49 protein-coding genes (1 of these 49 running past the window's edge) are annotated in these 57,671 nt (G+C 44.7%); 33 read left to right on the top strand and 16 right to left on the bottom strand.

Going from position 1 to position 57,671, the window contains the following annotated elements; genetic code table 11:
• From ACED45_RS13525 to ACED45_RS13510, 4 genes are all read right to left on the bottom strand, one after another.
• Positions 1–1,977, bottom strand: partial view of a M4 family metallopeptidase gene (locus ACED45_RS13525; RefSeq protein ID WP_371714255.1) — the 5' portion only. 378 nt of this gene lie to the left of the window's left edge; the window shows 1,977 of its 2,355 coding nt (coding positions 1–1,977); it begins with the start codon at positions 1,975–1,977; the stop codon falls past the left edge of the window.
• Positions 1,978–2,541: 564 nt separating this feature from the next.
• Positions 2,542–2,817, bottom strand: a complete 276-nt coding sequence (locus ACED45_RS13520; protein WP_146491158.1) for a hypothetical protein — start codon at positions 2,815–2,817, stop codon at positions 2,542–2,544.
• A 91-nt stretch (positions 2,818–2,908) separates the two neighbouring features.
• Entirely contained in the window at positions 2,909–4,228 is a 1,320-nt protein-coding gene (locus tag ACED45_RS13515; protein WP_371714254.1) for a sensor histidine kinase, read from the bottom strand.
• Between the two features lie 37 nt (positions 4,229–4,265).
• Complete coding sequence (locus ACED45_RS13510) at positions 4,266–4,970, bottom strand: response regulator (protein ID WP_371714253.1); 705 nt, start codon at positions 4,968–4,970, stop codon at positions 4,266–4,268.
• 279 nt (positions 4,971–5,249) lie between these two features.
• Between ACED45_RS13510 and ACED45_RS13505 the strand changes: the two genes are divergently transcribed.
• Together ACED45_RS13505 and ACED45_RS13500 are read left to right on the top strand one after the other, a co-directional pair.
• Positions 5,250–6,344 (top strand): alpha/beta hydrolase, encoded by a 1,095-nt coding sequence (locus ACED45_RS13505; RefSeq protein WP_371714252.1) that lies wholly within the window; start codon positions 5,250–5,252, stop codon positions 6,342–6,344.
• Positions 6,345–6,659: 315 nt separating this feature from the next.
• Positions 6,660–7,859: a diaminopropionate ammonia-lyase gene (locus ACED45_RS13500; protein ID WP_371714251.1), complete on the top strand. Its 1,200-nt coding sequence runs from the start codon at positions 6,660–6,662 to the stop codon at positions 7,857–7,859.
• Positions 7,860–8,028: 169 nt separating this feature from the next.
• Here the strand turns inward: ACED45_RS13500 and ACED45_RS13495 are convergent, their stop codons facing one another.
• Positions 8,029–8,520: an Lrp/AsnC family transcriptional regulator gene (locus ACED45_RS13495; protein ID WP_086714699.1), complete on the bottom strand. Its 492-nt coding sequence runs from the start codon at positions 8,518–8,520 to the stop codon at positions 8,029–8,031.
• Positions 8,521–8,815: 295 nt separating this feature from the next.
• Between ACED45_RS13495 and ACED45_RS13490 the strand changes: the two genes are divergently transcribed.
• From ACED45_RS13490 to ACED45_RS13390, 21 genes are all read left to right on the top strand, one after another.
• Positions 8,816–9,610: a maleate cis-trans isomerase family protein gene (locus ACED45_RS13490; RefSeq protein WP_146491152.1), complete on the top strand. Its 795-nt coding sequence runs from the start codon at positions 8,816–8,818 to the stop codon at positions 9,608–9,610.
• Between the two features lie 101 nt (positions 9,611–9,711).
• The gene (locus ACED45_RS13485) at positions 9,712–10,923 is read left to right on the top strand and encodes a M20 aminoacylase family protein (RefSeq protein ID WP_371714250.1); all 1,212 of its coding nucleotides are present in this window, start codon (positions 9,712–9,714) and stop codon (positions 10,921–10,923) included.
• Between the two features lie 199 nt (positions 10,924–11,122).
• Entirely contained in the window at positions 11,123–12,166 is a 1,044-nt protein-coding gene (locus ACED45_RS13480; RefSeq protein ID WP_371714249.1) for a TRAP transporter substrate-binding protein, read from the top strand.
• A 121-nt stretch (positions 12,167–12,287) separates the two neighbouring features.
• Positions 12,288–12,830 carry a TRAP transporter small permease gene (locus tag ACED45_RS13475; protein ID WP_332409120.1) on the top strand — a complete coding sequence of 181 codons (543 nt, stop codon included), beginning with the start codon at positions 12,288–12,290 and terminating at the stop codon, positions 12,828–12,830.
• Entirely contained in the window at positions 12,827–14,170 is a 1,344-nt protein-coding gene (locus ACED45_RS13470; RefSeq protein WP_146491149.1) for a TRAP transporter large permease, read from the top strand. Before ACED45_RS13475 ends, ACED45_RS13470 begins: the two co-directional genes overlap by 4 nt.
• 37 nt (positions 14,171–14,207) lie before the next feature.
• Positions 14,208–15,392: a M24 family metallopeptidase gene (locus ACED45_RS13465; RefSeq protein WP_371714248.1), complete on the top strand. Its 1,185-nt coding sequence runs from the start codon at positions 14,208–14,210 to the stop codon at positions 15,390–15,392.
• A gap of 207 nt (positions 15,393–15,599) precedes the next feature.
• Complete coding sequence (locus ACED45_RS13460) at positions 15,600–17,282, top strand: LruC domain-containing protein (protein ID WP_371714247.1); 1,683 nt, start codon at positions 15,600–15,602, stop codon at positions 17,280–17,282.
• Positions 17,283–17,291: 9 nt separating this feature from the next.
• The gene (locus ACED45_RS13455; protein WP_371714246.1) at positions 17,292–17,804 is read left to right on the top strand and encodes a hypothetical protein; all 513 of its coding nucleotides are present in this window, start codon (positions 17,292–17,294) and stop codon (positions 17,802–17,804) included.
• 428 nt (positions 17,805–18,232) lie between these two features.
• On the top strand, positions 18,233–18,835 hold the full coding sequence (betI, locus tag ACED45_RS13450) for a transcriptional regulator BetI (RefSeq protein ID WP_004732441.1): 603 nt from the start codon (positions 18,233–18,235) through the stop codon (positions 18,833–18,835).
• A 125-nt stretch (positions 18,836–18,960) separates the two neighbouring features.
• Positions 18,961–20,421, top strand: a complete 1,461-nt coding sequence (gene betB / locus ACED45_RS13445) for a betaine-aldehyde dehydrogenase (RefSeq protein ID WP_102321259.1) — start codon at positions 18,961–18,963, stop codon at positions 20,419–20,421.
• 72 nt (positions 20,422–20,493) lie between these two features.
• Positions 20,494–22,206, top strand: coding sequence for a choline dehydrogenase (gene betA, locus ACED45_RS13440; protein WP_371714245.1), 1,713 nt, complete (start codon positions 20,494–20,496; stop codon positions 22,204–22,206).
• Positions 22,207–22,363: 157 nt separating this feature from the next.
• On the top strand, positions 22,364–23,335 hold the full coding sequence (locus ACED45_RS13435; RefSeq protein WP_371714244.1) for a choline ABC transporter substrate-binding protein: 972 nt from the start codon (positions 22,364–22,366) through the stop codon (positions 23,333–23,335).
• A gap of 95 nt (positions 23,336–23,430) precedes the next feature.
• Positions 23,431–24,273, top strand: a complete 843-nt coding sequence (gene choW / locus ACED45_RS13430) for a choline ABC transporter permease subunit (RefSeq protein ID WP_060980753.1) — start codon at positions 23,431–23,433, stop codon at positions 24,271–24,273.
• Positions 24,274–24,275: 2 nt separating this feature from the next.
• Positions 24,276–25,487 (top strand): choline ABC transporter ATP-binding protein, encoded by a 1,212-nt coding sequence (gene choV / locus ACED45_RS13425; RefSeq protein WP_371714243.1) that lies wholly within the window; start codon positions 24,276–24,278, stop codon positions 25,485–25,487.
• Positions 25,488–25,848: 361 nt separating this feature from the next.
• Positions 25,849–26,331, top strand: coding sequence for a MarR family winged helix-turn-helix transcriptional regulator (locus tag ACED45_RS13420; RefSeq protein WP_017632044.1), 483 nt, complete (start codon positions 25,849–25,851; stop codon positions 26,329–26,331).
• A 288-nt stretch (positions 26,332–26,619) separates the two neighbouring features.
• Positions 26,620–28,035, top strand: a complete 1,416-nt coding sequence (locus ACED45_RS13415) for a coniferyl aldehyde dehydrogenase (RefSeq protein ID WP_371714242.1) — start codon at positions 26,620–26,622, stop codon at positions 28,033–28,035.
• A gap of 56 nt (positions 28,036–28,091) precedes the next feature.
• The gene (locus ACED45_RS13410; protein WP_371714241.1) at positions 28,092–28,535 is read left to right on the top strand and encodes a hypothetical protein; all 444 of its coding nucleotides are present in this window, start codon (positions 28,092–28,094) and stop codon (positions 28,533–28,535) included.
• 176 nt (positions 28,536–28,711) lie between these two features.
• Positions 28,712–29,905, top strand: a complete 1,194-nt coding sequence (locus ACED45_RS13405) for an iron-containing alcohol dehydrogenase (protein ID WP_371714240.1) — start codon at positions 28,712–28,714, stop codon at positions 29,903–29,905.
• 161 nt (positions 29,906–30,066) lie between these two features.
• Entirely contained in the window at positions 30,067–30,498 is a 432-nt protein-coding gene (locus tag ACED45_RS13400) for a tetratricopeptide repeat protein (protein WP_371714239.1), read from the top strand.
• Positions 30,499–30,589: 91 nt separating this feature from the next.
• Positions 30,590–32,335, top strand: a complete 1,746-nt coding sequence (locus tag ACED45_RS13395) for an arylsulfatase (RefSeq protein ID WP_371714238.1) — start codon at positions 30,590–30,592, stop codon at positions 32,333–32,335.
• 119 nt (positions 32,336–32,454) lie between these two features.
• Positions 32,455–33,702: an anaerobic sulfatase maturase gene (locus ACED45_RS13390; protein WP_371714237.1), complete on the top strand. Its 1,248-nt coding sequence runs from the start codon at positions 32,455–32,457 to the stop codon at positions 33,700–33,702.
• Between the two features lie 119 nt (positions 33,703–33,821).
• Here the strand turns inward: ACED45_RS13390 and ACED45_RS13385 are convergent, their stop codons facing one another.
• Positions 33,822–34,412, bottom strand: a complete 591-nt coding sequence (locus ACED45_RS13385) for a TetR/AcrR family transcriptional regulator (RefSeq protein ID WP_371714236.1) — start codon at positions 34,410–34,412, stop codon at positions 33,822–33,824.
• A 319-nt stretch (positions 34,413–34,731) separates the two neighbouring features.
• On the opposite strand from ACED45_RS13385, the gene ACED45_RS13380 reads away from it, so the two are divergent.
• Positions 34,732–35,388, top strand: a complete 657-nt coding sequence (locus ACED45_RS13380) for a QnrS family quinolone resistance pentapeptide repeat protein (RefSeq protein WP_371714235.1) — start codon at positions 34,732–34,734, stop codon at positions 35,386–35,388.
• A gap of 147 nt (positions 35,389–35,535) precedes the next feature.
• Here ACED45_RS13380 and ACED45_RS13375 read toward each other — a convergent pair whose 3' ends face one another.
• Positions 35,536–35,751, bottom strand: a complete 216-nt coding sequence (locus ACED45_RS13375) for a hypothetical protein (protein ID WP_102432460.1) — start codon at positions 35,749–35,751, stop codon at positions 35,536–35,538.
• Positions 35,752–36,198: 447 nt separating this feature from the next.
• On the opposite strand from ACED45_RS13375, the gene ACED45_RS13370 reads away from it, so the two are divergent.
• Positions 36,199–36,459 carry a DUF5062 family protein gene (locus ACED45_RS13370; RefSeq protein WP_017061084.1) on the top strand — a complete coding sequence of 87 codons (261 nt, stop codon included), beginning with the start codon at positions 36,199–36,201 and terminating at the stop codon, positions 36,457–36,459.
• Positions 36,460–36,568: 109 nt separating this feature from the next.
• Here ACED45_RS13370 and ACED45_RS13365 read toward each other — a convergent pair whose 3' ends face one another.
• The 3 genes from ACED45_RS13365 to ACED45_RS13355 form a co-directional block, all read right to left on the bottom strand.
• Positions 36,569–38,779, bottom strand: coding sequence for a hypothetical protein (locus ACED45_RS13365; RefSeq protein ID WP_371714234.1), 2,211 nt, complete (start codon positions 38,777–38,779; stop codon positions 36,569–36,571).
• Positions 38,780–38,873: 94 nt separating this feature from the next.
• Positions 38,874–40,301 (bottom strand): melibiose:sodium transporter MelB, encoded by a 1,428-nt coding sequence (gene melB / locus ACED45_RS13360; RefSeq protein ID WP_371714233.1) that lies wholly within the window; start codon positions 40,299–40,301, stop codon positions 38,874–38,876.
• Positions 40,302–40,372: 71 nt separating this feature from the next.
• A complete protein-coding gene (locus ACED45_RS13355; protein WP_371714232.1) occupies positions 40,373–41,725 on the bottom strand; it encodes an alpha-glucosidase/alpha-galactosidase in 1,353 nt (450 codons plus the stop codon).
• A 327-nt stretch (positions 41,726–42,052) separates the two neighbouring features.
• On the opposite strand from ACED45_RS13355, the gene melR reads away from it, so the two are divergent.
• Positions 42,053–43,057 (top strand): transcriptional regulator MelR, encoded by a 1,005-nt coding sequence (gene melR, locus ACED45_RS13350; RefSeq protein WP_371714231.1) that lies wholly within the window; start codon positions 42,053–42,055, stop codon positions 43,055–43,057.
• 79 nt (positions 43,058–43,136) lie between these two features.
• On the opposite strand, the gene dpaL is transcribed toward melR, so the two are convergent.
• From dpaL to ACED45_RS13335, 3 genes are all read right to left on the bottom strand, one after another.
• The gene (gene dpaL / locus ACED45_RS13345) at positions 43,137–44,315 is read right to left on the bottom strand and encodes a diaminopropionate ammonia-lyase (protein WP_371714230.1); all 1,179 of its coding nucleotides are present in this window, start codon (positions 44,313–44,315) and stop codon (positions 43,137–43,139) included.
• Positions 44,316–44,439: 124 nt separating this feature from the next.
• Positions 44,440–44,823, bottom strand: coding sequence for a RidA family protein (locus ACED45_RS13340; protein WP_004732389.1), 384 nt, complete (start codon positions 44,821–44,823; stop codon positions 44,440–44,442).
• A gap of 22 nt (positions 44,824–44,845) precedes the next feature.
• A complete protein-coding gene (locus ACED45_RS13335) occupies positions 44,846–45,523 on the bottom strand; it encodes a helix-turn-helix transcriptional regulator (RefSeq protein WP_017095787.1) in 678 nt (225 codons plus the stop codon).
• 342 nt (positions 45,524–45,865) lie between these two features.
• On the opposite strand from ACED45_RS13335, the gene ACED45_RS13330 reads away from it, so the two are divergent.
• The 6 genes from ACED45_RS13330 to ACED45_RS13305 all read left to right on the top strand — a co-directional run bounded on the left by ACED45_RS13330 (position 45,866) and on the right by ACED45_RS13305 (position 52,102).
• Positions 45,866–47,029, top strand: a complete 1,164-nt coding sequence (locus tag ACED45_RS13330) for a M24 family metallopeptidase (protein WP_048662519.1) — start codon at positions 45,866–45,868, stop codon at positions 47,027–47,029.
• A gap of 95 nt (positions 47,030–47,124) precedes the next feature.
• Positions 47,125–47,895: a maleate cis-trans isomerase family protein gene (locus tag ACED45_RS13325; protein ID WP_017068125.1), complete on the top strand. Its 771-nt coding sequence runs from the start codon at positions 47,125–47,127 to the stop codon at positions 47,893–47,895.
• A 26-nt stretch (positions 47,896–47,921) separates the two neighbouring features.
• A complete protein-coding gene (locus ACED45_RS13320) occupies positions 47,922–48,884 on the top strand; it encodes a DMT family transporter (RefSeq protein ID WP_048662518.1) in 963 nt (320 codons plus the stop codon).
• Positions 48,885–48,964: 80 nt separating this feature from the next.
• Positions 48,965–49,960 carry a DMT family transporter gene (locus ACED45_RS13315; protein ID WP_371714229.1) on the top strand — a complete coding sequence of 332 codons (996 nt, stop codon included), beginning with the start codon at positions 48,965–48,967 and terminating at the stop codon, positions 49,958–49,960.
• Between the two features lie 3 nt (positions 49,961–49,963).
• The gene (locus ACED45_RS13310; protein ID WP_048662516.1) at positions 49,964–50,926 is read left to right on the top strand and encodes a DMT family transporter; all 963 of its coding nucleotides are present in this window, start codon (positions 49,964–49,966) and stop codon (positions 50,924–50,926) included.
• Positions 50,927–50,950: 24 nt separating this feature from the next.
• Positions 50,951–52,102, top strand: coding sequence for a M20 aminoacylase family protein (locus ACED45_RS13305; RefSeq protein ID WP_048662515.1), 1,152 nt, complete (start codon positions 50,951–50,953; stop codon positions 52,100–52,102).
• Positions 52,103–52,200: 98 nt separating this feature from the next.
• On the opposite strand, the gene ACED45_RS13300 is transcribed toward ACED45_RS13305, so the two are convergent.
• From ACED45_RS13300 to ACED45_RS13290, 3 genes are all read right to left on the bottom strand, one after another.
• Positions 52,201–52,830 carry a bifunctional 4-hydroxy-2-oxoglutarate aldolase/2-dehydro-3-deoxy-phosphogluconate aldolase gene (locus ACED45_RS13300; protein ID WP_371714228.1) on the bottom strand — a complete coding sequence of 210 codons (630 nt, stop codon included), beginning with the start codon at positions 52,828–52,830 and terminating at the stop codon, positions 52,201–52,203.
• 15 nt (positions 52,831–52,845) lie between these two features.
• Positions 52,846–53,802: a sugar kinase gene (locus tag ACED45_RS13295; RefSeq protein WP_371714227.1), complete on the bottom strand. Its 957-nt coding sequence runs from the start codon at positions 53,800–53,802 to the stop codon at positions 52,846–52,848.
• Between the two features lie 106 nt (positions 53,803–53,908).
• Positions 53,909–55,342, bottom strand: a complete 1,434-nt coding sequence (locus ACED45_RS13290; protein WP_327784679.1) for a PTS transporter subunit EIIC — start codon at positions 55,340–55,342, stop codon at positions 53,909–53,911.
• A 260-nt stretch (positions 55,343–55,602) separates the two neighbouring features.
• On the opposite strand from ACED45_RS13290, the gene ACED45_RS13285 reads away from it, so the two are divergent.
• Complete coding sequence (locus tag ACED45_RS13285) at positions 55,603–56,802, top strand: enolase C-terminal domain-like protein (protein WP_371714226.1); 1,200 nt, start codon at positions 55,603–55,605, stop codon at positions 56,800–56,802.
• Positions 56,803–57,671 lie beyond the last annotated feature (869 nt).

Genomic DNA, 57,671 nt, shown 5'->3' with positions numbered 1-57,671 from the left:
GGCTTGTGTGTTGCCATCGCCAAGGTTCCATTGGTAAGAGACGATCTGGCCATCGCTGTCCGAACTTGTGCTACGCAGCTCTACTTCTTTGCCTACGACCGTGTGTTCGAAAGAAGAAACTGGCGGTACGTTAGCATTGCCTGATTCGTACGATGCTTTCAGGTTTGCACCTGCGTAATCTGAGTAACCCAGAATGTTCACCGTGTAGCGACCAGCTGTTGGGTTTTCAATTACACATACTTCATCGGTTACGCTTTCACTCTTACAGATATTCTCTTGAGAGCTTGGCGCATAATCTAGACCGACATACATATCCGGATCACCAGTAGACACAGCAAGATCAATCGTTAGCTTGTCTTGGCCTTCTGGTACTTCGATATCGAAGTAAGTTTTTGAGCCGGTTTCACCAGCAACCGCAGCTTCAACACCGTTTTCAAGGCGTTGATATTCCGGTTCTGGCGGCAGTGGTGGCTCTGCACATGGGGTAACACCCACCAGACCGAACGCAGAAACAACGTCATCGGCATTGTAGCCAAGGTCGTTTGCTGAGTTTTTCACGCCACAAGCACCCTGCCAGAAGTCACTATTTTCCGACCAGTAAATTTGGTTAGATAACACGAAAAGCTCGAATGCTTTTTTGGTATCCCAACCTTGCGTGGTTGCAAGATGGTAGAAGGCTTTGTTAAACACACCAGAGCTGTAGTGAACATTCAAGCCATCGTAGTACTCGGATGCATTATTGATTGAAGAACCGTCGCGTGATGGATCGTCCATGTAACGCAGAGCCCCGTCGCCTTTAAATATATTACGGCCGACCATCCAGTCGTTGGTACCTTTCATGTAGTATTCTGCCGCTTCACCTGCCATATCAGAGAAAGCTTCGTTCATACCACCGGATTGGTTTGCGTAAACCAAACCTGAGTTTTGCTCAGTGAAACCGTGGCTCACTTCGTGCGCTGACACATCTAGACTTACAAGTGGGTAGAAGAAGCTTTCACCATCTCCGAATGTCATTGCCTTGCCATCCCAGAATGCGTTCTCGTAGTTGTTACCGTAGTGAACACGCATCATGAGTTTGAAAGAGAGCGGCGCTGTGTCGAACCAGTTCTTATACATATCGAACACGATGTTACCGAAGTAGTGCGCATCGTTGAGTGGAGAGAAGGCTCCGTTCACTTCTTTATGTTCGTTACGAGGACATTCGTAGCTATAAGTGGTGTCGCCGTCTGTCGCGCCATTTAGGTCAACGGTAACGACATTTTCCGATTCCATCACACACTCTGTGCCGTTTTCTACCACATCAAGGTAGTGGTAGTCGGTACCGTACTCGTACATGCCTGTTTTCTCGTTACCACCAGGGCCTGTACCGATCTGTGCGTGAGCAATACCTTCCCAACGGTCGATAACTTCGCCGGTGTGTGCGTCTAGCATGGTGAATGGTCGAGCTGGCTGTTCGCTGCCTTCGACAAGATAAGAGACAACGTAGACTAGGCGTGTTTTGTCATGTCCTTGTTTTCCTGAACCTTGATAAATAAACAGTTCATGCTGGACGTTATCTAAAGATTTGCTTGTTAAGCCCTGAACCTTGAGATCTTTACTCGCAAGCTCAACGGCTTGAGAGCTGTTGATCGATGGTTTAACAAACGATCGCTCTAGGGTCGTCGTTTTAAGGTAGTTGCCTTGAACAGACTTAAGTGCGCCACCTTGTACACTTTGGGTGGCATTTAGGTAATGTCCCCATACTGGCGTTCCCCAGATGTTCTGTTGGATCTTAACTTTGTAGATGCCACGCTTTTTGAGGTTAACTTCCTTTACCATCTTAAAGCTAGAGGCGTTACTGACGCCTAACTGAGTGTTCAACCCAGAAAAGCTAGTAAAGTTGATCGGTTGATCGATGCTAACTGATTCACTTGCATGTACTGATAAAGACATCGCGCTCGCTATAGCAACGGCAACTAAACGTTTTTTCATTTTCATTGTTATTTTCTCTTTCCATGTAAAATCCATGAAAACGTAACAAAATTATCACAACGAATTTACATCATTCGATCCGATTAATTAGTAGCATGGCAATGATCTCTTTTATTCATGAAACTTATATTTTTCGTATTTACAGATAGTTATCGTTTCTGTTTATTTTTGAACGCACCTATATGTTTTATTTATAAAATTATGACACTTTTATTAAGTGTTAATTTCTATTGGAAATTAAGATTCTTAAGTAAATTGATCTGTGCCTCAGTTAAGGTGTTCCGAGCTGATAGAAGGATCAACGATTTGAAAGTGTCATTTTAACCTGAAGGCTGTTAAGCGATTTTAAGGGCAGTTTTGATAAGAATTTGAAGATTTTTAGGCTTATTTTTCGAATTGTTAGTTACAAGAGGGAAGGGGGATTGGGCACTTCTTTGGCACAGAGCACAAAATCTGCTGGATGAAAAAAGCCAGCGACGGGTCACTGGCTTAGATTAACTTAGTTTGTACAGGCTACTGATTAAAGGTACGTAACGAAGACACTTAACTATGGTTTGTAACTAAAGCGAATTACTGCTTCTTACCGCCAACTTGAACGTAGTCGATACCGATAATACGGTTGATGATACCCAGAACAGAGCTCGTATCAGAGTTTGTTGAGTGAATAGTCTCAACGGTTGCACCTTCGGGTACTAATTCCATTGCGCGGTCTTGAGTATTACCTGGAACTTGGAAACCGACAATGTTGAAGCTCTCAGCGTGCGCTGTGTAAACTTCATCGTTGTGGCTAATACCTGAACAACCTGCAAGAGAGACAATACCCAAAATAACTAATAACTTTTTCATAAATACACCTTAAGAATGGTTGGAGTTTAGGTTCATAGGGAGACAGCATCTCCCGGCCGATGTTGAACATTATTCCAGAGGTGTTTTGTCGTTACTGTATGGGTTTGTCATCTGAATCATTACATAGCTGAATGGTTATAGTGAATACTGCACCATTTAAGGTTTGGCTTTGACCTACTTCCACGGTAGCGCCGTGTTGAGCGCAGATCTTATCGACGATAGAGAGCCCTAAACCATGGCCGCTCTTAGCTTTATTGCGCGCTTTGTCGCCAACGTAAAAGGGTTCAAATAGGCGCGCTTGATGTTCTTGTGCTACGCCATCACCATCGTCATGTACAGCAATCTGCAGCTGCTCTTGATGCGCGGTTGCTTCAATTAGCACTTGAGAGCGTGCGAATTTCATAGCGTTGCGTACTAGATTATCTAGAGCGCGGTTTAGCAGTATTTCATCCGCAAGAATTTTATAAGGTTGCTCTGGCAGTGATAGGTTTATGTCGAGCTCTGTATCTTTGTTCCAGCGCGTCATTGCGTGGTCGAGAAGGTCTCTTATCTCTAATGGTTGTTGCAAGTTTTCTAGGTCACAGCTGTCAAGTTTGGCGTAATACAATAGCTCATCAACCATCTTTTCCATCTCTTCAGTGTCTTCGACAATACTCTCAATCGTACTTTCTTGCTCTTCGTTTAGCAGGGTGTCTTTCAACATTTCAGCTTGCCACTGAATACGAAATATTGGCGTGCGCAGTTCATGAGCGACAGCATTAGTGAGTGAGCGATTGCTTTCAATTAAGCGATGAATTCGGTCGGCCATTAGGTTGAAGGATTTGTTCAGTGAACCGATCGCAATGCCACTTGAAGTCTCAGCTCGCGAGGAGAGATCCCCTTCTGCAAAACTCAGAGTGGCTGATTCCAGTTTTTTTACTCGGCGGAAGATGATCAGTACATGGCATAAACCATATAAGATAAAGCTCGCTAAAAAGAACAACCAAATGAGGTCATCTTCTAACTCGATTTTTTGCCTAACGAATGCTTCACTGTTGGGCAGGTAGTGATAGGTGTTATCACTGTTTGCTAAGCGAAACCAAAGATCTCGCTCTTCATCATGAAAGATAAAGGTACTTGGGTTGGTACTGAAAAACTTAGAAACGGGGCCTGGAATTTCATCTTCAGGGCTGAACGTAACCAGTTTATTTCGTGTGGTCTCTACAAACTGGTTTATCGCTTGATGAGCCGCTTCAAGGCCTTGATTCTTGGCGATGTTTTCTATCAGTTGTTGGTGGGCTGTTGCTTCATAATCTTGCAGTACATGTTCGTAGTCGGTATTGAGTTGATAAACACAAATTTCGTAGGCGACAATACCGCTAATAAAACAAATCAATAGCCCTAGTAGGGACTCCAAATAGATACGTCGCATAATCACTCTCTTTCATTACGCTCGTATTGAGCGAGGTTTAATGCCAGGCGGTGGAAACAAATAAGTAGCCTTTTCCGCGAATCGTCTGAATTTTCTCTGCTGGCGCATGGTCGTCGCCCAATAGTTTTCTTAGACGTACCACCTTGTTATCAATTGTTCGGTCGATTCCGTCGTACTCAATACCACGCAGCGTTTTCGTCAAGTAGTCACGTGATAGTGGAGTATCGGGGTTGCTTGCCAATAACCAAAGTAGGTCAAACTCACTGTCTGTGAGTGACAAAACCTCACCCGAAAGTTCGCATTTCTTATAGGTGTTTTTCAGGACCAGTTTATCAAACTGTAGGTTGTCTGAACCGTCGGCTGAAGCAGTATTGGTATCTTGGCGACGTAATAGTGAACGAACTCTTGCCAGCAGAACTCTTGGTTTGATTGGCTTGGTGACATAGTCATCAGCCCCTGTCTCTAGACCAGCGACATGATCGAAGTCGTCATCACTAGCGGTGAGCATCAGGATTTTACCTTTGTAGTGTGTACGCGTCTGTCGGCAGATTGTAAGTCCGTCACTTACAGGAAGCATTAGATCTAAGAGTACGATATCAGGTTGCTCAGATAGGATAGTATGTGCGGCATCACCGCCATCATCTAACGTGGAGACATCAAAATCTTGCGTGACAAAGTAATCCTGCAACATTTTCTGAAGTTTTAAATCGTCTTCCACGATGATCATTTTAGGTTTTGTCATTCCACTCCCAGCCTTATCATGCATTTCACTTATCGAGATGACGTGAGCGATTCTCATCTTATGCAAGTCGATATCGCATATTAAATTTAAACGCTTCACGAAAAATACCTAACGTGAATGATTAAACACTTTCTACGTCAGTTCAATGATGATTTTGACTTTTGGGGAAAATAAAAAACAACGTTCAAAAAGAATTACACTCTCATACATTCACAGGACAGATGCTTGCGGGTTTAAATAATAGAATCACTTCCATCAAAACATTATGGGAATGATTTTATGAACGACTATCGAAAGGCATTACTGGCGTTACCTTTGATTTTTTTAGCTGGCTGTAATTCAAGCTCAAGCAAGGCTGACACCAAGGCGCAAACGAAGCCTAAAGCTGATTACGTATTTTCATCGGCTAAGCTTGGTGAGTTGTATCAAGAGCGACAAGAGCTCCAAGAAGCAATGAAGCTTACTTATGATGGTGTTCAGTATGAAAAAATTCAGTTTGCTGAAGATATTAGTGATAAGCAAAAAGTAGTTAGGCTTGTAGATAGCTTAGGCCAAAGCGTTGACCTGTACTTTCCAGATGCAGGAGTCGATGACTGTGCAATTTACAGCGAGGGTAATTTTTTTGATTCATTTGATTGTGGTACGGCTCTACGTTCAATTAGTAATGATACAACGTTAATCCAAACGACAACGGGCAATAGAAAGCTTGCAGTTGAGCTTGAATACCAAAACGAGCTGTCGCAATACGTGACTAGTCTCGGGTCTACGGTTTTGAGTAACACCAAAACTGGCAACAAGGTAACCATTACCACATCGTTTGCTTTCAACGCTTTTTACCGCGATGTGCTCAACGAGACAGGTGCTGTTGATCGAATTCGGTCTACTCTGGGGGCATCAACCTATTCTCAGCTTTTTGATATCGTGAAATTGTATCAAGGCAGTGAGATGATATTGAAGTTCACTAACCATATCGGTGGCAGCGCTGACGACGATATCAATATGTACACCGGGCGGGTGATCAACAACAACCATATGACGACGGTGGTTACCCCAACAGGCTCGGTGTTCTCTGGCGGCACGGATCTGTTCGCAGCGGGTAATCCACGAGTTTTGCAACGCGCTGATACCACCAAAGCTATTGAGCTTAATAAGCAGGTTGGTGTGCACAGTTGGGCTGAGGGTGATAAAACAGCCAAAGAATTCCCATACACCAATGAAAGCCATCGTAAGCAAGCGACCTACTTTAAAAAGGTGATGGGAGACAAAGGAATCGATTTTTATATCTTCACTTTAGATTCAGCTCCTGCCTCTGGTGAACACTGGGTGACTAAGGCCGATTCAGATAGATACGGTTTCATCACTCGTATTGAGTAGCTTTGACTCGCATTAAAAATTAGGTGTGTATGTTGAAAGGTTGGTTGTGCTTTGTCATCACCAGCCTTTTTTGTTTTGGAATTGAAGGCGGTACCGCTTGTAATGCTCATGAATTCAACGTGAGATCATGAATGTGAGTAAAAACCGCATTTATTCGCTAAGTAACAACTAATTTCTGCAGATTTGGTTTTTAGAAAGCACAATCACAGCACTTTGATGCCGATAAACTTTAATATCCGCAAGCCTTACAAGCCGAAGACGATTATGCTTGGTGATGTAAGGAGCAATGTGAATGACTAATAAGGACGATCATTTATGCAGTTACTGGCAGGCACTCTGACACACTATGCTAACCCTCAAGCACACCCTGAATTGGAGTACTCAAGTGAGCAACTTGATATTCTGAGTGTTGCGAGTTCTGAGCAGGCAATTAAGGACATTTCACAATGGCCGGGTTATTCCGTCACTCCCTTGCATGAATTGAATCGTATTTCTGCTGAGATCGGCGTAAACAAGTTTTGGTATAAAGATGAATCGCAGCGTTTTGGCCTAAAGAGTTTTAAAGCACTGGGCGGCGCGTATGCTGTTGCCCGTCAGCTTCAGATTGAGATCGCCAACCGTTATGGGAAGAATCCAACCATCAGTGAGCTGCTCAACGGGGAATGGAAATCAGAAGTCGCTGAAATCGTTGTCAGCTGTGCGACAGACGGAAACCATGGTCGCTCCGTCGCATGGGGTGCACAAATGTTTGGTTGTGGTTGTGTTATCTACATTCACCGTGACGTATCGGAAGGCCGCAAGCAAGCGATGGAAGCGTTCGGCGCAGAAGTGGTACGCATTACCGGTAACTACGATGAATCTGTTCGTTTGGCCGACTCAGAAGCTAAAGCGCAAAATCGCGTGATTGTATCGGATACCTCTTATGAAGGTTACATGGAAATTCCGAAAGATGTGGCACTTGGCTACACTGTTATGTTGGCTGAAATTGTCGAGCAACTTGATGGTGAAATCCCAACCCATGTCTTTGTTCAAGGGGGAGTGGGTGGTCTAGCTTCAGCAGTTTGCGGCTACTTCTGGGATCTGTGGGGCTCCGATCGCCCACGCTTTGTAATTGTCGAACCTGAGCAGGCTAACTGCTTACAGAAGAGTGCTCAAGCGGGCAAGCCCGTGGTAGTTACAGGCGATCTAGAGACACTGATGGCAGGGCTCGCATGCGGTGAGGTTTCGAGCTTGGCGTGGACAATTCTACAAAATGGCGCGGATGACTTTATGACGCTGAGCGAAGAGGCCATTCCGCAAGCGATGCGTATGTTGGCGAGTGGGGAATATACGAAAGTGGCGATTGAAGGTGGTGAGTCTGCGGTTCCTGGTTTTGCTGCTGCGATCATCGCTAAAAAAGAACCGAAATTCGCTGAAAAATTGAATTTAACTGAAAACAGTCGAGTGTTGGTTATTGGTACTGAAGGAGCAACTGACGCGGATCTCTACCGACAAATCATCGACAACAAAATCTAATAGCTAGAAGTACATAGTTAGCTGTTAGCTGTTAGTGGTTAAGAGCTAATCGCGAACAACTCATAATAATGTAAGCCCCAAAGTTGGCGGTATGTAAGCTTTCTTCATACCGTCTTTTTTATTTCTGTATTTCTGTATTTCTGTTTCGTTTTCCGACGTATTGCGTTGTCTAATCACGTTGCTCATCAATCGGAATTGTCAGGCCGACTTTGACGTTATCCATCACCACATTGGTTTGAAAGCTTTTGATGTTGGCATTATCGAAGAAAGCCTCACGAGTAAAATTGTCGTACCCCTCCATATCTGCTGCAGTGACGATCAAGATAAAGTCAGAACTGCCCGTCACGTAATAGCACTGCTGTACAGAACGATTGGCACTCATCTCTTTTTTGAAGTTATGCATCAAATCAACGCGTTCACGCTCCAAGGTCACTTGGACAATAAAAGTCATCGCATGCCCTACCGCTTTTGGATTGATGACCGAGACATCCGCTTGAATGACCCCTTGAGTTCGCATGCGTTTTAAACGCCGTTGAACGGCCGCGGGAGAGAGCCCCACTTTTTCTGCGATGTTGTCCGAAGTCGCTCGATTTGAGTCTTGTACGATGTTGAGGATCTTTCTGTCAAAACTGTCGACCGTCATTTCCGGTTGCTGTGCCATACCAACGCTTCCCAATATTTGCTTGTAAGTGAATTGTTACTTTTAGGTCATTGTGTGATCAAGATTAAGGTATTTTTCCTTAGCAATGCGTGAGCTACCAGGGAGAACAAAAAATCACTATAACGTAATAAAAATGCGGAATTTCTGCACAATAAAGACGTTATTTGATGATAATCCTTAAACTTATCGGGGCATTATTAACCTTGTAAACAAAATGTAAAGAGTCAATTGGCAAAGATGTTAGTTGTGAGTGCACATTTTATTAACACTTAATGAGTTCAAGGAATCGGTAAGTATGAGATCTGGAATCGCTACTTTACAGTCTGAATTAGAAGCATTAGCACCAGCAGGACGCGTCGGTGTGATCGCGTTAGCAACCGACTTTAATATTGAGCGAGATCTCGCCCAACTGTACCCAAGTGATGTGCAATCTTTTACTAGCCGTGTTCGAAATTACAATCCTTTGACCATAGATAATTTACGTAGAATGGAGCCGGGAATTGCCGATTGTGCCGATACTATCTTACCGGGCACAGAGTTGGATGTTGTGATTTATGCATGTACCTCTGGCACGGTGGCGATCGGAAGTGAGCGAATTACCCAGCTCATTCATCAGTCTCGCCCAAACGCTGCGGTAACGAATCCTGTGACCGCTGCCTTAGCGGCTTTCGACAGCTTTAAAGCTAAGCGCATCTCGGTATTAACGCCTTATACCGAAGCTGTGAATCAAGACGTGGCCGCATTTTTTGAGTCGCAAGGCATTGAGGTGTTGAGCATTGCTGGCTTCGGCTTTGAAGATGACACCGCGATGACGTTCATTTCACCACAGGACATTAAACAAGCCGCGATTGAAGTCTGTGATCCGAATGCCGATTTACTGTTTATCTCTTGTACTGCATTACGTGCTGCATCAGTCATCGAATCCATTGAAGCGGAATTAGATAAACCTGTTGTGAGCAGCAATCAGGTGCTGGCTTGGCACTCACTTCAGTTGATGAACTACCCCATACCCATTAAAGGCTTTGGTGCACTACTAGAGCACCATCTTAAGCCATCCTCAGATAATTGCCGAAGGTCGCAGTCGTTGTAACGACCTTTGATTAAGGCTGCTCGCTTCACGTTTACATTCAGCAGCCAAGCTAACTCTACATTTCACGTTAATACAAAGAATTACACTTTGGGATCACTACTATGTCGTCTACTTTCTTGATAAAACCAGACCAACTGTCTTCGCAGCTTATTCAAAGCATGACGGGATGGCGTCAACACTTACACCGCTTTCCTGAGTGCGGCTTTGACGTAAACCTGACCTCCGATTTTATCGCCGACAAGTTACACAGTTTTGGTATCGAAGTGGTGCGCAATATTGGCAAAACGGGATTGGTAGGGATACTTCGTTCAGGATCAAGTGAAGCGAGTATTGGCCTAAGAGCTGATATGGATGCTCTGCATATTCATGAACAAAACAGCTTCGCACATTGCTCACAACACGATGGAAAGATGCACGCTTGTGGCCACGATGGACACTCTGCAATGCTGCTTGGCGCAGCAAGTTATTTAGCCGAAAACCTATTGGCAGGGAACCCAACCTTCGATGGCACGGTGTATTTCATTTTTCAACCCGATGAAGAGCATGGCTGTGGCGCGCAAGCGATGATTGATGATGGCTTGTTTGAGCGATTCTCGATTGATGAAGTGTATGGCGTGCATAACTTTCCCGGTTTAGCGGAAGGTGAATTGATGGTTCGTCCTGGATCATTAATGGCCAGTGAGAGCAGCTTTGAGATCACGATCAACGGTGTGGGTGGGCATGCCGCTCTGCCGCATCAAGGGGTCGATCCTCTAGTCGTTGGCTCGCAAGTAATCCTTGGCCTGCAAACCATCGTCTCTCGCAATCTTAGTGCGATCCACGATACGGCTGTAGTCTCTGCGACCGAGTTTATTACAGACGGCACGGTTAACGTCATCCCGACTCAAGTGATTATTAAGGGAGATTGCCGTTGTTTTACTGAATCTTCTCTCGATCGAATCAAGCAAAGTATGGAGCGAATCGTGGCGGGCATTTGTCAGGCGGCAGGTGCGACCTACGATTTCGAGTTTATTAATACCTTCTACCCAACCATCAACAGCGAGCAACAAACCCAATACTCGGTAGCTGCTGCGCAGAAGGTACTTGGTGTTGAGAACGTTAATGACGCCTGCGACCCACTTACAATTTCGGAAGATTTCTCAAGCATGTTGCGTGTTAAACCGGGCTGTTATGTGTTGTTGGGTAATGGCACGGAATCAGTCGGTGGCTGCGCATTGCATAACCCAAAATACGACTTTAACGACGGTATCTTAAAGCTCGGGGCGAGCTACTGGATTCAGTTGGTGAACGACCGTTTAGCAAGTTCAATTTAGACACACTTATTTAGAAACAATGAATTAGAAGCAACTCAATGAGAAGTAATCAGTACAGAAACAGATTCAGCAGTGACGCATTTGGCACTGCAAGATGGCTGACTTTAAACGGAGTTTATTGTCGACACGGCCAAAACTGAAGCGCGTGAAGTGACCAAAGTCATCAGCGTGTAATTAGGATAATAAAAGGAAAGACAGGATGAAACGATTAGGCGTAGCACTGCTAAGTTTGAGCATGGTTTTTGGCGTTCATGCCGAAACATGGAAGTTTGCTTCAGAAGAGGACAAAACAGACGTTCAAGACATCTATGCGCAAAAATTTGCGGAAGTGATTAAGAAGGAATCTGATGGCGACATCCGTGTTCGAATCTATTACTACGGACAATTGGGTACAGAGAACGACATCGTAGAACTGGCTGCTAAAGGCACCATTCAATTTGTGTCTGTAGGCGCGGGTCACTTAGGGTCTTATGTTCCTGAGGTACAAGCGGTGAGCTTACCGTATGTTCTGGGTACTAACGAAGCGATCACGCATAAGATCTTAACGGAAAGCCCAACCATCTACAACAAGCTGGCACCCAAGTTTGAGAGCGTAAACCTAAAGCTGTTGTCGATGATGTCGGAAGGCGAAATGGTGTGGGGTGGTAACAAACCTATCCGTACACCTGAGGACTTTGCTAACCAGAAAATCCGTACTTTCACTTCAACCATTCCTGTTGAAACCTACAAAGCGTTTGGTGCAACACCTACTCCTCTTTCTTGGGGTGAAGTGTACGGTTCACTGCAACTTAAGACTATCGATAGCATGGTTAACCCTATCTACTTCATCTACAACGCGAAGTGGCATGAAGTTCAAGACTACTTGATGTTCCCAGGTCAGCAACCTTATGTGAGCACCGTTTCGACCAACAGCAAATGGTACAACGGTTTGTCAGAGGAGAAGCAAGCGATGGTCGACAAAGCGATCAAAGCCGCAGACCAAGCTGCTTATGACTACCAGATTCGCATCAACAAAGAGAACATGGACAAGATCCTGAAAGAGCGTCCAAACATGCAAGTGGTTGTGTTGACGGATGAAGAGCGTGAGCGTTTTAAAACACTCAGCCAAAAACTGCACACCACCTACTATGACGTAGTGGCAAATGCCTACCCAGCAGGTCAGCAGAGTGAAGCTCGTGAGGGTGCGAAAAACATTCTCGAAGAAATCTTAGGTGAAGTGAAGGCTGCTTCAGCAACGCAATAAAAAGCGTTAGTAAGGATGAATGCTATCCACTGTTCATTGGCGGCGGGTAGCTTATTCCCACCTTCTCCAATTTGTGGCAATGGACCCCTGTCACTGAACGAAGTATGGAGCACTGCCTGTTATGAAAGAATTGCTACATAAAATCAGTGTTGTGACGGAAAAGCTAGAGCGCTTTTTGATCATGACCGCCATTCTCACGATGATGATTAATTCTACGGCCAATGCGATTGGTCGGTATGCTTTTAACAAAAGCCTGTTTTTTTCAGAAGAGCTCAATCAGTTTCTGATTGTGTCTGTGACCTTTATTGGCTTCGCTTATGCAGTGCGCCAAGGGCGAAATATACGCATGACTGCGGTCTACGATTCACTAAGCACAAAAGCTCAAAAAGTTCTCACAACCATCATTGCGCTACTCACTGCCATGTTGATGTTTTATCTCACCTACCATGCGTTCTTCTACGTCAAAGAGTTGAAAGACATCAATCGATTAAGCCCAGCTCTTCAATTCCCTGTGTTTTGGGTATACGCGATCATTCCGATTGGTTTTTTCATTGCCGGATTGCAATACAGCATGAGTTTCTTGATGAACTTACTGCACAAAGAGATCTACGTGTCATTTGACGTGATTGAAAATAGAAACACAAAAGTAGGTGAGTTCGAATGAGCGATGTAGCACAGTTTTTCTCGGACATTATTGCCGGCGAATTAGATATTTATGTCATCACATTTACTCTTGTCTCTGTGATGGTGATTCTGCTGTTTTTGAGCTTCCCTATGATTGTTCCGTTAGCGGTCGGGGCTTTGATTGGCTTGATTCATTTCTCTCAGGTTGAGCCCGGCGTATTGATTCAGCAGATGGTGACAGGTATCTCGCCAAACGCACTGATTGCGGTGCCGATGTTCATCTTGGCTGCGGATATTATGACGCGTGGACATACGGCCTATAACTTACTTGGTCTGATTCAAGCGTTTGTAGGGCATCTGCGTGGTGGGCTGCCGATTACCACCTGCATTAGCTGTACTCTATTTGGATCTGTTTCTGGTTCGACCCAAGCCACCGTGGTGTCGGTTGGTCAAATCATGCGTCCGAAATTGTTGCAAGCAGGGTACAAAGACAGTTTTGTGATGGCTCTGATCATCAATGCCAGTGACATCGCGTTTCTTATCCCACCGAGTATCGGTCTGATTCTTTACGGCACTTTAGCCAATGCCAGTGTGGGTGAGCTATTCATTGCTGGTATTGGCCCAGGTTTAGTGCTCGCGAGTCTGTTCTCGTTATACAGCTATGCCTACAGCGTAAAACACAGCGACACCATCACTTTGGTTGAAAAAGCCAACACAGCAGAACGTATTGAAGCGATCAAGAAAGCGATTCTTCCTCTTGGTTTCCCTGCTTTGATCATCGGTGGTATTTATTCTGGCGTAGTCACACCTACCGAAGCTGCCTCATTTGCCGTGTTGTATGCAATCATCGTTGAGTGCATTTTTTATCGCAAACTTGGCGTAAAAGACATCTGTGATGCAGCGTTAAATACCGGCTTGATTACGGCGGTTGTGTTTGTGCTGGTGGGTGTCGGTCAGGCGTTTTCTTGGTACATCTCGTTTGAGCAAATCCCTCAAGAGTTGTTAGCTCCTCTCAATCTAGAAGACGCTTCGCCTGAATTCATACTGTTTGTTATCGCACTGACTTTCTTTGTCGGTTGTATGTTCGTGGATTCATTGGTGGTTCTTCTTATCTTGACGCCGATTTTCATGCCGATTGTTGATGCAGCGGGCATCGACCCAATCTTGGTCGGCGTGATGGTGACGCTACAAATGGCGATTGGGTCGGCCACGCCTCCATTCGGTTGTGACATCTTCACCGCGATTGCGATTTTCGAACGCCCTTATATGGAAGTTATCCGCGGAACACTGCCGTTTTTCCTCATCTTGATATTGATGTCTGCTTTGCTGATTTTCTTCCCAAGTATCGCTCTGTTACCAAGAGATGTTTTATTCAATTAATTCGCCGAGTTACCCTAATTTAATCAAGGATAGAGATATGAGTATATTGCCGTTAACACCTCCGCAGAGAGGGTTTGAATCAGCAGAACTAGAGCAACGTACTGTCGAGTTACAACAACGTCTACGTGCTCAAAACATCGATGCTGCGTTTTTTACGACCGAACCTGAGTTTCGCTATTTCAGTGGCTTTAAATCGCAGTTCTGGGAAAGTCCAACTCGACCTTGGTTTTTGGTGGTGCCTGCGGTTGGCAAGCCTATCGCTGTGGTGCCAGAGATTGGTGTCGCTGGCTTTGATGATACATGGATTGACGACGTGCGCAGTTGGCCATCACCAAGGCCAGAAGACGACGGTATCTCTTTGCTAGCGGCTACGTTGTCTGAAGTATCGAGAGGATCTCGTCGAATCGGTTCGATGGTCGGCCCAGAAACACATCTGCGTATGCCAGCCATTAACTATGCATTGTTACAGCAGAAACTAAGCCAACATAGTGTGGTGGATGTATCGCTGATGATTCGCGATCTGCGCAGTGTTAAGTCTCAAGCAGAAATCGATAAAGTGCGCTTTGCGTGCCAAGTCACGGCGGCGGGTTTTGAGTATCTTCGCCAAAATTTAGCAATAGGTATGACAGAGCGACAGGCGTGTAAAGCCATGCATTTGGAAATGCTACGCTTGGGCGCTGATGCATGTCCTTATCTGATCTCGGCATCCGGCCAAGGTGGTTATGACAACATCATCATGGGACCAACCGATCGTGTGCTTTCTGAAGGAGATGTTTTGATCATCGATACGGGTGCTAACTTTGATGGCTACTTCAGTGACTTTGACCGGAACTATGCGTTTGGATATGCGCAGCCAGATACAATAGCGGCTTATGACGCGGTGTATCAGTCGACAGAAGCAGGGTTAGCGATTGCTGAACCGGGACGAACAACCGGAGACGTGTGGCAAGCCATGTGGTCGGTGCTCGAAAAGAACGGTGCACTCGGCAACGATGTGGGTCGAATGGGGCATGGTCTGGGTATGCAGCTAACCGAGTGGCCATCACATGTGCCAAATGGTGATGTGATATTAAAACCCGGCATGGTGTTAACGTTAGAGCCCGGTATGGCATTTGCGAAAAACCGTATGATGGTACACGAGGAGAACATCGTTATTACCGAATCTGGTTGTGAAATGTTGCACCAAAGAGCCTGGCAGTCTATGCCGATTATCGGCGAATAAACCACAGTTAGTTACTTTGTTAACCCTTCTATTCATCCCAAATTAAGACCGCTATTTGAATAGCGGTTTTTACATTCAACTTCATTCTCAAAATGAGAATTTTCAACTAGATAATCATAACCTTCTGTTAAATATGGTTTTATTTTTCGGCACTATACTTGCTCCATTCCTCTATACACGTTTAAGGCTAGTGAAAGAGGGAACAGAATGAGAAATTGGAATTCAGTCATATTGTCGAGTTGCTTGGTGCCATGTGTCGCGATGGCGTTGACAACCGCAGACCTTACATTTGAATCAGGCTCGGATGCTTCTAACTATTCTGCAAAAGGTAAACCCAATAATACTTATTCGATCGCGGGGTCACTTCCTCAAGATGTTTTAACTAACGTCTATTCGATGTTGCCAGAAGGCACTACCGTGAACAGTGCCTTTATTGCACCTGAGCGTTATTCGAGTATTGATATTGATGATGAGTTGGACGGTGCAGAGTACGCCACAGCCACAATCACTTTCCTGAACGAAGGGGCGGGTTACCGCAACACCCTTGGTTACTTCGTTTTTGATACCAACAACCCTCCAGCAACTAAAGACGATATCAACGCACACATAGTGGTGTTTCCAAATACGTCCGTTGCTGACGTAGGGGAAATGCAAGAAGGTGACTCCATTGACCTAAGTGTCCAACTTACGGCGGGTCAAACATTAGCCTTTTTCATCATTTCTAATGGCTGGAGTTGGGAGGGTTCTTATAACAACATTCCGTGGCTTGGAGGTTGGGGAACGCCTTTTTACAGCTATCCTGCGATCAACCCAGAAGCGACCATTGAAAATAGAAGACACAATGTCGCTTTTCTTGATACAGAGAATGAGTTTCTAGTGCTTGGTTTTGAGGATATCTATCGACCGAGCGGAGACAATGATTTCAATGATTTGATCTTCACGGTTGATGTTACCCCGTTTTCTGCTGTTGATGGGGTCAATGAAGATGGCACAACAGACTCAAAATATGAGGTGCTTGTTCAAGAGAACAATGAAGATGTGACAGTGACAACTGTCTACCCAAGTTCCAATAGCTACGCAACGATTGCTTTTGAGGATAACTGGCCACTAAAAGGTGACTACGACTTCAATGACGTGGTTTGGCGTTATCAAGTCACGGAGCAGCTCAATGGACAGCGAGCACTTAAAAATTTGACCGTAGACTACACACTCCAAGCCATGGGAGCAGGCTACTCTAATGGCTATGCCGTTAAGCTACCGAACGTCCTGCCTGCCAATGTGGCATCTACAACCTTGACTCGAAATGGTGTGGCGGTTGCTCATACTATTCTCAAGGAAGGGGACAGTGAGACGATTCTGATGGTATCTGAGGATCTAAGGGCGGACCTCGATAACCTAGGAGAACTTTCAGAAAGTTGCGTTTTCTACCGAACCCAAAGTGCGTGTTCTGATCAGCAAAATGCTGATGTTCTCAACTATCAGTTGTATGTGGAGTTTACGACTCCTGTGTCTCGTGATGACATCGGTTATCCGCCTTATGATTCATTCATTTTTGCCGCTGACGGAATTTATCACGGTGACTTTGTTGGAACGCCACCGGGCATGACTTGGCAAACTCACCTCAAAACATTTTCTGGTACCAGTGACATGAATAACACCTTATTCAACAGCCATGATGATAGCTCTTCAGGTTCTGAGTCCTTCAAAACCAGCAACAACATGCCATGGGTTATTAATATTCGTGACGAATGGGATCACCCTGTAGAACTGGTTGATATCAGTGATGCGTATACATCATTCCCTACATGGGTAACCAGCAGCGGTGAGACTGATGGTGAATGGTACAAAGCATCAACCACCAACAAAGTTATATCAGCGACGGATGAGTAGGAGAGTACCATGAATAAGATAAGTAAATTAATCACCATGACATCCTTCTCACTCATACTTGGTGCTTGTGGCGGCGGTGGAGGAGGTGGCGGTGGTAACACCAGTGCATCACCTGCGCAGACGCCAGCTGTTACCCCAACGCCGGTTCAATCACCCGCAACGCCCTCTCAACCTGCTGCGGCTGCGGCAATCAACACCTCGGATATTGTGGCCCCCGTCGGCTTCTCATTTGATATCGGTGAGAAAATCAGTTTGTCGATGGATTACACGGGAACGACTTCGGGAGCGCTGCATTTGTATTCCGAGTCGGCATTTGTGATGAGTAACGGTGATGTTGTCGCTGACCCTTTATCGAGAATCACCACGGTGTATCCAACTCAAATCGATGTTGTGGAATTAGAAGTGAATGGGAACTGGGAGCAAATTTACGCTCGTTGGGTGCCGATGAGCAGCAGTGAGAAAGAGCAAAGTTGGGTGATTTCACTGGATCAGTCGAGCAATAGTTACCACTTAGCTTTTTAGTTGAACTAACCACGCTTTATTACCTCGATATTGGTGATAAAAATGAGAGCACCTAACTTGATAAAGGTGCTCTCGTCGTATCTGATTTTCATTCTTGCTCTCGATCAATTACGCCATCGCTTCTCCCTTCTTAACCACAAATAACGATGCCTATTCTTTGCATATCACCCATTTCGGCTCAGAAGATAAGTGGTTAAGTTTTGTTCTTATTGAGTAAAAACATTTGACCATTAACTATCACACCTCAAATCTTTAATTGTTTTCGTTAGTGCTCTAAATGATATTTAATTTATTGTTTTATAATGATTTTTGTGGTTTTGAATGCTGTGTTGTTACGAGTTTGTTTTAAATAATCATTTGAACCCTAACTAAATTTCTGTCATTTTATATTTAACTGAACGTTCAATAAAAAATAAAAGGACTAAGAAATGCCGAAGGTTGGGATGCCTGACATACGTAAACCACAGCTTGTTCAAGCGACCATGACGGTGATTGATCGAGTCGGTTTGCATGCCGCGAGTATTGCGTTGATCAGCAAAGAAGCGGGAGTCTCTACCGGCATCATTAATCACTATTTTGGTGGTAAGCACGGCCTGCTCGAAGAGACCATGCGTGAAATCCTTCGCCAACTCTCCAACACCATCACGACTTCACTAAAAGCGCTTCCTGTTGATGCTCACCAACAGAGAATCAACGCAATCATCGATGGTAACTTCGAAGGTTACCAAGCAGAAAATAAGGTCGCGAAGGCGTGGTTGGCATTTTGGTCATATTCAATGCATGACGAGCAGCTGAAAAGACTGCAGCGTGTGAATGAAAAACGTTTGATTTCACACTTACGTCTTGAGTTGAAAGGTATTTTGAATCATGAACAAGCGGATCTCGTTGCTCACGGGATTGCGTCTCTGATTGATGGTTTGTGGCTGAGAGGCACACTAAACCCAGATGGTATCGATGCTCAAAAGGCGCGTGCCATCATCAATGATTATCTAGATAAACAACTTACATTCTACTCGTGTCACAGCAAATAGATCGCAGTGGTAGCGTTAGACCTTGAGCTAGACCTAGAGCAAGAGCTAGAACGACCACTATTTACACCTAATACTCACATATAGACCAGTAGAGTCTAATAACAATAATTAAGTCAGAATCTCAAATGGAAATGAACTCGTTATACATCGATGGCGCAGCGGTTAAAGCAACCTCTGGTGAAACCTTTGATAGCATTAACCCTGCAAACGGCGAACCTATCGCGACGTTAGGCCAAGCATCTTCAGCGGATGTCGACAGTGCTATTGAATCTGCGAAGCGCGGATTTGCGGTATGGTCAGCAATGACCGCTGTGGAACGCAGCCGCATTCTTTTGAAGGCAGTGGAAATACTTAGAGCTCGAAATAATGACCTTGCAAATCTTGAGGTTGTTGATACGGGCAAGCCGCTGCAAGAAGCGATTGAAGTGGATGTGGCGTCTGGCGCTGATGTTATTGAATACTTTGCTGGTTTGGCTCCAACGCTACAAGGCGACCAACAGCCGCTGAGCGAATCTCAATTTTTCTACACTCGCCGCGAGCCGCTAGGCATTTGTGCGGGCATTGGCGCGTGGAACTACCCCATTCAAATCGCGATGTGGAAATCGGCTCCGGCATTGGCCGCGGGTAACGCGATGATTTTCAAACCTTCAGAAGAAACGCCGCTAACGGCGCTCAAGCTTGCAGAAATCTTTACTGAAGCTGGTCTTCCTGATGGCGTGTTTAACGTGGTTCAGGGCGATTACCGTGTTGGTCAAATGCTAACGGCGCACCCAGATGTCGCGAAAGTGTCGTTCACGGGCGAAACCGGTACCGGTAAAGCGGTAATGGCAGATAGCGCTAAGACGCTGAAATCAGTCACCATGGAACTTGGCGGCAAGTCACCAATGATCGTGTTTGATGATGCGAAATTGGATGATGCGGTTTCCGCTTCGATGGTTGCTAACTTCTACACCCAAGGCGAAGTGTGCACCAACGGTACTCGTGTTTATGTACACGAAAACATCTACAACGCATTCATCGATCAACTTAAAACACGCACTGAGAAGCTGATCATTGGTAACCCAATGGACATGGAGACTCAGATCGGCGCGTTGATTTCTAAAGAACACCTGTCAAAAGTCCTTGAAGCAATTGAGCTAGCTAAGCAGTCGGGTGCAACCCTGTTGACGGGCGGCTATCAAGTGACAGACAACGGTCTCGAAAACGGCAACTTTGTTATTCCAACGGTGTTTGTGGATTGCGAAGACAACATGCCTCATGTTCAACAAGAGATCTTCGGCCCTGTGATGTCAGTGTTGAAGTTTACGGACGAAGACGATGTGATTCGCCGCGCTAACGACACCAAATACGGCCTGGCGGCTGGTGTGTTCACGCAAAACCTTTCTCGTGCGCACCGTGTTATTCATCAAATGCAGGCAGGTATTTGTTGGGTGAACACGTGGGGCGACTCACCGGCAGAAATGCCTGTTGGTGGTTACAAGCTTTCGGGTATTGGCCGTGAAAATGGACCAGAAACCCTACTTCATTATACGCAGACTAAGAGCATTCTTATTGAACTTGGCGACTACGCCAGCCCTTATGCCTAAAGCGTAACACTCAATTTTATGGGTTAGCTTAACAGAGCTAGCCCTACTGACTCATCTCAGGGAAATCAAAACATGGAACAACGCTACGATTATATTATCGTCGGCGCGGGTTCGGCCGGCTGTGTGTTAGCGGATAGGCTAACGGAAAGCGGTGAACATAGCGTTTTATTACTGGAAGCTGGTGGCACGGATAAGAGTATTTTTATCCAGATGCCAACCGCGCTTTCTTACCCAATGAATACTGAAAAGTACGCTTGGCAATTTGAAACAGAGAAAGAACCGGGTCTTGATGGACGTGAACTGCACTGCCCACGTGGCAAAGTGTTAGGCGGCAGCTCATCGATCAACGGGATGGTTTATGTTCGTGGCCACGCGTGTGATTTTGACCAATGGGAAGAAGAGGGCGCAGCGGGTTGGAACTACCAAGCATGCTTACCTTACTTCCGCCGTGCTGAATCATGGAACAAAGGCGGTGATGAATACCGTGGTGACAATGGCCCTGTCGGCACTTGTAACGGTAACGATATGGAGCTCAACCCGCTTTACCAAGCGTTCATCGATGCAGGTAAAGATGCCGGTTACCCAGAAACAAACGATTACAACGGCTACCAGCAAGAAGGATTCGGCACTATGCATATGACGGTAGACAAGGGTGTTAGAGCCTCAACCTCTAACGCTTATCTACGCCGTGCATTGAAGCGTTCAAACCTAACCTTGAAGAAGGGTATCGTGGCGCGTCGTTTCTTACTTGAAGCGCAAGACTCAGAAGGTCTATCGGGCTTGAAAGCGGTTGGTGTCGAGTTTGAAAAGTCAGGCAATACCCAAGTGGCGGTAGCGAACAAAGAAGTGATCTCTTCTGCGGGTTCTATCGGTTCTGTTCAACTGCTTCAGCTTTCTGGTATCGGCCCGAAAGCCGTGCTTGAAAAGGCCGGCGTTGAGCTGAAACACGAACTGAATGGCGTCGGTGAAAACCTTCAAGATCACTTAGAAGTGTACTTCCAATATCACTGCAACGAACCGATCACGCTCAACAGCAAGCTTGGCTTGGTCAGTAAGGGCATGATTGGTGCCGAGTGGATTCTGACTCGTAAGGGTCTTGGTGCCACTAACCACTTTGAATCGTGCGCGTTCATTCGCTCTCGTAAAGGATTGAAGTGGCCAAATATTCAATATCACTTCCTACCAGCAGCAATGCGTTACGACGGCCAAGCGGCCTTTGATGGCCACGGCTTCCAAGTACACGTTGGACCTAACAAGCCAGAGAGTCGCGGTACGGTTGCGATCACCTCTGCTGATCCGCATGCCAAGCCAGAGATCATTTTCAACTACATCTCAACCGAACAAGACCGCCAAGATTGGCGCGATTGTATTCGTCTGACGCGTGAGATTTTGTCGCAACCTGCGATGGATGTTTACCGTGGTGAAGAGATTCAGCCGGGTCTAAATATTACTTCCGATGAAGCAATCGATGAATGGGTTAAGCAGAACGTAGAAAGTGCGTATCACCCTTCATGTGGTTGCAAAATGGGTGCTGATAACGACCCAATGGCGGTGCTTGATGAAGAGTGTCGTGTTCGCGGCATTGATAATCTGCGTGTTGTTGATTCGTCTGTATTCCCAACTATTCCAAACGGAAACTTGAACGCGCCAACCATCATGGTGGCTGAGCGTGCCTCGGATTTGATTCTGGGCAAGCCCGTTCTAAAAGAGCAAAACGTTCCGGTATGGATAGCACCGGAATGGGAAGAGACACAAAGAATCAATAAGCCAGTACGAGAAGCGTAAGCGTCTGTTATTGGGTAAAAAATAGCAAAAGTAGTAAAGAATAAAAACAACAAGTAACAAGCAAAAAATAACAAAACTAATTAGTCAAAAGTCAGAAGAACTGCTCTCTATCGGCGTTGATATCGAGCAGCAAAAGGAAAGATAAAAAGGAACCATTATGACGACTCTAAATATTCAGAACGTGACGACAAAAACGTTAACAGCACTAGCCATCAGCTCATTTGCATTTGGTGCTAACGCTTCAGTAGAACCACAGCAATGTGAAAACGTTCGCTTCGCTGATGTAGGCTGGACTGACATTACCGCAACAACCGCCGTTACTTCTGAACTATTAAAAGGCCTTGGTTACAAAACCAAAACCGACCTACTTTCAGTACCGGTGACTTACTCTTCAATGGCAAACGGCGACATTGATGTATTCCTAGGGAACTGGATGCCAACCATGGAAGGCGATATTGCTAAATACCGTGAAGCGGGCACCGTTGAAACTGTTCGCGCCAACCTTGAAGGTGCGAAATACACGCTAGCTGTACCTAAGTACGTGTACGACGCCGGTGTTAAAAGTTTCGCAGACCTAGCAAAACATACCGACAAATTTAAAGACCGCATCTACGGCATCGAGCCTGGTAACGATGGTAACCGTCTAATCCAATCGATGATCGACTCTGACGCATTCGGTCTAAAAGATTTCAGCCTAGTGGAATCAAGTGAAGCGGGCATGGTATCGCAAGTATCTCGCGCTGCTCGTCGTAGCCAGTGGATTGTTTACCTTGGTTGGGCTCCGCACCCGATGAACAGCAATGTTGAAATGGAATATCTTTCAGGCGGTGACGACTTCTTCGGCCCTAACTACGGCGGTGCGAATGTTTATACTAACGTTCGTTCAAATTACCTGTCTGAGTGTGCAAACGTCGGTCAACTTCTACAAAACCTAGAATTCACTCTAGAGATGGAAAATCAGTTGATGGAAGAGATTCTTAACCAAAAAGTGAAGCCAGAAAAAGCGGCTCAACAATGGTTGAACAATAACCCTCAACAAGTTGAAGCTTGGTTAGACAACGTAAAAACGCATAAAGGTGAATCAGCGACTCAAGCGGTTACTGAATACCTAAAACAAGTTAAAGCTTAGTTCTACCTATCTCAACAGCTACATAAATAATAAAGGTGGGCTTACCAATTTATCGATTGGTTTGAAGTAGCCCGCCCATAATAAAAGGCAATATTGTGAATTTTATTACGGAAAACAAAATCCCTGTCGGACAATGGATGGAAGCGGGTGTTGATTGGCTAACAATCAATGCAGCAGGATTCTTTGACGCTATTTCGATTTTTTTAGAAACCGTCATTATGTTTTTAGTCGATGTATTTAAGTGGATGCCGCCTGCACTGCCAATCGTGATGACTGCTGCGATTGCATGGTACTTACACCGTAAACCTTCGCTGGTGATCTTTGTGGTCGCGGCTTTGCTGACTATTCTTAACCTCGGCTACTGGCAAGAAATGCTGGAAACCTTTGTTCTCGTCTTTGCGGCGACAACGATTTCCGTATTAATTGGCGTACCGGTTGGCATCATGGCTGCGCATCGTCCTTGGCTCTATACGATGTTGCGCCCAATTTTGGATTTAATGCAGACCGTTCCAACGTTTGTGTATCTGATTCCAACTCTGGTTCTATTCGGCTTGGGCATCGTTCCTGGCTTAATCTCGACCATTATTTTCGCGATAGCTGCTCCGATTCGTTTGACCTACTTAGGGGTAACGAAAGTCCCTGAAGAGTTGATTGAAGCGGGTAAAGCCTTTGGTGCAAGTCGCATGAAGTTACTGCTCAAAGTTGAATTACCTGCCGCTCTGCCAAGCATCATGGCGGGTGTAACCCAATGTATTATGTTGTCGCTTTCGATGGTGGTTATCGCCGCTCTTGTCGGTGCTGACGGACTTGGTAAACCGGTTGTTCGTGCATTGAACACAGTGAACATCTCACAAGGTTTTGAAGCCGGATTAGCGATTGTTTTAGTTGCAATCATTCTTGACCGCTTGTGCAAAACACCAAACCAGAAGGAAGCTTAATCATGTCTATCTCTCAAGAACAAAAGCCAATGGACGCGATTGCCATTAAAAACCTTGATGTTGTGTTTGGTAACAAAGCCAATCAAGCGCTTGATCTACTCGACCAAGGTAAAACTCGCCAAGAGATCATTGATGAAACAGGGCAAGTTGTTGGTGTGGATAATGTATCGCTGACGGTGGAAGAAGGCGAGATCTGTGTATTGATGGGTTTGTCTGGTTCTGGTAAATCATCTTTGCTTCGCGCAGTTAACGGTTTGAATGAGATCAGCCGTGGTTCACTAACAATCAAAGACGGTGACCAACAAGTCGATTTAGCACAGTGTGATGAAGCGACTCTGCGTCATCTTCGTACTCACCGCGTATCAATGGTGTTCCAAAAGTTTGCTTTGATGCCATGGCTTAACGTATTAGACAACGTGGCATTTGGTCTTGAAATGCAGGGTGTCGCTAAAGATGTTCGTCGTGCTAAGGCGCGTGAACAATTAGAAATGGTCGGCCTAGCCGAATGGGAAACGAAATTCCCGCATGAGCTTTCTGGTGGTATGCAGCAACGTGTCGGTTTGGCACGAGCGTTTGCCATGGACACTGACATTCTATTGATGGACGAACCGTTCTCAGCGCTTGACCCATTGATTCGAGCTCAACTACAAGATGAACTGATCACGCTGCAAAACAAACTCAACAAGACGATTCTGTTCGTGAGTCACGACCTAGATGAAGCTCTGAAGATTGGCAATAACATTGCGATCATGGAGTCAGGCAAACTGATTCAACACGGTAAACCTGAAGAGATCGTTCTGACGCCGAAAACAGAATATGTGAAGGACTTTGTTGCTCACACCAACCCGTTGAATGTGCTTAAAGGTCGTTCTTTGATGCAGCCTCTTGATTCACTGACGCAAGAGAATGAAAGCTGGAAGATCTGCGATTCTAAAGACCTTTGGATTGAACAGAGTGAAGGTGCTTTATCGGTCAAAGGTGAATCGACTTTGGCGCTTGTCGAGTGGAGCGAGTCAGATGACTTAGCGGCGATCAGCGCGTCGAGTGTCGTGGTCACAAGCCCTGAAATTGGCATGCGTGATGCGATCAAGCTCAAGCAGATCAGTAACCATCCGATTTTGCTGGTTGAAGACAATCAATTGGTTGGGATCTTGGATAATAGCGAGTTCTACAACGCGCTGACAGGTAATTTTCAACTAAATAATGCTGCTTAGTCTTTTGAACTAAAATAGTCAGATATCGAAACATTTAATAGGTAGTGGGGCCATCACAACCTCCCTACCTATTTGACTGCTCTGCTTTTTTATTTGTTAACGACTTCTGGCTTTTTGTTACCTTGTTAGCCGATATAAGAGCGAAAATCGTGACTCATTGAGCAAAAGTGTTGCCCTGCGCAAATTCAGAGGCATAGAAAAGATTGAGAATAGTATGAACATCAGTACAATGCGGAAAAATTAATGACGTAATTTATCAATTTACAGTGTAATTTGAGCGGTCCTGACTCCGATTTCATGAGAGTTCTTCGCTTCGACACTGTAAAACCACTCACAGTATATTAGTACAAAGGTCTGCATCTTGGACAAACATGACGAAATCCTGGTCGCTATTCGACAAATTATTCGCGCTATCGATTTACACTCGAAAAAGCTGAGTAAAGAGTATGGTTTGACTGGCCCTCAATTAATTCTAATGAGAGCAATCCAAGAAATGGGTAATGTGACGATCAAAGAATTGTCGAATCACACCAATGTAAGCCAAGCCACAACCACGACGATCATCGATCGCCTAGAGTTGAATGGTTACGTACAACGTATCCGTAGTGTTGCAGACCGTCGTAAAGTGCATGCGAACTTGACGGAAAAAGGCCAAGAGCTGCTAAACAATGCGCCACCGCCGCTGCAAGATAACTTCGTTAAAAAATTCCAAAACCTAGAACCGTGGGAGCAGAGCCTACTGCTTTCCTCGATGCAACGCGTATCATCAATGATGAACGCAGAAGACATCGATGCTGCCCCAGTGCTACAGCTTGAAGGCATTGCCAACGTTGCCAAGAGCTAGTCAGGAAGATTATTTAATTGTTTTAAAACAATAAATTAGAATAATATTTAGTGGTCGCTTTAAGCGGCCATTTTTGATCTTGTAGCCTCTATCCCTTTGACTATTTCAGTCCAAACTGTCTTCCAATTACTCCTTTCGATTTTAAATTCCCAAGCTTTCTGATTTTTAATTTGTTTAACGTTTATTCACTTATTTCATAAACGCTTTGACGATTCTCTGACAAAATAACACTAGACCGACCGGTTTGTTGTGTATTATTGTGTGCCTCTCCTAACCATGAGGTGATGTATGAAACATGAATTGACGGCAACACAAATGACAGCGACGTTGAAGACTATGCAGGAAGCTTTTGCAGATGATCCGATGCCCACTGTGTCGGTGAGAATAGAACAGTTGCTTGCGCTGAAATCTGCTCTGATCGATTACACAGACCGTTTGTGTGCCGCGGTAAGTGAGGACTATGGTCACCGCAGCCGACAAGATACTTTGATGGCCGACATACTTCCTTGTTTAGGAAATATCGATCACACCATCGAGTGTTTGCCACATTGGTCGACATCTTCAATTCGCCACTCCGGTCCTTTGCTTTCAACTTCTCGTGTTGAAGTGGTTTATCAGCCTAAAGGCGTAGTGGGGATCATTGCCCCGTGGAATTTCCCTATCATGTTATCCGTAGGCCCGCTCATTTCAGCCTTGGCAGCGGGCAATCGCGCCATGATCAAGATGAGTGAATTTACGCCAGAAACCAATCACGTTTTAAGACAACTATTGGATGAAGTCTTCAATGCCAACGAGGTATGTCTTGTTGAGGGCGAGGTTGAAATTGCCGCGGCATTTTCGGCGTTGCCGTTTGATCACCTTCTGTTTACGGGTTCAACCCAAGTGGGTCGCCAAGTGATGAAGTCAGCGGCTGATACGCTAACTCCTGTCACGCTTGAGCTGGGTGGAAAGTCGCCGGTTATCGTGGCTGAAGATATGCCAGTCGATCTTGCTGTTGAGCGAATCATTTATGGTAAGAGCCTAAATAACGGTCAAGTGTGTGTTGCTCCAGATTACGTGCTACTCCCTGAAGAGAAGCTTGAAGCCTTCATTCTTGAGTATAAAAAACAGTACCAATTATTGTTTGATGAAGGGATCTACTCTGAGAGTTTAATCTCGCTCATTAACCCTCGCCAATGTGATCGTATTGTTGGTTTATTGAATGAAGAGCAGGAAGCTGGGACACGAATCGTTGCTTGCCATGACGAAGCGATGGACCTAGATACTCATCGATTGGTGACACATTTGATCGTTGAACCAAGCCTGTCATCCAAAGTGATGAACGAAGAAATTTTCGGCCCATTATTACCCTTGATTACGTATCGCAATATCGAAGAGGCGTTCCAAGTCATCAATAGCAAACCACGGCCTTTAGCGCTGTATCTGATGAGCTTTGATTTGAGTTTACAGTCCCAGGTTAAGCACCAAGTTCATTCCGGTGGAATGTGTATCAATGACTGTGTTTTCCATTTAGCGGTTGATGATGCGCCGTTTGGTGGCATTGGTGAATCAGGGCAGGGCAATTATCACGGTAAAGAAGGTTTTCTCACTTTCTCCCATGCCAAAACAGTTTTGGAAACGGGCTTAGATCATCGAGTTAAGCAGCTGTTTGCAAAAGAAGACAACGAATTAAAAACAGCAGTGATGAGCATGCTTGGTAAGTAAATCATTTCTGTCATTACGCTATTCATTATTAAGAAGTTATTTTTAGAGGTTATTTTATGTTGGAACGCTTTTTTGAACGAACCATGAAATCGTATTTGATGATTACTGGATTCTTAACCGCCACTGCTTTTTCCACTTTCTTGGCACCGGATTGGAGCATGCAGACCCTGTTTTCTTACAACGATACGATGATGGAAAATAAGGAGTACCTGTTGGGTACTTATCAGCACTGGGGGGTGATGGTTGGTTGTATTGGCGTGCTGTTGATGTTCTCTGCCAAGTACAAGTCACTACGTACTTCGACCATGATTTACAGCGCGTTTGAGAAGTCGATGTTTGTTGGCATCTTCTTATACAACGTTTGTATTAATGACTATGAGTGGTTCTACGGTTGGAGTGGTGTGTTTGCGCTTGACGCGTTTGTAACCATCTACTCTTTGGTTTATCTCTACTACTACCTCAATCGAGATAAAACCAAGGTGCCCGCTCATTTGCGTTAACCTCGCTTGTTTAACTCATTGAATCAAATATTTCTAAGCCCGCATTTGCGGGTTTTTTTGTATGTGCGAAATGATCTTCAAGGATCTTAATTGACATATCTTTGACATTTACACACTAGACCGACCGGTTTGTATTGGTTGTTGTTTAGTCATCAACTAGAAATGAGGTAACCACCATGACAGCCAATAATTTTAATTTTCAACTGAAAACCATTGTTCACGCGCAAGAGAACGGTATCGAAAATATTCCGTCTCTGTTTGCTCGATTGGGTGCGAAGCGAGTCGTGCTTTTTTCTGATAAGGGCTTGGAATCGTTGGGCTTTGTTGAGCAATTCTCGGCACTGTTTGTTAATCCGGAAGCTAGCCAAGATGCTGCGCAACTCGTCGGCGTGTATACCGACATTGCTCCGGATGCGACGTGCGACAACATTAACTCTGCAATTGAGTTTGCGAACAACTTGAATGCAGACGCTATTTTGTCAGTCGGTGGCGGTAGTGTGATTGATGCTTCGAAAGGCGTGAAATACGCACTTCATAAACAGATTGATGATATCCGCACTGTGATTGCCGGCGGTGGCTTTATGGAAGTGTGGCCAAATAACGAAGACATTCGAGTGCCTCACATTGCGGTACCAACAACAGCAGGCACGGGCGCAGAAGCTTCTCCGATTGCTGTTTTTTACAACGAGCATGAAAACATTAAGGCAAGTTTGGTTGCGTCTGGTTTAGAAGCTGACATTGCGATTCTTGATCCAACGGTTACGACTAAATTACCCGCTCACCTTACTCGTTCCACTGCGATGGATGCACTTACACATGCGGTTGAAGCGATTGTTTCGCCAATGAGCAACTCTTTTACCGATGCTTACGGTATCCAAGCGGCAAAATTGATTGTTGAAAACTTACCCGTGGCACTTGAGGAACCTGAAAATCTCACGGCACGCGGCAATCTTCTTCAAGCTAGCACCATGGCAATCTCTGCGTTCTACTCTTCATTGGGCGGTATCCCAATCCACAACTGTGCTCATGCCTTTGGTGCGATTAGCCATATCCCTCATGGCGACGCCAACACGGTATTGATGCCGGTAGTGATTGAAGCTTTGCCTGAATTCTATATGCCAAACGCATTCAAATTAGCCCAAGCGTTCTCGGTTGATTGCACAGGTACCGACGAGATGGTTTACCAGAGAGTGTTGGGCTTTTTAAACGATTTCCAAACTCGTGTCGGAGCGATGAAGCGCTTTAGTAGCTGGGAGTTTGATGATAATGAGAAGGTCAATATTGCCGAAGCAATTGAAAAAGATATTTGCTTCCAGTTTTACCCAATTTCAAAGCAAGTGATTGAACAGATTATAGAAAAATCCATCTAGTTAGTTGCTGAGAAGATTTAGTCATTAATTGTACACCGAGGACTCACCATGAAGATTGAAAACGTATTGCTGTCTAGCTTGTGCATTATCGCGCCATTCCTGATTTTCACCTAATCCATTCAACAGGGACGTTGTGACTTTTATTCCCGAGGAGGAAATAAATGATCAATAAACGTTTAACTACCGTGATTCTGACTGGTGTTTTGGCTGCTGTGTTTTTTGCCAAAGCAAGCGTTGGAAGCGAAAGCTCTAAGAACCTGGCCACTATGGTTCAATCGCAGCAGCATCAAGATGTCGTGCAACTGTTGGATCAAGCTTACCAAGGGCAATTGGATGCCCAGCTCTCTGTCGCTTATTTATATCTGAGCGGAGAGGGCGTCGAGCAGAACGATGATAAAGCTGCTCAATGGTTCGAGACCGCCGCGAGTAAAGGTAGCCCTGAAGCTCAAACTCAGCTTGGCCTGATGTATTTCTCTGGAAGTGGCGTTGAAGTGAGCCAAGCGGAAGCTGTCACCTGGATTGGTATGGCAGCCGCTCAAGATTATGACCCTGCGCTCGACTTATTACATTGGATGTCCCAAGCCGCGCACTAATTCAAATCCTAACCTGTGTTAATTGCAGAATAAGTTAATCACAAAAAGGTTAATCACAGAAAAGTTAATCATAGAAATTGGAGAACGTCTTATGGAGACATTCAAGAAATCCGTGCTGTTTACCGCAATGGCAGCAGCAAGCAGTGCAGCCTTTGCCGCCGAATCTGAAAAACCGAATATTGTCGTTATCGTCGGTGATGATGTGGGCTTTGCTGATACTCAGCCTTATGGCTCAGAAGTCGATACACCTAACTTGATGGCGTTAGCCGAAGAGGGAGTGAAATTCACTAACTTTCACGCTTCACCAACCTCATCAGTGACTCGCTCAATGATGTTAACCGGAGCAAACAGTCACGAGGTTGGGCTAGGAACCTTTGACTATGCCGTCTATCCGGGAGCTATTGGTAAGCCAGGCTATGAAGGTTATCTCACTAAAAAGGGCGTAACGGTAGCTACGTTACTTAAAGACAATGGCTACAACACCTATTTATCGGGTAAATGGCATTTAGGTCATGAAGATGGTTTTTTACCTGATGACCGGGGTTTCTCTGAAAGTTATGGCATTTTAGCTGGCGGTTCGAATCATTTTAATCGAGATATGATGTTCCCTGCCAAAAATGCTGCGACAGCCGATGCGCTGCAAAAAGGCGATATTCCCGGTGTTGAAGTTGAGCCAACTTACCGCAACGGTGAAGTGGTTGAGGATAAATACAAAGGCGAATACTCAGACCAAGTGTACACCAACGAGATCATCAAGATGATCGACAGCAAAAAAGACGACGGCAAGCCTTTCTTCGCTTACGTCCCATTCACCGGTATTCACCTGCCACTGCAAGCGCCTGAGTCGGCCTATCAAGATAAAGTCGATTACTACGTTGAACATGGTTGGGACTCGGTTCGAGAAGACCGTTTCGAACGTATGAAAGAGATGGGCGTGATTCCTAAAGAGGCTGATATCTCAGGACGTAATTCATTAAGCCGCCCTTGGGACTCGCTCTCTGAGAAAGAGCAAAAGTGGTACGGCAAGAAAATGGCTGTTGCGATGGGAATGATGGAGATGCAAGACCAACAAGTTGGGCAGGTCGTCGACTACTTGAAAGAAATTGGTGAGTATGACAACACTTACATTATGTATCTCGCCGATAACGGTCCAGAAGCTACTGATATTACCGGTGAAAATATTAGTGATCTGATCCGAACCTGGACCGCTCATCACTTTGATAATTCGACTGAAAACTTAGGCAAGGCGAACTCCAGTGTGTCACTTGGTCCTGAGTGGGCAAGCGCTTCAACCGGCGGCCTATCTTGGTACAAAGCTTATACAGCAGAGGGAGGTATTCGTGTGCCGTTTATCGTTAAGCCAGCCAAAGCGCTTCTAGAAGGTGAAGATGCGTTGCAACCGGGAACTCAGACTGACGACTTATCCCAAGTGAAAGACATTGCAGCCACGATTCTTGAGATCGCAGAGGTAGAGCATCCAGGAACGGAATATCAAGGTCGAGAAGTAGCACCAATGAGTGGCGTGAGCTTGTTGCCTTACTTTAAGGGTGAAACGGCAGAGGTGCACAGTGCCGATAATGCGATTCCATTTGAATTGTTTGGCAGTGGAATTCTGCTCAAAGGCGATTATAAGATCATCCGAATCTCTACCGGTATGGGGGGGGACAGTGAGTGGCACTTATACAACACCAAGAAAGACCCTGCTGAGCAACATGACTTGAGAAATGAAATGCCAGATCTGTTCCTTGAAATGGTCGCTGAATATCAAGAGTACGAAAAAGTGCAAAACATCGTTCCGGTTGACGAAGCGTGGAACCCGTTTGAAAACGTAAAATAGAGGAAATGAACCACTCGGCCAACCTAATGCCATCAAGCTTGGTTGGCCGATGAACACCGTGTAAAGGAATTACGAATTGTTTTAGCTAATACAATAACTTTTACATCGAGGCGCTCTTCATGACGACACTATCGCTATCAAACTTGAGTTCAATCCCGCAGTTCAATGGTAAGGCGCACAGCAAGCTTCAAGCGCTAGCAAAACCGATTGGGGCGGTGTGTAATATCAGTTGCACCTACTGCTATTACTTAGAAAAACAGCAGCTGCTTGAATACCCCAAGGGATCTCAATATACGATGGATGAAGTCCTGTTAGAGCGTTACATCAAACAATATATAGAAGGGCAGAATACACCGGAAATCATCTTTTCTTGGCATGGTGGAGAGCCAACCTTGTTGGGGATTGAATACTTTCAAAAGGTCGTCGCCCTGCAGAAAAAATATTGCCCTAGCCACAGTACTATTAGTAATGATCTGCAAACCAATGGCACCTTGTTGAATGATGCGTGGTGTAATTTTTTCAATAAACATGACTTTATCATCGGTGTGAGCATTGATGGCCCAGAGCACTTACATAATCACTACCGAACCAACCGTGCAGGCAAAGGCACTTTTTCTCAAACAATGCGTGGCATTCGCTACTTGAAACAACATAACGTCGAGTTCGTGACCCTAAGCTGTGTGAATGATGTGACAGGTAAGTATCCACTAGAGGTTTATCGCTTTCTACGCGATGAAGTGGGTTCGAAGCAGCTGCAGTTCATCCCTGTGGTGGATAAGCGCGAGGCTCATACCAACAATCAATGGTTGAGCAACCAACAAGCGATCATTCCTGTCTCTGGCGAAGTTGAATCGTGGAGTGTCGGTTCAGCGCAATGGGGAGAATTCCTTACTACCATTTTTGACGAGTGGTTCGAACATGATTTTGGTCGGGTATTAGTGCCGTACTTTGAAAATTTTTTCGGCGTGTGGATGGGCAGAGAAAGCACCATGTGCACCTTGAGTGAGATCTGCGGCAAAGGGTTAGCGGTTGAGCCCAATGGTGATGTATATTCATGTGACCATTATGTCTTTCCTGAATTTCAGTTGGGTAATATTCAGGAACAAGAGCTTTCATCTTTAGCCTTTTCGCCAAAGCAACAGAGTTTTGGGTTCTCCAAACAGAAGTCTTTGCCGAAACAATGCCAAACCTGTGAGTTTAAGTTCGCATGTCATGGGGAGTGCCCCAAAAACCGCATCATCAAAAGCCGAGATGGTGAGGCAGGGTTAAATTATCTCTGTGAAGGATGGCTGAGCTTCTTCAAGCATATCGCCCCGGTTATTAAGGGCTTACTCAAAGCCAATAATATTACGTCTCGTCTGGGGTAGTGAATTGGCGTGAATCGATTCAATCAAGATTTAAAGTTAGATAGAAGGCTCGCTAAATTGTGCGAGCCTTTTGGTTTTTGGTTTTTGGTTTTTGGTTTTTGGTACTTGGTCGCTGGTATCTAGTCAGCCGATTCTTGTGCTGGGCTCATGGCAAGAATGGTTTCATCCATGGCATTGTTTAGAATCGAACGGTTGCGCTGCATCGCAGCCATGAGCGTTGAGCCTAGCCATAAGCCATAGAGCGTTCGAGATAGCGATTCTGGTTCTGCGATAGTGAAATCACCATCGGCATTACCTTCTTCAAACAGCTTTGCCATACGCAGGATGATCTTTTCTGCGCCTTCCGCCATAGTCGATTGCAACGGGTTAGCAGACCCAGACACTTCTCCAGCCAGTTTTACGACAAGACATTGGATATTGAAGTCCTTAGTCAGCTTCGACGCGCACCAAAAATCGAAATAGGCTTTAACGCGATCACGACGAGAAAGCGATTCATCACTTAAAAAGTCGTCCAACTTAGCGAGGTGTTCATCAAAGTAGTTAGTAAGAAGGATCTCGCCAAAGTGCTCTTTGGATTTAAAGTAGTGGTAAAAAGAACCCTTGGTGCCTTCCGCTTGGTTGATGATTTTCATCAGGCCAACACCAGAAAACCCGTGTTCATTAATAAGGCTAAACCCTGCATCGAGCATAGCTTGTCGCATGTCTTTCATTGTTCTTACTCTTTATGCTGAGAATGAGGAATAGTGTAACCAGCAACATACCAACCGTCCAGTCTAGCGCGTTAGGACGCTGTCAATAGTTGACTCGCTTCGTCAAAGTGACTTGTCTCTTATTGGCACCTCTAAGCGACAAAACTTTTTTCAAGATAAGCGCATGCTATAAAATGAAAATAACAGCCTTAAAGAGCTTGTTTGGCACCTTAAAATGGCTAAATCTTGGTGTTTTAAGTTGCTGTTTTTATTGCTTTTTAATTTGGTGTTTTCTTAAGATCGTAATGATAGTCTTAGTTTAATTTCTTTAGGGGGCTAAATGGATACTAATAACAGCACTTATCATCACCACAGTTTTGCTCAGCAAGATTTATCAGAGCTTACATTTACAGCCTGCACGTTTATCCGTTGTGATTTCAGACGTTCGAACTTACGTGATTCAACGTTTATTAACTGTAAGTTTATTGAACAAGGCGATATTGAGGGGTGCCACTTTGATGTTGCCGACTTACGAGATGCAAGCTTCCAGAATTGCCAGTTGGCGATGGCGAACTTTAGTAATGCAAACTGCTATGGGATCGAACTGCGCGAATGCGATCTGAAAGGCGCGAACTTTACTCGAACAAATTTTGCCAATCAGGTAAGCAATAGAATGTATTTTTGCTCTGCGTATATTACGGGCTGTAACCTGTCATACGCCAATTTTGAACAGGCTTGTTTAGAGAAGTGCGAGCTGTTTGAGAACCGTTGGATAGGAACGTACCTTGGTGGCGCGTCACTGAAAGAGTCTGATCTTAGCCGAGGCGTGTTCTCAGAAGATGTATGGGGGCAGTTCAGTATGCAGGGAGCAAACTTATGCCACGCTGAATTGGAAGGGTTAGATCCTCGAAAGGTCGACACATCGGGGATTAAAATCGTCGCTTGGCAGCAAGAGCAACTGCTTGAAACCATGGGTATTGTTGTAATGCCTGATTGATTCTTATCATTCGGTTGTAATCAACCATAGTCGCTAGAAGAAAAGCCCAAAGCTAATAACTTTGGGCTTTTCCGTATCTGGTAACCAGCATTTTATAATGATTTTTTAAAAAGAGAACGCTTGGTGAATAGAGAACTGATTGGCTGATTAGTGCATGCCTGAACGCATTTTGTCGGCCAGGGCAAAGAACACAAACAACACAAAACAGACCAGAGCAACACCCAATGAAACCAAGATGGTTGTTGCGTCTTTTGATATCAATGGAACGACGATAGAAGCTAACGCTACCAACATAACAAGGATATGAACGATTCGTCCGATGATCGGGTTTTTATGACAGAATGAAGCCCATAGGTAACGCATTTTTAACACCAGTATAATATTAGTGGGTTTATTCTATTTTCTTAGTGAGTGTTTTGTAAATAACATTCTGTTACAGGAACCTGTAAATATGACCTAAGTCGTTTTACTATAAAACTGGTTAAATAACATAGGTTTATTTGTATTCTATAGAATGTATATCACCTAAATGATAATCATAGTATTCCGTATTCTTTAGGATGGTAAGTTAAATATTGTTCGATTTTCAGTTTTTGACTTAAGATCTCATTTACTGAGTGTTTTATTAAGAGCTCGTTTGCGTATAGCCATTGATATCGTAAATACCAACCAAATTTGAATCAGCCTAGAGCCTGTTATTCGTTTTATGTTATTTATCAAAGCGACTCCTCAAATTGAGAGCGAGGTAATCTTGTGAGTTTTTCTGTTTGATATACTCAGTACTCGTTCGATAAAGATGATGGAGATGATATGTCGAAAACCGCGAAGATCATTAATGAAGATAAGCTGGTAAAAAAAGCAGTTGAAGTCGGTTTTAAGATGGCAAAACTACAAGGTTTTGATTTGCCAAATTCATCCCAACCGATAAAGGTTAAAGCGGTGTACTTGTTCCTTGTTGAAGTCAATCAGATCACACCGTTACCTGACGATAAGCTTGATGGCGCGAACATCAAGAAGCGTTTAGCACTATGGCTTCATAAGGCACTGCCGGACAATGACCCATTAAAGTAAGCTGTAGCTAAACAGGAATGCCCTCACTTGTTTATTTTTAGCTTGTTACTAAGCCTGGTATTTGAATTTAAGAAGCCTAGCGATTATTCGCTAGGCTTTGTTTTAAGCGTTACCTTTCAATAACACGAGTAGAGTTTTTCGCTATGGGGACAATCACATAGCTAACTTGTTGCCCGTTCACTTGTTTGTTTTGGCTGCGGATTGCTTGGCCATCTACGATTAACGTTGGGTAATCACCATAGAACCATGCTTCCCATTCGAGGACATGATCAGAGATATTGGTCAGCGTTGACTTCGTAAGCCCATCATGACGTAGGGTTAATTCATGTTCACCCATTGGTAACTGATCCACACTTAACCATTCTATGTCACTGGTGAGATGAGAAGCTGTCGTCACTCTGTGGTCTGCTGCGTTTGGTTTGATGCCCATTAAGCCTTCAATCGTATTCGAAATGAATGTAAAGGATATTTCCGGGTAGTCACCATTGGTTCCTTGAGTTGGACGTTCGTGTGGCTGATCTTTAGTGTCCATTATGTACTGCATCCACTTCCATGCTTCAGTATTGCGGTTATATGGGAAGTAGGTTTCAGGAATGTATGTGTAGGCTTCAATATTGTTTGGTGCCTCTGGTGTGCTACCAATGCCATTACCTAGATTGCTAGCAATGAAATCAAGGTATCTGTTATTTCGCTCTCCGGGTTCTGTAATGAGTTTCATCGGCATGAACCAACTATTCTCTTTACCAAAATCGTTTAGGCGGAGTCCATCTTTTTGAACAATGTTAACGTAGTTTTCTAATGGTTTATTTGGGTCTACGATGCTCCAGTCTTCATTAAAATAACGCTTAAGCTCTTGGGCTTTTTCTCGCCATAATGTCGCCTCGTTGTATTCTTCTCGTGCTTCTAGCATTGCTGAGTAAGCGAGTGTCGCTTGGTATTGAGAACCAATTCCGTCACCCGCTTCGATTGGAAACTCACCTCGTTCGTTGTACGTGGCAGAGCCTTCAAAAATACCACCATAACCTTCAGCGATACCATTTGGATCTTGGTCATCATGTAGCTCGATGTAATCGGTGAGAACCTTCGTATAAAATTGCCAGAGATCATCATCTTCTATATAACGTTTGTCTCCCGTCCATTGATATTGCTTCCATGCCTTTTCAACAAATTCGAACTGTGCGGGCACTTCACGAACAAACCAACTGTCGTCGTCATAATCAATAGTATGTGGCGTGCCATCGAAGTTAATGGCCCACAGTGTGTACCACTTTCTTGACTCTGTTGAATGCTTGGCGAATGTTTTGAACATTGAGAAGTTTTCTGGTCCAAGCCCTGCGATTTTTGCGCCACTTGCCTGATGTAAGAAATCTCTTGAGTAAAAGGCTGTTCGGTCAAAGTAGCCAGCCCAATAAGACGGAATGTAATCTGCGCTGCCATCACCATCGTTATTGTATTCATCCCGGTTAACGAGGTCGTGTTGACCTGTCATTACGAAGCGCTGAGTTTTCTCTATAGCCCATTCGAAAGACTCTTGGAGCTTAGTATTCGAAGAGGTGACCACCACTTGCTTTTCTCTCTCGATAGCGGTGAGCGTCCACAGCTGTTCTTTATTGTTGTCATCTATCACTGCTACTTGTACGGGATGACTGAAGTCGATGACATCACCCGAGTTGATAGACGAATAGCTGCCTTCAGAGATTAGGAACTTTCCTATGGTTAATTCGGTTAGATCTGTGCCAAAAGGGACCTGGAACTTTATATCCCTAGAAATCTTATTAACGCTAGCGACACCAACTTGTTCTTGAGTTGAGAACTGAATAATTTGATTGAAATTTAGAGGTTTATTTTTATTACTTTTGATTAATGCAACGCTGTCGACACTGACCCCTCCTTTATCAGATCCTGAGAACCAGACTTTTAGCTGTTCGCCTTTTTCTAGTGGGATATGTTTTAGGTTTTTTCGTTGATATTTGGTGCTTTGTTTTATTTTGTCACTCACTAATATTTGATCGGTGAGGTTAGTCATTGCGAGGGTGGCATCGTTTGAAGGACTAATAAAATACGCGGATAAATCGTAGTAGCCTGTCTCGGGAATCGTTACGATTTGACTGATGTGGTGATTCTTGCCTTGAGCGATACGACCTCGGTATTCTCCTTCATGAGTGAAGTCATTTTTGATATTAGAAAACCAATAGCTCCATCCTAACCCTTTATTTTCAAAGCTAGGGTTAGTAAGAATGTTGTCGTTTTTTTGTGCGTGTGCCCCAGCTGATAGCATGAGGGAACAAGTGATGGCAGAAGCAAGTACTTTGAGTTTCATACGGATCTCTTTTATTGGAAGTAGAAAGGCTAGTGAGGGGTGTTGGTATGAACGTCAATGTGGTCGAAAACCTACATTGACGTCGCTTTATGATTTATGTTGCTTGTGCCGGTTCTGTCGGTTTCGCGGTTTCCCCTTTGTCTGAGCCATCGTTTGTAATGTGATCGTATTTTTCGGTTAAGTGATCTTGAATCTGTTGGTGATACGCCCCGTTCAGCTTGTAGAAGCGGAAGTAGATGATTAACGCGATGGCAAAAAAGAATGCAGGTAGGCCGACCATGATGCATTGCATGCCAAATACGGTTTCTGGGCTTTGCGTTACGTTAGGTACATAATCAACAGCGGTGAGTGCGATACCGATAAAGAAAGCGGCAAATGCTGAGCCTGCTTTTACAACCAGAGTTTGCACCGAGTAAGCGATACTTTCGCAACGAGACCCCAGTTTAAACTCACCGTAATCGACCGTGTCTGCCACCATGATGACGTTAAGTACCCAGAATAGCGCTGTACCAATTTGTAGAAAAACGCCGGCTGTTGATATCAGTAGAATGCTCTGTTTGTCGTACATGCCAACGTAGATGAGTACTGCACTGCCTAAAATAGGGAAAGAGGACGCACATGCCCACAGAACTCGGCGTGAAAACATCTGGGCAAGTTTAGGGAACAGCACCAGTGTGATGAGGTTAGCAATACCTGCATAAGCCATGTAGTAAGGGAAAAGTTCTTCATTACCCACCACATAAGTGAAGTAGTAAACCGCGAACGCTGTAATGATGTTGGTCGCGAGGTTATAAGACAGCGCCATACACAGAACACTGGTCAGTTGGTCGTTTTTGTAGATAAGCGCTAGAAGCTTTTTCAGTGAAACCTTTTCTTCGGGTTGTGTTGTGTCTAGGTTAGCCGTTGAATAGCGTTCTTTCACATTACGTAAAGTAATGAAAGTTGATACCAAGAAACAAGCGATCAACAAGAGAGTAAAAATCTGGAAGCCGAACCCTTTATCGTCCCCACCTACGTAGTTCACGAAAGGCATTGCGATAGCCGCAGTTACAATCCAAGCTAGGCTCGCAAAGAAGCGAGGGTATGGGACGAGCTCTTCACGTTCACGCTTATCTAAGGTGAGTGTTGGGACCAATGACCAAAAAGGGATATCCATTAGTGTGTAAGTCATTCCCCACAAGATATAGGTGACAGCGGCGTATGCGATTAACCAAGGACCTTCGATGTAATGCGCACTAAACACCATCAGAAGAACCACCGAGTTAGCGAGTGTGCCAATTAAAATCCAAGGTTTGAACTTGCCCCATCGAGTACGTGTATTGTTGACCAACCACCCCATAATAGGGTCATTGACGGCATCCCAGATGCGTGCGACGAGGAAAATAGTTCCGACTGTAGCAGCAGAAATACCGACTACATCCGTGTAGTAAAACATTAGGTACATATAGACGATGGTGATTGCGAAGTCTTTACCAAACGCCCCAAAGCCATAACTTAGCTTGGTATTCATAGAGATACTCATTGCCACTCCTTACGCCTCCTCTGTGAGAAGGCGCTAATATTCACGTTATTGTATTTTTTATTAGTATGGAATTACTTGTTAACCCACTCTGGTAACCAACCCTCATGAGCCTCAATCAAGTCGTCAACCAGCGCGTATATTTCTTCTATTCCAAGTACAGCGGCTGTATGTGGGTCCAGCATCGCAGCATGATAAATACGGTCGCGGTTTTCAGTGAGAATGGCTTCCGTTAATAGAGTTTGAACATTGATGTTGGTCTGCATTAACGCGGCTAAGTGGTTAGGTAGGCGACCAGCTTTGATCGGTTGCACACCATTCGCATCAACTAAACAAGCGACCTCAACACAGCAGCCCTGCGGTAAGTTGTCGATCAAGGCTTCATTTTTTACATTGCCGTAAATAACGCTCGGAGTGCCTGTCCAGATAGAATTCATGATGGTGCTGGCGTATTCATGAGACTCATCAACGGTAATTTTGTCAGCTGTTTTAAATTCTTCAAGGTCGCGTTTCCAATCAGCTATTTGCTCGACACAGCGCTTCGGGTACTCATCAAGTGGCACTTTATAACGTTCAATTAAATCTGGGCGATTCGGCTTGATAAAGTAGGGGGTGTATTCCGAAAAATGTTCAGAAGACTCAGTCACAAAGTAGCCCAATTTTTTGAACATCTCGTAGCGAACCAAATTTGTGCAGCGACCATTGTGATAAATACCCGGTTTAGGCGCTTGGCCACTCTCAAAAGCTTCAAGTAGATCCGGATAAATATCGATGTACTCACCACTTTCTGTTTTCTTCTCAAGAGTGAGGTAGTAAGCCATGTGGTTGATGCCTGCGCAGGTATAGCGAAGATCTGCGTAATCTAAGTCTAGGTCGCGTGCGAGCTCTTCAGCTGTGCCTTGTACTGAGTGACACAAACCGACTTGTTTAATGTGCGGATACTTCTCGTACATTGCCCATGTGTTCATTGCCATTGGGTTAACATAGTTGAGCATGGTGGCATTCGGGCAAACTTCGGTCATGTCTTCACAGACACTCCAAAGGTGCGGTACCGTGCGTAGTGAACGCATAATGCCGCCCGGGCCGAGTGTGTCTGCGATGGTTTGTTCCAGACCGTGGCGCTTACACACTTCAAAATCTGTGACAGTGCATGGCTCGTAGCCACCGATTTGAAAGGCAATGACAACAAAATCTGCGCCTTGCAGTGCCTCTTTTTGATTTAAATGGCATGAAATCGAGCCAGTCGCACCGGATGATTCCATCAATTTACTGACGACAAGGTGAGACTCTTCCAGTCGAACCTCATCAATGTCCATTAACGCGACATGAGCGTTTTTTAAAGCTGGACGGTGGAAAACATCACCAAGAATGTTTTTTACAAAAATGGTGGAGCCTGCACCAATGAATGTGATTTTAGGGCTTTGCATAGTGGAATCCTTTATCTCTCTGAGTTCTTTGTTGATGCAGATAAATTACACCTAGAACCCATGTCGATTCGTCTCAGATAACTTAATAGCTCTCCTGTTTTCTAATATTTTTAAATCACCGAATGGAAATCTTAGGAAATGGGATAACTTGCTGGCTTTTAAGGAGAGATGGTATGCAATGAGGCTAGTTTTGCACTTAAGATACTGACTCTAATCACATCGTGATGATCTTATGAATTGGGGTATTTCGGCTCTATGATCCCCTTCAGAGTTTTATTATTGAGGAACTGCTAAAACTCAGTTATACGATTTCCTAAGGAGCGAGATATGCCGCAATCAGCCCCAGATACGGTGAGAATCATTACTTTAGACAAATATTCGTCCGAGACCGTGTCGGTAAGCCCACTGTCTCTCTATTCTTCCTATGAGAAAATCGATATTGAACTCAGAGCCCCTCACTCCATGCCTGGTTATCATTGGCATGGTCAAATTGAGGTGAATATCCCCTTTGGCGATGATGTGGAGTACATCATTAACGGCAGCCCGGTTGTGGTCAAAAGTGGGTCGATTGGCTTGTTTTGGGCATCGGTCCCTCATCGACTTACGAATCCAGGCCAATGCCATAATATGGGAATCATCAACATACCGATTCACCATTTTATGTCGTGGGCTCTCAGTCGGGATTTAGTCAACCAGATCACTCACGGCAGTGTGTTGCAATCGAATTCTTGTTCGCTGATCAGTGAGTTTGAAATCTCACGTTGGGCAGAGGAGATAAAGCATTCGTCCGAAAGTCGTCAACAGTTGGCTATGGATGAAATTGGCCTAATGCTTAAACGAATCTGCCTTGATGGCTGGCAACAACTGTTGGTAAATCGACAGGATAAGTCGACTAAGAAAGGGGTATCGAAACACTCGCAATTCTATGTCAGCCAGATGTTGGAATATATTGCGACTCACCATAATCAGCCATTGACCGTTAAAGATATCGCTGAACATATCGGGTTACACAGCAACTACGCGATGAACGTATTTCAGCGAACGATGCATATGACTATTAAGCAGTACATTACTGCGATGCGCATCAACCACGCTCGTGCTTTGCTGAGTGATACAGATAGAACCATTCTCGATATCTCACTCACGGTGGGCTTTAATTCGAGTAGCCGATTCTATGAAACCTTCCAAACGTACATAGGTGTCACGCCGACTCAATATAGAAAATTAGCTAGAGAAGATCACCGATGGAGCAGTCATGGAGCTAGCCCTCTATACGACCTTGAGAAAGGGGCATGTGATGGGAAGCGGCCGTTAACAACGACAGACAGTTAGCGATATTGATACAACCCGATAAAAGTAAAGCCACAGCATGTGCTGTGGCTTTGTGATTAGAGTTGTGGAGTCTTTTTCGTTAGCTAGAGTGGTGTAAGCCGTTCCAAACAATGTCGCGGTATCGCGGTTGGTTGGTATCACCTTCAGTGCTAAATAGCATGATGGTTGCGTCTTGGTTTAAACCTAGCTCATCACGTACAGCTTGGTCTGCACCTTCACGACATAACGTGTAAAGTAAACCAAGTGTGATAGCACCAGATTCGCCACTGATCACTTGCTCATCACCGTTAAGTGGGTTGCCAAGGATACGCATACCCGTTGCTGAAACATTGTCGTCAACCGAAACAAAGTGATTGCTGCAATTGCGCAGTATAGGCCACGTTACTGGGTTTGGTTCACCGCAAGCAAGGCCTGCCATGATGGAGTTCATCTCGCCCGTTACATTAACCATTTCGCCTTTCTCGCCAGAGCGGAAAATGCAATCTGCCGCTGCTGGTTCAGCAATGATGGTTTCAAAGGTGTCAGCTCCCAGTTTATCTGCAAGGTAACCCAACACACCACCTGCCATTGCGCCTACACCGGCTTGCAGAAGAACGTGAGTTGGAGCGCCGAACTCCAATGCTTGAGCTTGCTCAATCGCTTCATCTGCCATTGTCATGTAGCCTTGAGAAATCCACGTTGGGATCTCTTCATAACCATCCCATGCCGTGTCTTGAACTAGCATCCAACCGTTGTCTTGAGCGGTTTGGTTCGCCATGCGTACCGTGTCGTCGTAGTTTACTTCTGTCACGATACATTCAGCGCCTAGGCCTTGAATACGGTTAACGCTTGCTTGAGATGAACCTTTTGGCATATAAACCACGGCTTTTTGGCCCATTTCACGAGCAGCCCAAGCGACACCTGTACCATGGTTGCCTGCGGTTGCTGTAGTAAAAACAAGTGGTTTTTCTAGTTTTGAAGCGACCGTTTTAAGGTTGATCTCAGAGATATCAATGCCAAGGTGCTTTGCCAATTGGCGACCCAGAGCGTAAGAACCGCCGAGTACCTTGAATGCATTCAAACCGAAGCGTTTTGATTCGTCTTTAACGAGGATCGCCTTAACACCAAGCTGTTTAGCAAGATGTGGAAGAGACACGAGTGGAGTGGGTTGGTAGCCTTCGATCTGGCGGTGAAACTCACGCGCTTGTTGTGCTTGAGAAGCGGTAAACAGTTCGCAGACTTGACCAGTGTAGAATGAATTTTTTGATAGTTTTAACATAGGGCACACTTAGATACAGGCAGAGGAATTAAAGGCCATCAACGATGCTTAATGACCTTGTTTTTTCGTTATAGCTTCACGTTATTGGATTAAGCTATACGTCTTCAATTAAAGCGGTTCGTGATTACTTGATGTAAGCGATCGCTTCTACTTCAACTAATGCGTCTTTTGGTAGACGAGCCGCTTCAACACAAGAGCGTGCAGGTGCGTTCTCTGTACCAAATACTTCCGTGTACACCTCGTTAAATGCAACGAAGTTTTCCATATCAGATAAGAAACATGTGGTTTTAATAACGGTATCTAGTGAACCACCACTTTGTTCCAAAACTGCTTTTAGATTTTCTAGTGACATACGAGCTTGCTCTTTGATGCCACCTTCAACAAACGCCATTGTTTTTGCATCAAGCGGTAATTGACCTGAAGTGAAGATTAGGTCTTTGAATGCCATACCTTGAGAGTAAGGGCCGATTGCTGCTGGTGCTAGATCTGTATGGATTTTTGTTTTCATTTCGTTTCTCTTTATAGGATTTCTATGCTCTAAACTCGCGGATGTATTTGTAAATAGCGTGGCGAGTAATACCAAGACGCTCAGATACGAATGCTGTCGCCTCTTTTAATTCGAAAATACCGTTCTCAAGCAATAGCTTGGTAATGGCTTTGTTTCGACCTTTTAAGTTGACTGACTCATCGTTGTCGACTTCAAAAATAGCGTGCTCAAGCGCTTGCTCAATCACTTCTGTTGTTGAAGCTCCAAAGTTCTCATGCACACCCACAGGGGCATGAGCCATGTCTGGCATTAAAGTTTTTATGATCTCAGGAAACGGGTGAGACAAGTTCATATTGATACAGAACAGCCCAATCGGTTTGCCATTTTCTCCAGCTAGCACACAGGTCGTAGATTTAAGCAGTGACCCATCTTTGCTGGTGGTGAAGTAACTCTTTGGCGTGACCTCACCAGTGCTCTCAAACACACTCAGCATTTTCAGCCCTAGATCGGTGATAGGTGACCCTACTTCTCGACCCGTGTGGTGGCCGTTCACTATCTTCACTACCGACTTTTCAAAGCTCTCAAATGAATGAATCACAACCTCACAGTGCGGACCAATAAAGTCGGCAATGGTTTCGGCTAAGCGAAAGTTCAGTGCGAGATGCTCTCTATCATTGTCGGTGAATTCAACGTTAAACGATTTATATGCTGATGCGTTCATTTTAGACCACTGTTGTTAACTTTAATTGCCTTTCATTATCTTTGGTTAATCGATGTATTTCAAGCTGCCAATTAACTTTATGTAACTATAAGACTATATATCCGCTCCCTACACAAGCCTAAAGTTACAAATAAGTACTCAAAATTGATCGTAATCAACAATATTTCCAGTTTTAGATGGTTTCTGGTCACTATAGTTAACCCTAAGATCTTGGTCACATTATTAAACTGAAATGTCAGTAAGATGCTCAGCGTAACGTAAACAAAATTGAACTATAGGGTTGGTTACTGGTTGTGAAGAGCAGCAGAAGTGCCTACCTAAATACAATAATTAGAGGTTCCAATGACTAACTACCTAAACCGCGGCTTTGAACAAGCTGAGTTTGAACACAGAACATCACGCGCTCAAAAAGTCATGCATGAGATGAATCTGGATGCGATGATTTTCACAACCGAGCCAAACGTTCGCTACTTCACTGGCTTCCACACTCAGTTTTGGCATAGCCCAACTCGTCCATGGTTTGTCATCGTTCCTGCAGAAGGAAAGCCGATTGCGATTGTTCCTGAAATCGGAGCAAGTGGTATGGCGGGAACATGGGTCGACAACATTATTACTTGGCCTTCTCCTCGTCCTGAAGATGATGGCATTAGCTTAGTAGCTAGCGCATTGAACTCTCTGCCTTGTCGTCATGGCCGAGTAGGCGCAACGCTGGGCATTGAATCTCACCTACGTATGCCGGTGAACAACTACTTGAAATTAACCACCATGGTTAAGAAAGACTTTGTTGATGTGTCTTTAGCAATGCATGAGCTTCGTCAGATCAAATCACAAGCTGAAATCGAGAAAACACGTGAAATCTGTCGCATTACTAACGTTGGGTTTAGCAAGATTCCGGGTTACGCAAAAGCCGGCATGACCGAGCGTGAAATCTGTAAACAGTTCCGTATCGATATGTTGTTAGAAGGTGCGGACGAATGCCCTTACATCATCGCAGGCTCAGGGCCTGATGGTTATGACAGCATCATCATGGGTCCTACCGATCGCATTATTGAACCGGGAGATGTGTTGATCATCGATACGGGCGCCGTGCGTGATGGTTACTTCTCTGATTTCGACCGCAACTGGGCATTTGGTCATGCAAGTGAGCAAACCAAAGCGGCATACCGCGCTACTTACGAAGCAACAACTAAAGGTTTCGAGGCTGCGAAACCGGGAGCAACCACGACGGACATCTATAACGCGATGTGGGGAGTCTTAGAAGCCAATGGTGCATTGGGTAACGACGTTGGTCGTCTAGGCCATGGATTAGGTATGGAGCTGACAGAGCGCCCGTCTAACACCGCTACCGACAACACAGTACTTAAGCCAGGCATGGTGATGACACTAGAACCGGGCATGGTTTACGCACCGGGTAAGTCGATGGTTCACGAAGAGAACATCGTAATCACTGAAGACGGCGCTGAATGGTTGAGCGAACGAGCTGAACCAGAACTGATCATTATTTAGCTCAAAATTTAACACCTTACACATTAAACACCCTACAAAAGCTGACTCTGGATTCTGGAGTCAGCATATAAAAACTATAAAAATACGAGTTTCTCATGCAAACAATAGAACAGTTTCGACAATTTGAAATCCCATTACAGCACGTTCAGGCTCCAAGGATTGGTCGAGTTCATATCGGTTTAGTGCAACTAAGTACTGACCACTCTTTAGAGATGGACTGGGCAAAATTACTGGGCACACAAGCAGGAGTGTTTAGCTCCCGTGTTTATTACAGTAGCGAAATGACTCCAGAAGCGCTCGACCAAATTGCGGTTGGTATCAGCGAAGCATCCGATCTAATAGCGACGGGTTTACCCATGGATGTCATGGCGTTTGGTTGCACTTCAGCTTCTATCATTATAGGTGAAGAAAAAGTCGCTAACCTTCTTACACAAAATCGCGGTGATATTCCCGCAACCAACCCATGGACAGCTGCTCAAGCCGCATTTAAGCACTTGGGTGCAAAGAAAGTTGCCGTGTTTTCCCCCTACCCAACAGAAGTGAATTTCCCTCTTTATCAACAACTGACTGCCGCTGGCTTTGAAGTTCCTGTTTTAGGTTCACTTGGCATTGAGAAAGACACTGACATCACGACGGTTTCAAAGGAATCGATGATGGAAGCGTTGAGCAAAATGTTGCCGGGCTCTGGTGCCGATGTGGTGTTTATGTCTTGCACCAACCTTCGTGTTCTTGACCACATTCAAGAGATTGAAGATCGATTTGGTATCCCAGTCGTGTGCAGCAACTCTGCGATGTTCTGGCACTGCATGCACTTAGTCGGCAACAAAGCTCAATGTCCAGGTTACGGACAATTGCTAAATCAATAGCAACCAATGAATAAAGGAATTTTAAGATGAGTAATACAACTAAAGGTTGGTTAGCTGCCATTTTCATTGGCATGCTTTGGGGTATTCCGTGGATCGTAGGGACACCTATTTTAGAAGTAATGGATGCACAAGTCTTGGTATGGGTTCGCTATACCGTCGCTTTCATTACGCTGTTTGTGATTATCCAAGTCAGCAATGCGATGGGTAAACCACAGAAAAAAGTCGATTTTAAACTTAATTGGGCAAACCGACACGACATCTTCTGGGCGGCATGTTGCGGCATTATTGGTCAAGGTGCTTTCAGTTTTCTATCGTTCCTATCTCTTGATTACATTACCGCTTCAGAAAACGGCGTGATCCAAGGCCTTATCCCAATCATCATTTTGTGTGTCGGTTTCCTTCGCCACGGCGAGCGTTTTACACCACTACAAATCTTGGCAGCTGTTGGCGCCTTCGTTGGTGTCGCTATTTTGGTTATGGACCCTTCTGTTGAAGGCAGCGGGTTTAACATTGGTCACTTGATCTGTCTGGGTAGTGCCGCGAGCTTCTCCACGATGGCTTACGCTCGTGCCAAGCTTGCTGAGAAATATGGTTCAGTGGCGACGATGTATCACCAGTTTGTTTTTGCGGCAATTGGCTTCGGTCTTTACCTACTGGTTGTCGGCGCCGATTTCTCTTCAGCTCTCGGTATTTTCAGTTCTCCACTTCGTATTGCTTGTATTGCAATTCTGGGTGTGGGTATTTCAGGTATCAGCTACCTAATCTACATCTATGCAATGGAACGAGTTGGCGTAGACGGAACGGGTATGGCACTTAACTTGATGCCTCTGTCTTCTTTCGTCCTGGCTGTGTTTGCTCTCGGTGAAGCGGTAACGCCAATGCGACTACTAGCGATTGCAGTCGTTATTGGCTCAATGATGTTGTTCATGAAGTTTGGTAAGGCGAAGAAAAAAGCGCCTCAGCTGAAAACGGCGACAGACGTTAACTAGCGAAAAACCACTAAATAAAATTATGAGTAATAAGGCGGTGTGCGCACCGCCGTTACCTAAAAATTATGGAAGATAGACAGATGAACACAACAAACAGAGACACATTTTTAGGATGGACTGCTGCCATTGCTGTTGCCTGTATCTGGGGCGTAACTGGGGTGGTATCTAAGCCGCTCTCTATGGCTGTTGACCCGATGACATTGGTATTTTTCCGCTACGTTACTGCGGTAATTGGCCTTTCCATCATTTTCTTTTTTACATCACGTAGTAAAAGCTTGAGCGCTGACTTGGGTTCTTCGTTAAAGATCGATACCAAAGATATTGGTCGCATTGCGCTTTGTGGCATCGTTGGACAAGGGGTGTTTTCACTGTTCAACTTCCTTTCTCTTTCTCACATTGGTGCGACTGAAAACGGTGTTATTCAAGGCATGCAGCCGTTCGCGACGGTTTTCTTTGGCATGATGTTTATGAACTTCCGCATGAACAAGATTCAGTGGGGTGCTTTTATTGCTTCGGCGGTTTGTATTTACGCAATGAGTGTTGGTCCGACAAACTCCATTGAAGGTGGTACGCCACTACTAGGTTACGTTTACGTGACGTGTTCAATGCTGGCGTTAGCGTGGACAGCTCACTTACGAGCTAGTTTAGCGGACAAATACGGTTCAGTTGTTTCTATGCTTTACCAATACATCTCAGTTGCAGTAATGGGCATCATCGTTGTATTGACCATGGGCTTAGACCTATCTCAGATTTACATTATCTTCTCTAGCCCGCTGTTAATTGCTTTGCTTATTTTCTTAGGTACGGGTATCTCTGGCGGTAGCTACTTGATTCAATTGTATTCTTTCAAGCGTATCGGTGTCGAAAAGGCAACGATGGCATTAAATCTCATGCCTTTGGTTGGCTACTTAGTGGCGGTTTTAACACTTGGCGAACAGATGGCAATGGGCAAAACCATCGTTGTTTCATTAATTGTGGTCGCACTTTACGTGTTCACGAAGTTTGAGAAAAAGCAGGAAGAACAATCTTCAGAAAATTTAGCGTGCGATAAAAAAGCAACACCAGAAGCGAGCTAAGTGATGAAATCAGTGACTAAAGGTTGGATGGCAGCGATTGGCGTGGGGTTGTTATGGGGCTCTGAGGGCGCATTAGCTACCTTGCCATTACAAACCATTGATGCGCGATTGTTGGTGTGGCTACGCTACATGATGGCATTCTTTGTTTTATCTTTAGTCCTGATTTTCTCAGCAATGATCCACAAGAAAACTCAAAGCAAACCGAAGTTGGCGTTTAGTTGGGATAATCGGAGCGATCTATTCAAGTTGTTGGTATGTGGTGTCGTTGGCCAAGGTTTGTTTAGCTTTCTTTCGTTTCTCTCGTTGGACTATATTTCACTGTCAGAAAATGGCGTTATTCAGGGACTTGTTCCCATTGCTATCTTGGCGATAGGTCAGCTTTTTTACGGCGCTCGATTTACTCGTATGCAAATCGTCTCTAGCGGAATCGCTTTGGTTGGCGTCAGCATGTTAGTGCTAGCTCCTCCGTTTACGTCTCAAGATAGAGGAGTAAACATCGGGCACCTGATTTGTCTATTGAGTGTGCTGAGCTTTGCGTCGGTGACTCATTTGCGCGCTCAGCTTGCAGAAAAATACGGTGCAACTTGCACCATGCATTATCAATTTGGTTTTGCGGCGGTTGGATTTTTCATTTATTTACTGGTTTCAGGCATTGATGTACCAAGCCTGTTACTGGTAATTCGCCCTTCTTGGTCGTTACTCTGCATTATCGTGCTAGGTGGCTTTGTATCAGGGCTGGGCTACATCGCATACATATACGGCATAGAGCGTGTTGGTGTTGAAGGCAGCAGTATGGCTTTAAATCTGATCCCTATGTCTGCATTTTTCATCGCTGTTTTGGTGTTTGGAGAACCCATCACACCTTTTAGGGCGCTGGCTGTTGGCTTGATTATTGTGGCAATGATGCTGTTTGCTGCATCCAACAAGTCCCGCGAGATGACATCTAAAACAGTTTTAACAAATTAATTTTAAGTATTTATTGGAGTTTCCATGACTAACATTGCCAACGTTACAGAATGGCGCCGCCATTTACATCAGTACCCAGAGTTCGGTACTGAAGAGTTCATAACATCTGAATTTGTAGCGAACAAGCTCGAAGAGTTCGGCATTGAAGTTCACCGTGGTATTGGCGGAACAGGTGTGCTTGGAATTCTGAAAAATGGCACAAGCGATCGCTCGATTGGTCTACGTGCGGATATGGATGCGCTGCGCATTCATGAACAGAACACTTTTTGTCACGCTTCAAAACATGAAGGAGCGATGCACGCTTGTGGACATGATGGCCATACCGCGATGCTACTGGGTGCGGCGCAAGAGTTAGCAACCAGTAAGCAATTCGATGGCACTGTGTACTTCATTTTCCAACCAGATGAAGAGCGAGGCACAGGAGCGAAAGCGATGATCGCTGATGGCCTGTTCACTCGTTGGAATATGGATGCGATTTACGCGATGCATAACTTACCGGGTATCCCAGAAGGTAAATTTGTGACTCGTCCAAGCTCGCTTATGGCAAGTGAAAGCAGTTTTGAGATTGTGATCAAAGCGACGGGCGGTCACGCGGCGATGCCACACATGGGAACCGACCCGATTGTTGTTGGATCTCAGGTGGTCACAGCACTGCAAACCATCGTTTCGCGTAATTTGAGCGCCATTGATGAGACGGCGGTTATCTCGGTGACTAATTTTGTTACTAATGGCACCGTGAATGTGATTCCTTCGCAAGTGACTATTTCTGGTGACACTCGCAGCTTTACCGATCAAGCATTGCATAAAATTGAGAAAGCGATTGAGCGTGTCGTCGCTGGCCAGTGCATGTCGGCAGGTGTTGATTATCAATACCACTTCAACAACAGCTTCTTATCAACGATTAACACGCCTGAAGAGACGGCTCATGCAGTGAAAGCAGCACAAGCGGTTGTTGGTGAAGAGAATGTGAATGGAGCTTGTGAACGCTTCACCATTAGTGAGGATTTCTCGTTCATGTTACGCGAAGTAAAAGGGTGCTATATGCTAGTTGGGAATGGTGTTGGTGAATGTGGAGGCACTGCGCTCCATAACCCACACTACGATTTCAACGATAATATTCTGGAGCATGGTGTCGGATTCTGGAAGACTTTGGTAGAACAACAATTGTCACAGTAAGTTGATGAAAAAAAGAGCGAGAGGCTAACTTCTCGCTCTTTTTGTATCTAAGGTGTTCTCAAATTGGTGAACAGTTTGGCTGGCTTGGATTAGTTTGCTTAGCGATTCACTTGTTCAACAATCTCGCGTGTTAAGCGGGCAATCTCATCCCATTCTCCATTTTCAACGAGTTTCTTGTCGACCATCCATGTACCACCGCAGGCTAATACTTGAGGCACTGCTAAGTAGTTATCGATGTTTGATGGCGTGATACCGCCTGTAGGCATGAGTCTAATTTCGCCGTATGGACCAACGAGTGACTTAACCATGTTGATGCCACCAGATGCTTCTGCTGGGAAGAACTTCAAGGTTGTTAAGCCCATCTCTAAGGCCGCTTCAACGGTGCTTGGATTGTTCACACCTGGAATGATATCGATGCCGATTTCCTGGCATGCTTTAACTGTGTTTGGATTGAATCCTGGTGATACCACAAACGTTGCGCCCGCTTCTTTTGCTGCGAGTGCTTGCTCACGGTTCAAAATCGTTCCGGCACCAATCAGCATGTTAGGCTGAGCTTCTCGTAGAAGTCGGATAGCTTCAACAGCGGCGTCTGAACGGAACGTAATTTCAGCCGCTGGAAGCCCATTCTCAGCCAATACTTTGCCTAGAGGGATAATATCCTCTGCGTTATCAATGGCGATAACAGGGATAACTTTAAGTGCTTTTAGCTGTTCGTTAATTGTAGACATGTGTGCTTCTTAATATCAGTTTGAAAGAGTGTCGGTGATGTATTTTGGGATGATTGCGCCATGATGTTGAATCACCAATCTGGCTAATGCATTACCTTGGTGGCAAGCTTCTTCAATAGAACCTCCAGCGAGATAGCAAGATAAGAAACCGCCGTTAAAAGAGTCGCCAGCAGAGGTGCTATCAACCACAGTCTCGACAGGTGTCGTTGTGATTATTACGGGATCATTTTCGGGTTTTTCGCTGATCAAGCAGCCTTCAGCACCCAGCTTGACAACAACGGTTTTGACACCGAGTGCATGCAGCCTTCTTATAGTGTCTTGTGGCGTTTGATCGCTCCACAACAGTTGTTCATCATCGAACGTGACTAGGGCTATATCGGTCGTTTTATAGCCCAATAGATAGCATTCTTTAGTTGCGGCCTCTGAGCTCCACAACTTTGGTCGATAGTTACTATCAAAGGCGATAGTAACGCCACGTTCACGTAGGCCTTCGATGATAGTGAGCAACTTTAGCTGATCGCTGTGTGGCAGTATCGCGAGGGAAATGCCACTCAGAAACACCATATCAACATCACGAAGTTGGTTGGCTATCTTATCGAAATCGGGGTGCTGTACCATGTAGCGAGCCGCTGAATCGTTGCGCCAGTACAGGAAGGTGCGCTCACCAACATCGTCGAGTTGAATGAGATAGAGCCCGGGTGAACGCTGTTCATCAAGAAGCACGAACTCGGTTGATAGTCCTTCATCTTGCCATCGGTTAAGCATCTCTTGGCTGATAGCGTCTGAGCCTAGAGCTGAGACGTAACTGGTGCGTACCGCAGAAGTGCCTGTCTGGTTAGCATAGCTGGTGGCACTTCGGTTCAAGTAAACAGCGGCGTTGAGCGTGTCTCCGCCATAGCTTTGCTGCATGGTGCCAAATGGAGCGCCGTTCAGTTCAATCATGCACTCGCCGATAATCGCAATGTGGCTCATAATGTGCCCTTACAGAAAGTTTGGTATTGCTAGGTATAAATGATGGAACGTGGCTACAAGGAAGGTAGCCACGTTGCTTCTTTTCCCATTAGGTTGGGAGGAAGTGTTACTTGTTGTCTAGCTTTACGAATAACAGTGTTAATACGTAAGACAGTACAAACACACCAACCACACCCATAATCGCTTGGATAAAGTTTTGTGTACCGCCTGCAAGATAAGCCGGCAAGCTGAAGACAGAAGAAAGAATGTAGCTTGTTAGGTGCGTATCGATTGTTACCGAGATTGCACCGAATACACCAGCAGCCAAACTCGCGGTCATCATCGCTTTGGTGTACTTCGTTAGTACACCAAATAGAGCTGGCTCCGTGATGCCTAAGATAGCGGTAACACTTGAGCCCATCGTAATTGAAGATTGCTCTTTAGAAACTGTCTTACGTTGCTTATGCCAGATAGCCATTGTCGCGCCTGCAATTGCCATGTTACCCAAGCACATGATCGGCATAAGTAAATCCTTACCATACAGTGCAAAGTTGTTCAGGCTGATTGGTGTCATGCTGTGGTGAATACCAAACACAATCGTAATCGGGCGAGTCAGACCAAACACAAAGCCCGTTAACGTCGGAGAGATTTCCAGTAGTGAACTCATTACCCAACCCGCGCCGTTACTTAGCCAGATACCAGCAGGGCCAACAAATGATAGCGTGATGGTCGAAGTTACCGTAAAAGCAAGCAGTGGTGTAAATACAGGCTTCGCAGAAGAAGGAACTAGACGGTCAACTAACGGAGTCACTTTGGACAATAACCAGATTGCTAGAATCGCAGGAACAATTGCGCCGCCGTAGTTGAGCAGTTCAATCGGAACTACGCCAAGAACCGTCAGCTCAGGAGCAGCGCCAGCATCTTTTAGCATCGCCGCTTTATCTACTAGTTTGGGTGCTAACATTGCGGAGGAAACAGCAAGCGCAATGTATTCGTTTACTTTGAATACTTTAGCTGCAGAGAAAGAAACCAGCATCGGTAAGAAGAAGAACACAGCAACAGAGATTGAGCGGAAGAAATAAACTGTGTCTGAGGTTTCAGAGATAACATTGGTCGCAATAAGACCAGACAACAGACCCATCAACATACCAGCGCCAGCAATTGCAGGCACGACAGGGCCAAAGATGCCTGCGACAATGCGCATCACGCCCTGGAACAGCTTGCCTTTCTCTAGCTCATCAGCCGGATTAGCGTCAGCTTGTTGAGTGTTTGATAGCGCGTTGAACCACTTCTCGACCTCAACACCGATGATGACTTGGGTTTGGCCTTGTTGAAGTACCACACCTTTCACATCAGCGATCTGCTTGATAGCCTCTTCGTCTACCAGAGACTCGTCGGCTAATTTGAATCTCAGCCTTGTCATACAGTGCGTGATACTCACGATATTGTCTTCACCACCAAGTGCAGTGATTAATAACTGTATATTTTCTTTGAAATTTTTCTTCTTCGATGATGACTTCGAGTTATTAATAACGGCATCATTCTTTTCTACCATTTGCATACTACACCTGTTATTGGAATATATTTAACTCGAGCAATCATAACGACAACCAATTTAAATCCAACGGAGTAAAAAGAGATCTCAATCACACTTAAAATCCGAAAAATTATTTTTTCACCGTTTTTGGCCAATTGGTATGTTTTGTTTATCAAAAAAAATCACTTAACGTACCAATTATTTTTACGCAAAATTAGCGCTTGAAATGTGGTTTTTAAAGCGGTTAGATAATAGGAGTTGACTTAAGTTTAGGTTATTTAATTGTGAAAGAAACTATTATATCTGATATCCACTGTATTATTACTAAACCAGACAGGCACAATCTCATTACCGTGGTAGTTGAAACGAATGAAGGCGTGACTGGGTTTGGTTGTGCGACATTCCAACAAAGGCCGCTTGCTGTAAAAACAATGGTCGATGAATATTTAAAACCTATTCTTATTGGTAAAAACGCCAATAATATTGAAGACTTATGGCAAATGATGATGGTCAACGCTTATTGGCGAAATGGCCCTGTTATCAATAATGCAATTTCCGGTGTTGATATGGCACTGTGGGATATTAAAGCCAAATTGGCGGGTATGCCGTTACATCAATTATTTGGTGGTAAGTCTCGTGATGCTATTCCTGTATACACACACGCGACTAGCGACACGATGGAAGGCATTTATGAGCTGGTGGAATCTTTCCTAGACAAAGGCTACAAGCACATTCGTTGTCAGCTTGGTTTCTATGGCGGTGTTCCAACCGATTTGCATACCACTGAAAATCCGACTGAAGGTTCGTACTACGATCAAGATCAGTACATGGACAATACGCTAACGATGTTTAAGTCGCTGAGAGAGAAATATGGTAACCAATTCCATATTCTTCATGATGTTCATGAGCGCCTATTCCCGAACCAAGCGATACAATTTGCCAAAGAAGTCGAGCAATATAAGCCGTACTTCATTGAAGATATTCTGCCGCCAAATCAAACGGAATGGTTGGATAACATTCGTAGCCAAAGCTCGGTATCATTAGGTTTAGGTGAGTTATTTAATAACCCTGAAGAGTGGAAATCTCTGATCGCGAATCGTCGTATCGACTTTATCCGTTGCCATGTTTCACAAATCGGTGGTATTACGCCAGCTCTGAAACTTGGCCATCTATGTCAGAACTTTGGTGTTCGTATTGCATGGCATTGCCCACCAGATATGACGCCAATTGGTGCAGCGGTAAACACGCATTTGAATGTGCATTTACACAATGCCGCCATTCAAGAACATGTCGAGTACAACGAGAATACGTACAAGGTATTCCCGAACGCTGCAGAGCCAATTAATGGCTACTTATACGCGTCGGAAATCGCAGGTATTGGTGTTGAAATCGACCGAGAGGTTGCTGCCGAGTTCCCTGTTATGTATCGCCCCCACGAGTGGACTCAAAGTCGCCTTCCTGATGGCGCGATTCACACTCCATAACTCATTGAGTTAACCAAAATGGCCGCAGATAGCGGCCATTTTTTTTGTCTGAAACTTATCGTTAGTTTTAGCTTCTTTGTCAGTCTTCGTTCCCGATGTGTTGCTGTTTCTGGCCTAGCTAATCAATCAGCAAGTAATCAGAATTTTCATATCCAAACTATTAGTATTACCTCTCACATGCCTTCAATTAACTGACTTTAAATAGTTCAGTAATAATAAGCTGACTATCATGAAAATACTTCATTATAAGTGCACATTAATTTACCCACTTACTAGGGTTTTCTTTTCGATAAAAGTTTAAGTTTTATTTGATCGGTTCATGGAAAAGTAATGATGTACATTAATTATCACTGTTAATATTTATAATATGGCTTCGTTAACCTTTAATTAATTTAAATAAATAGCCTGATAGTTATTAAAACGGTTTAATATGATTTTAAATTAAGTAGTTGAGCGTATTGCTATAAATTCATCCAAGTTTGACTGTTATTTAACCTGTGTTGTGCAATAGAGGTTATTTTAGCTTTTAACTTTGCGTTTTACATTTAAAGTGTTGAATTTAAAGGTTATTTTAATAAATATAAAACAGTGATTTAGGTCTGCAATTCCAGATGGATAATATTGTGAGTGAGGAGTTAATTAGTCAATATATGCCCTAGAAATCGAGTCGAATACTGTCCATATATTTCAACTTGAAATTCAAAAAGTTGCTATGCAACTAATAACAATAAAATAATATTAGGGTTTATATGAAAAGCACATTCAAACTGTCTTTAGCTGCTGTTTTAGTTTCTTCTGCAATGGGGGCTCATGCCAGGGCGCGAGCATACTTTGATGAATTTATAATCCAAAGAACACTCGGGCTCGAT

Source organism: Vibrio crassostreae (genome assembly GCF_041439375.1).
Lineage (GTDB): Bacteria > Pseudomonadota > Gammaproteobacteria > Enterobacterales > Vibrionaceae > Vibrio > Vibrio crassostreae_D.
Note: the sequence above shows the minus strand (reverse complement) of the source record. Positions and strands in the feature narration are given on the sequence as shown.

What these genes read in the sequence shown, in the direction of transcription:
- ACED45_RS13320 (WP_048662518.1), top strand. Translation starts at nt 47,922, where the DNA reads ATGAGTAATACAACTAAAGGTTGGTTAGCTGCCATTTTCATTGGCATG.
- ACED45_RS13515 (WP_371714254.1), bottom strand. Translation starts at nt 4,228, where the DNA reads ATGCGACGTATCTATTTGGAGTCCCTACTAGGGCTATTGATTTGTTTT.
- ACED45_RS13295 (WP_371714227.1), bottom strand. Translation starts at nt 53,802, where the DNA reads ATGAGCCACATTGCGATTATCGGCGAGTGCATGATTGAACTGAACGGC.
- ACED45_RS13395 (WP_371714238.1), top strand. Translation starts at nt 30,590, where the DNA reads ATGGAGACATTCAAGAAATCCGTGCTGTTTACCGCAATGGCAGCAGCA.
- betI (WP_004732441.1), top strand. Translation starts at nt 18,233, where the DNA reads ATGCCGAAGGTTGGGATGCCTGACATACGTAAACCACAGCTTGTTCAA.
- melB (WP_371714233.1), bottom strand. Translation starts at nt 40,301, where the DNA reads ATGAGTATCTCTATGAATACCAAGCTAAGTTATGGCTTTGGGGCGTTT.
- ACED45_RS13460 (WP_371714247.1), top strand. Translation starts at nt 15,600, where the DNA reads ATGAGAAATTGGAATTCAGTCATATTGTCGAGTTGCTTGGTGCCATGT.
- ACED45_RS13390 (WP_371714237.1), top strand. Translation starts at nt 32,455, where the DNA reads ATGACGACACTATCGCTATCAAACTTGAGTTCAATCCCGCAGTTCAAT.
- betA (WP_371714245.1), top strand. Translation starts at nt 20,494, where the DNA reads ATGGAACAACGCTACGATTATATTATCGTCGGCGCGGGTTCGGCCGGC.
- ACED45_RS13310 (WP_048662516.1), top strand. Translation starts at nt 49,964, where the DNA reads ATGAAATCAGTGACTAAAGGTTGGATGGCAGCGATTGGCGTGGGGTTG.
- dpaL (WP_371714230.1), bottom strand. Translation starts at nt 44,315, where the DNA reads ATGTTAAAACTATCAAAAAATTCATTCTACACTGGTCAAGTCTGCGAA.
- ACED45_RS13325 (WP_017068125.1), top strand. Translation starts at nt 47,125, where the DNA reads ATGCAAACAATAGAACAGTTTCGACAATTTGAAATCCCATTACAGCAC.
- betB (WP_102321259.1), top strand. Translation starts at nt 18,961, where the DNA reads ATGGAAATGAACTCGTTATACATCGATGGCGCAGCGGTTAAAGCAACC.
- ACED45_RS13400 (WP_371714239.1), top strand. Translation starts at nt 30,067, where the DNA reads ATGATCAATAAACGTTTAACTACCGTGATTCTGACTGGTGTTTTGGCT.
- ACED45_RS13305 (WP_048662515.1), top strand. Translation starts at nt 50,951, where the DNA reads ATGACTAACATTGCCAACGTTACAGAATGGCGCCGCCATTTACATCAG.
- melR (WP_371714231.1), top strand. Translation starts at nt 42,053, where the DNA reads ATGCCGCAATCAGCCCCAGATACGGTGAGAATCATTACTTTAGACAAA.
- ACED45_RS13355 (WP_371714232.1), bottom strand. Translation starts at nt 41,725, where the DNA reads ATGCAAAGCCCTAAAATCACATTCATTGGTGCAGGCTCCACCATTTTT.
- ACED45_RS13490 (WP_146491152.1), top strand. Translation starts at nt 8,816, where the DNA reads ATGAGATCTGGAATCGCTACTTTACAGTCTGAATTAGAAGCATTAGCA.
- ACED45_RS13370 (WP_017061084.1), top strand. Translation starts at nt 36,199, where the DNA reads ATGTCGAAAACCGCGAAGATCATTAATGAAGATAAGCTGGTAAAAAAA.
- ACED45_RS13405 (WP_371714240.1), top strand. Translation starts at nt 28,712, where the DNA reads ATGACAGCCAATAATTTTAATTTTCAACTGAAAACCATTGTTCACGCG.
- choV (WP_371714243.1), top strand. Translation starts at nt 24,276, where the DNA reads ATGTCTATCTCTCAAGAACAAAAGCCAATGGACGCGATTGCCATTAAA.
- ACED45_RS13410 (WP_371714241.1), top strand. Translation starts at nt 28,092, where the DNA reads ATGTTGGAACGCTTTTTTGAACGAACCATGAAATCGTATTTGATGATT.
- ACED45_RS13435 (WP_371714244.1), top strand. Translation starts at nt 22,364, where the DNA reads ATGACGACTCTAAATATTCAGAACGTGACGACAAAAACGTTAACAGCA.
- ACED45_RS13510 (WP_371714253.1), bottom strand. Translation starts at nt 4,970, where the DNA reads ATGACAAAACCTAAAATGATCATCGTGGAAGACGATTTAAAACTTCAG.
- ACED45_RS13495 (WP_086714699.1), bottom strand. Translation starts at nt 8,520, where the DNA reads ATGGCACAGCAACCGGAAATGACGGTCGACAGTTTTGACAGAAAGATC.
- ACED45_RS13340 (WP_004732389.1), bottom strand. Translation starts at nt 44,823, where the DNA reads ATGAAAACAAAAATCCATACAGATCTAGCACCAGCAGCAATCGGCCCT.
- ACED45_RS13465 (WP_371714248.1), top strand. Translation starts at nt 14,208, where the DNA reads ATGAGTATATTGCCGTTAACACCTCCGCAGAGAGGGTTTGAATCAGCA.
- ACED45_RS13520 (WP_146491158.1), bottom strand. Translation starts at nt 2,817, where the DNA reads ATGAAAAAGTTATTAGTTATTTTGGGTATTGTCTCTCTTGCAGGTTGT.
- ACED45_RS13415 (WP_371714242.1), top strand. Translation starts at nt 26,620, where the DNA reads ATGAAACATGAATTGACGGCAACACAAATGACAGCGACGTTGAAGACT.
- ACED45_RS13485 (WP_371714250.1), top strand. Translation starts at nt 9,712, where the DNA reads ATGTCGTCTACTTTCTTGATAAAACCAGACCAACTGTCTTCGCAGCTT.
- ACED45_RS13505 (WP_371714252.1), top strand. Translation starts at nt 5,250, where the DNA reads ATGAACGACTATCGAAAGGCATTACTGGCGTTACCTTTGATTTTTTTA.
- ACED45_RS13500 (WP_371714251.1), top strand. Translation starts at nt 6,660, where the DNA reads ATGCAGTTACTGGCAGGCACTCTGACACACTATGCTAACCCTCAAGCA.
- ACED45_RS13290 (WP_327784679.1), bottom strand. Translation starts at nt 55,342, where the DNA reads ATGCAAATGGTAGAAAAGAATGATGCCGTTATTAATAACTCGAAGTCA.
- ACED45_RS13385 (WP_371714236.1), bottom strand. Translation starts at nt 34,412, where the DNA reads ATGAAAGACATGCGACAAGCTATGCTCGATGCAGGGTTTAGCCTTATT.
- ACED45_RS13480 (WP_371714249.1), top strand. Translation starts at nt 11,123, where the DNA reads ATGAAACGATTAGGCGTAGCACTGCTAAGTTTGAGCATGGTTTTTGGC.
- ACED45_RS13315 (WP_371714229.1), top strand. Translation starts at nt 48,965, where the DNA reads ATGAACACAACAAACAGAGACACATTTTTAGGATGGACTGCTGCCATT.
- ACED45_RS13455 (WP_371714246.1), top strand. Translation starts at nt 17,292, where the DNA reads ATGAATAAGATAAGTAAATTAATCACCATGACATCCTTCTCACTCATA.
- ACED45_RS13365 (WP_371714234.1), bottom strand. Translation starts at nt 38,779, where the DNA reads ATGAAACTCAAAGTACTTGCTTCTGCCATCACTTGTTCCCTCATGCTA.
- ACED45_RS13300 (WP_371714228.1), bottom strand. Translation starts at nt 52,830, where the DNA reads ATGTCTACAATTAACGAACAGCTAAAAGCACTTAAAGTTATCCCTGTT.
- ACED45_RS13475 (WP_332409120.1), top strand. Translation starts at nt 12,288, where the DNA reads ATGAAAGAATTGCTACATAAAATCAGTGTTGTGACGGAAAAGCTAGAG.
- ACED45_RS13335 (WP_017095787.1), bottom strand. Translation starts at nt 45,523, where the DNA reads ATGAACGCATCAGCATATAAATCGTTTAACGTTGAATTCACCGACAAT.
- ACED45_RS13380 (WP_371714235.1), top strand. Translation starts at nt 34,732, where the DNA reads ATGGATACTAATAACAGCACTTATCATCACCACAGTTTTGCTCAGCAA.
- ACED45_RS13470 (WP_146491149.1), top strand. Translation starts at nt 12,827, where the DNA reads ATGAGCGATGTAGCACAGTTTTTCTCGGACATTATTGCCGGCGAATTA.
- ACED45_RS13330 (WP_048662519.1), top strand. Translation starts at nt 45,866, where the DNA reads ATGACTAACTACCTAAACCGCGGCTTTGAACAAGCTGAGTTTGAACAC.
- ACED45_RS13375 (WP_102432460.1), bottom strand. Translation starts at nt 35,751, where the DNA reads ATGCGTTACCTATGGGCTTCATTCTGTCATAAAAACCCGATCATCGGA.